This is a genomic window from Pseudomonas morbosilactucae (genome assembly GCF_023241715.1).
Lineage (GTDB): Bacteria > Pseudomonadota > Gammaproteobacteria > Pseudomonadales > Pseudomonadaceae > Aquipseudomonas > Aquipseudomonas morbosilactucae.
Window position 1 is genome coordinate 1 of the sequence record NZ_JALQCW010000080.1, and the last position, 56,151, is coordinate 56,151.

General features: G+C 63.4%; 51 protein-coding genes and 2 pseudogenes (1 of these 53 only partly in view). 23 read left to right on the top strand and 30 right to left on the bottom strand.

The genetic code is table 11. The annotated features are described in order from the left end of the window. Positions 1 to 91 precede the first annotated feature (91 nt). Together M1B34_RS26925 and M1B34_RS26930 are read right to left on the bottom strand one after the other, a co-directional pair. Positions 92 to 1,390: a serine/threonine transporter gene (locus M1B34_RS26925; protein ID WP_268266713.1), complete on the bottom strand. Its 1,299-nt coding sequence runs from the start codon at positions 1,388 to 1,390 to the stop codon at positions 92 to 94. Positions 1,391 to 1,453: 63 nt separating this feature from the next. Further along, entirely contained in the window at positions 1,454 to 2,830 is a 1,377-nt protein-coding gene (locus M1B34_RS26930; protein ID WP_123337017.1) for an L-serine ammonia-lyase, read from the bottom strand. 134 nt (positions 2,831 to 2,964) lie between these two features. Here M1B34_RS26930 and M1B34_RS26935 point away from each other — a divergent pair, with 134 nt between their 5' ends. Together M1B34_RS26935 and M1B34_RS26940 are read left to right on the top strand one after the other, a co-directional pair. Next, a complete protein-coding gene (locus M1B34_RS26935; protein ID WP_268266714.1) occupies positions 2,965 to 3,906 on the top strand; it encodes a LysR substrate-binding domain-containing protein in 942 nt (313 codons plus the stop codon). 218 nt (positions 3,907 to 4,124) lie between these two features. Continuing rightward, positions 4,125 to 4,532, top strand: coding sequence for an HPF/RaiA family ribosome-associated protein (locus tag M1B34_RS26940; protein ID WP_268263436.1), 408 nt, complete (start codon positions 4,125 to 4,127; stop codon positions 4,530 to 4,532). 149 nt (positions 4,533 to 4,681) lie between these two features. On the opposite strand, the gene fecA is transcribed toward M1B34_RS26940, so the two are convergent. The 3 genes from fecA to M1B34_RS26955 form a co-directional block, all read right to left on the bottom strand. Next, positions 4,682 to 7,039 carry a TonB-dependent Fe(3+) dicitrate receptor FecA gene (fecA, locus tag M1B34_RS26945; RefSeq protein ID WP_268266715.1) on the bottom strand — a complete coding sequence of 786 codons (2,358 nt, stop codon included), beginning with the start codon at positions 7,037 to 7,039 and terminating at the stop codon, positions 4,682 to 4,684. Positions 7,040 to 7,151: 112 nt separating this feature from the next. Further along, positions 7,152 to 8,042 (bottom strand): FecR domain-containing protein, encoded by an 891-nt coding sequence (locus M1B34_RS26950; RefSeq protein WP_425273547.1) that lies wholly within the window; start codon positions 8,040 to 8,042, stop codon positions 7,152 to 7,154. An 83-nt stretch (positions 8,043 to 8,125) separates the two neighbouring features. After that, positions 8,126 to 8,614: a sigma-70 family RNA polymerase sigma factor gene (locus M1B34_RS26955; protein WP_123337009.1), complete on the bottom strand. Its 489-nt coding sequence runs from the start codon at positions 8,612 to 8,614 to the stop codon at positions 8,126 to 8,128. Between the two features lie 218 nt (positions 8,615 to 8,832). Here M1B34_RS26955 and M1B34_RS26960 point away from each other — a divergent pair, with 218 nt between their 5' ends. The 6 genes from M1B34_RS26960 (at position 8,833) to M1B34_RS26985 (ending at position 15,228) form a co-directional block, all read left to right on the top strand. Continuing rightward, the gene (locus M1B34_RS26960) at positions 8,833 to 9,135 is read left to right on the top strand and encodes a DUF3649 domain-containing protein (RefSeq protein ID WP_123337007.1); all 303 of its coding nucleotides are present in this window, start codon (positions 8,833 to 8,835) and stop codon (positions 9,133 to 9,135) included. Next, positions 9,135 to 10,721: a PepSY-associated TM helix domain-containing protein gene (locus M1B34_RS26965; protein WP_268266717.1), complete on the top strand. Its 1,587-nt coding sequence runs from the start codon at positions 9,135 to 9,137 to the stop codon at positions 10,719 to 10,721. The genes M1B34_RS26960 and M1B34_RS26965 overlap by 1 nt, the downstream gene beginning before the upstream one ends. Then, positions 10,722 to 11,048: a DUF3325 domain-containing protein gene (locus tag M1B34_RS26970; protein WP_123337006.1), complete on the top strand. Its 327-nt coding sequence runs from the start codon at positions 10,722 to 10,724 to the stop codon at positions 11,046 to 11,048. Between the two features lie 15 nt (positions 11,049 to 11,063). Next, positions 11,064 to 11,639 carry an RNA polymerase sigma factor gene (locus tag M1B34_RS26975; RefSeq protein WP_268266733.1) on the top strand — a complete coding sequence of 192 codons (576 nt, stop codon included), beginning with the start codon at positions 11,064 to 11,066 and terminating at the stop codon, positions 11,637 to 11,639. Continuing rightward, entirely contained in the window at positions 11,636 to 12,625 is a 990-nt protein-coding gene (locus M1B34_RS26980; protein WP_268263439.1) for a FecR family protein, read from the top strand. Before M1B34_RS26975 ends, M1B34_RS26980 begins: the two co-directional genes overlap by 4 nt. Positions 12,626 to 12,786: 161 nt before the next feature. Beyond that, on the top strand, positions 12,787 to 15,228 hold the full coding sequence (locus tag M1B34_RS26985) for a TonB-dependent siderophore receptor (RefSeq protein ID WP_268266718.1): 2,442 nt from the start codon (positions 12,787 to 12,789) through the stop codon (positions 15,226 to 15,228). A gap of 229 nt (positions 15,229 to 15,457) precedes the next feature. Here M1B34_RS26985 and M1B34_RS26990 read toward each other — a convergent pair whose 3' ends face one another. After that, positions 15,458 to 16,333, bottom strand: coding sequence for a helix-turn-helix domain-containing protein (locus M1B34_RS26990; RefSeq protein WP_268266719.1), 876 nt, complete (start codon positions 16,331 to 16,333; stop codon positions 15,458 to 15,460). A gap of 136 nt (positions 16,334 to 16,469) precedes the next feature. Here M1B34_RS26990 and M1B34_RS26995 point away from each other — a divergent pair, with 136 nt between their 5' ends. Continuing rightward, on the top strand, positions 16,470 to 17,375 hold the full coding sequence (locus M1B34_RS26995; protein ID WP_268266720.1) for a DMT family transporter: 906 nt from the start codon (positions 16,470 to 16,472) through the stop codon (positions 17,373 to 17,375). 70 nt (positions 17,376 to 17,445) lie between these two features. Here the strand turns inward: M1B34_RS26995 and M1B34_RS27000 are convergent, their stop codons facing one another. Next, positions 17,446 to 18,420: a 2-hydroxyacid dehydrogenase gene (locus tag M1B34_RS27000; protein ID WP_268266721.1), complete on the bottom strand. Its 975-nt coding sequence runs from the start codon at positions 18,418 to 18,420 to the stop codon at positions 17,446 to 17,448. Positions 18,421 to 18,508: 88 nt separating this feature from the next. After that, entirely contained in the window at positions 18,509 to 19,477 is a 969-nt protein-coding gene (locus M1B34_RS27005; RefSeq protein ID WP_268266722.1) for a LysR family transcriptional regulator, read from the bottom strand. 275 nt (positions 19,478 to 19,752) lie between these two features. On the opposite strand from M1B34_RS27005, the gene M1B34_RS27010 reads away from it, so the two are divergent. The 4 genes from M1B34_RS27010 to M1B34_RS27025 are packed head-to-tail and all read left to right on the top strand — an operon-like array spanning position 19,753 to position 24,525. Next, on the top strand, positions 19,753 to 21,264 hold the full coding sequence (locus tag M1B34_RS27010; RefSeq protein WP_268263444.1) for an efflux transporter outer membrane subunit: 1,512 nt from the start codon (positions 19,753 to 19,755) through the stop codon (positions 21,262 to 21,264). 10 nt (positions 21,265 to 21,274) lie between these two features. Then, on the top strand, positions 21,275 to 23,464 hold the full coding sequence (locus M1B34_RS27015) for an FUSC family protein (RefSeq protein WP_268263445.1): 2,190 nt from the start codon (positions 21,275 to 21,277) through the stop codon (positions 23,462 to 23,464). Next, positions 23,454 to 23,654 (top strand): DUF1656 domain-containing protein, encoded by a 201-nt coding sequence (locus M1B34_RS27020; protein ID WP_078469901.1) that lies wholly within the window; start codon positions 23,454 to 23,456, stop codon positions 23,652 to 23,654. The genes M1B34_RS27015 and M1B34_RS27020 overlap by 11 nt, the downstream gene beginning before the upstream one ends. 10 nt (positions 23,655 to 23,664) lie before the next feature. Next, entirely contained in the window at positions 23,665 to 24,525 is an 861-nt protein-coding gene (locus tag M1B34_RS27025) for an efflux RND transporter periplasmic adaptor subunit (RefSeq protein ID WP_123336986.1), read from the top strand. A gap of 137 nt (positions 24,526 to 24,662) precedes the next feature. Here the strand turns inward: M1B34_RS27025 and M1B34_RS27030 are convergent, their stop codons facing one another. From M1B34_RS27030 to M1B34_RS27040, 3 genes are all read right to left on the bottom strand, one after another. Then, positions 24,663 to 25,688, bottom strand: coding sequence for an SEL1-like repeat protein (locus tag M1B34_RS27030; protein ID WP_268266723.1), 1,026 nt, complete (start codon positions 25,686 to 25,688; stop codon positions 24,663 to 24,665). Positions 25,689 to 25,885: 197 nt separating this feature from the next. Next, positions 25,886 to 26,710, bottom strand: a complete 825-nt coding sequence (locus tag M1B34_RS27035; RefSeq protein WP_268266724.1) for an SDR family oxidoreductase — start codon at positions 26,708 to 26,710, stop codon at positions 25,886 to 25,888. Between the two features lie 35 nt (positions 26,711 to 26,745). Further along, positions 26,746 to 27,210 carry a multidrug transporter gene (locus M1B34_RS27040; protein WP_123336980.1) on the bottom strand — a complete coding sequence of 155 codons (465 nt, stop codon included), beginning with the start codon at positions 27,208 to 27,210 and terminating at the stop codon, positions 26,746 to 26,748. Between the two features lie 145 nt (positions 27,211 to 27,355). Here M1B34_RS27040 and M1B34_RS27045 point away from each other — a divergent pair, with 145 nt between their 5' ends. Further along, complete coding sequence (locus tag M1B34_RS27045) at positions 27,356 to 28,075, top strand: Imm52 family immunity protein (protein ID WP_268266725.1); 720 nt, start codon at positions 27,356 to 27,358, stop codon at positions 28,073 to 28,075. 103 nt (positions 28,076 to 28,178) lie between these two features. On the opposite strand, the gene M1B34_RS27050 is transcribed toward M1B34_RS27045, so the two are convergent. After that, complete coding sequence (locus tag M1B34_RS27050; RefSeq protein WP_268266726.1) at positions 28,179 to 30,446, bottom strand: heavy metal translocating P-type ATPase; 2,268 nt, start codon at positions 30,444 to 30,446, stop codon at positions 28,179 to 28,181. An 86-nt stretch (positions 30,447 to 30,532) separates the two neighbouring features. Between M1B34_RS27050 and cadR the strand changes: the two genes are divergently transcribed. After that, complete coding sequence (cadR, locus tag M1B34_RS27055; protein ID WP_123327679.1) at positions 30,533 to 30,982, top strand: Cd(II)/Pb(II)-responsive transcriptional regulator; 450 nt, start codon at positions 30,533 to 30,535, stop codon at positions 30,980 to 30,982. 14 nt (positions 30,983 to 30,996) lie between these two features. Here cadR and M1B34_RS27060 read toward each other — a convergent pair whose 3' ends face one another. The 4 genes from M1B34_RS27060 to M1B34_RS27075 all read right to left on the bottom strand — a co-directional run bounded on the left by M1B34_RS27060 (position 30,997) and on the right by M1B34_RS27075 (position 34,467). Next, a complete protein-coding gene (locus tag M1B34_RS27060) occupies positions 30,997 to 31,584 on the bottom strand; it encodes an undecaprenyl-diphosphatase (RefSeq protein WP_123327680.1) in 588 nt (195 codons plus the stop codon). A 183-nt stretch (positions 31,585 to 31,767) separates the two neighbouring features. After that, positions 31,768 to 32,739, bottom strand: coding sequence for a thymidylate synthase (locus tag M1B34_RS27065; protein ID WP_123327681.1), 972 nt, complete (start codon positions 32,737 to 32,739; stop codon positions 31,768 to 31,770). A gap of 48 nt (positions 32,740 to 32,787) precedes the next feature. Then, a complete protein-coding gene (gene lgt / locus M1B34_RS27070) occupies positions 32,788 to 33,603 on the bottom strand; it encodes a prolipoprotein diacylglyceryl transferase (protein WP_123327682.1) in 816 nt (271 codons plus the stop codon). 81 nt (positions 33,604 to 33,684) lie between these two features. Beyond that, positions 33,685 to 34,467: a sulfite exporter TauE/SafE family protein gene (locus M1B34_RS27075; RefSeq protein ID WP_123327683.1), complete on the bottom strand. Its 783-nt coding sequence runs from the start codon at positions 34,465 to 34,467 to the stop codon at positions 33,685 to 33,687. A 121-nt stretch (positions 34,468 to 34,588) separates the two neighbouring features. Here M1B34_RS27075 and M1B34_RS27080 point away from each other — a divergent pair, with 121 nt between their 5' ends. Then, positions 34,589 to 35,335 (top strand): NRDE family protein, encoded by a 747-nt coding sequence (locus tag M1B34_RS27080; RefSeq protein WP_268266727.1) that lies wholly within the window; start codon positions 34,589 to 34,591, stop codon positions 35,333 to 35,335. A gap of 102 nt (positions 35,336 to 35,437) precedes the next feature. Here M1B34_RS27080 and ptsP read toward each other — a convergent pair. Continuing rightward, positions 35,438 to 37,716: pseudogene (ptsP, locus tag M1B34_RS27085) on the bottom strand (phosphoenolpyruvate--protein phosphotransferase). A 22-nt stretch (positions 37,717 to 37,738) separates the two neighbouring features. Continuing rightward, positions 37,739 to 38,218 (bottom strand): RNA pyrophosphohydrolase, encoded by a 480-nt coding sequence (locus M1B34_RS27090; protein WP_003176750.1) that lies wholly within the window; start codon positions 38,216 to 38,218, stop codon positions 37,739 to 37,741. Between the two features lie 144 nt (positions 38,219 to 38,362). On the opposite strand from M1B34_RS27090, the gene M1B34_RS27095 reads away from it, so the two are divergent. Then, positions 38,363 to 39,019 (top strand): histidinol-phosphatase, encoded by a 657-nt coding sequence (locus M1B34_RS27095; RefSeq protein ID WP_123327686.1) that lies wholly within the window; start codon positions 38,363 to 38,365, stop codon positions 39,017 to 39,019. A 55-nt stretch (positions 39,020 to 39,074) separates the two neighbouring features. Here the strand turns inward: M1B34_RS27095 and M1B34_RS27100 are convergent, their stop codons facing one another. From M1B34_RS27100 to ilvA, 4 genes are read right to left on the bottom strand one after another with little or no spacing between them, the layout of a single operon-like run. Further along, positions 39,075 to 39,542: a DUF2269 family protein gene (locus M1B34_RS27100; protein ID WP_123327687.1), complete on the bottom strand. Its 468-nt coding sequence runs from the start codon at positions 39,540 to 39,542 to the stop codon at positions 39,075 to 39,077. Continuing rightward, positions 39,539 to 40,795, bottom strand: a complete 1,257-nt coding sequence (locus M1B34_RS27105; RefSeq protein WP_268266728.1) for an SDR family oxidoreductase — start codon at positions 40,793 to 40,795, stop codon at positions 39,539 to 39,541. The genes M1B34_RS27100 and M1B34_RS27105 overlap by 4 nt, the downstream gene beginning before the upstream one ends. A gap of 25 nt (positions 40,796 to 40,820) precedes the next feature. Further along, on the bottom strand, positions 40,821 to 41,249 hold the full coding sequence (locus tag M1B34_RS27110) for a DUF2269 domain-containing protein (RefSeq protein ID WP_123327689.1): 429 nt from the start codon (positions 41,247 to 41,249) through the stop codon (positions 40,821 to 40,823). A 41-nt stretch (positions 41,250 to 41,290) separates the two neighbouring features. Further along, on the bottom strand, positions 41,291 to 42,805 hold the full coding sequence (ilvA, locus tag M1B34_RS27115) for a threonine ammonia-lyase, biosynthetic (RefSeq protein ID WP_268266729.1): 1,515 nt from the start codon (positions 42,803 to 42,805) through the stop codon (positions 41,291 to 41,293). A 182-nt stretch (positions 42,806 to 42,987) separates the two neighbouring features. Between ilvA and rpiA the strand changes: the two genes are divergently transcribed. Continuing rightward, positions 42,988 to 43,659 (top strand): ribose-5-phosphate isomerase RpiA, encoded by a 672-nt coding sequence (gene rpiA / locus M1B34_RS27120; RefSeq protein ID WP_123327691.1) that lies wholly within the window; start codon positions 42,988 to 42,990, stop codon positions 43,657 to 43,659. 75 nt (positions 43,660 to 43,734) lie between these two features. Here the strand turns inward: rpiA and M1B34_RS27125 are convergent, their stop codons facing one another. The 4 genes from M1B34_RS27125 to M1B34_RS27140 form a co-directional block, all read right to left on the bottom strand. After that, positions 43,735 to 44,640, bottom strand: a complete 906-nt coding sequence (locus M1B34_RS27125; RefSeq protein ID WP_268262699.1) for an SdiA-regulated domain-containing protein — start codon at positions 44,638 to 44,640, stop codon at positions 43,735 to 43,737. 88 nt (positions 44,641 to 44,728) lie between these two features. Then, positions 44,729 to 45,652, bottom strand: a complete 924-nt coding sequence (locus M1B34_RS27130; protein ID WP_268262698.1) for an SdiA-regulated domain-containing protein — start codon at positions 45,650 to 45,652, stop codon at positions 44,729 to 44,731. Between the two features lie 160 nt (positions 45,653 to 45,812). Further along, positions 45,813 to 46,478, bottom strand: a complete 666-nt coding sequence (locus M1B34_RS27135; protein WP_123327694.1) for a fumarylacetoacetate hydrolase family protein — start codon at positions 46,476 to 46,478, stop codon at positions 45,813 to 45,815. 45 nt (positions 46,479 to 46,523) lie between these two features. Next, positions 46,524 to 47,918: an FAD-binding oxidoreductase gene (locus tag M1B34_RS27140; RefSeq protein ID WP_123327695.1), complete on the bottom strand. Its 1,395-nt coding sequence runs from the start codon at positions 47,916 to 47,918 to the stop codon at positions 46,524 to 46,526. Between the two features lie 205 nt (positions 47,919 to 48,123). On the opposite strand from M1B34_RS27140, the gene serA reads away from it, so the two are divergent. Further along, positions 48,124 to 49,353 (top strand): phosphoglycerate dehydrogenase, encoded by a 1,230-nt coding sequence (gene serA / locus M1B34_RS27145; protein WP_123327696.1) that lies wholly within the window; start codon positions 48,124 to 48,126, stop codon positions 49,351 to 49,353. 117 nt (positions 49,354 to 49,470) lie between these two features. Here serA and M1B34_RS27150 read toward each other — a convergent pair whose 3' ends face one another. After that, positions 49,471 to 49,908 carry a DUF4399 domain-containing protein gene (locus M1B34_RS27150; protein WP_123327697.1) on the bottom strand — a complete coding sequence of 146 codons (438 nt, stop codon included), beginning with the start codon at positions 49,906 to 49,908 and terminating at the stop codon, positions 49,471 to 49,473. 132 nt (positions 49,909 to 50,040) lie between these two features. On the opposite strand from M1B34_RS27150, the gene M1B34_RS27155 reads away from it, so the two are divergent. Then, positions 50,041 to 50,814 (top strand): transporter substrate-binding domain-containing protein, encoded by a 774-nt coding sequence (locus M1B34_RS27155; protein WP_123327698.1) that lies wholly within the window; start codon positions 50,041 to 50,043, stop codon positions 50,812 to 50,814. A 24-nt stretch (positions 50,815 to 50,838) separates the two neighbouring features. On the opposite strand, the pseudogene M1B34_RS27160 reads toward M1B34_RS27155, so the two are convergent. Both M1B34_RS27160 and M1B34_RS27165 read right to left on the bottom strand, forming a co-directional pair. Further along, a pseudogene (locus M1B34_RS27160) lies at positions 50,839 to 51,320 on the bottom strand (2-thiouracil desulfurase family protein). 2 nt (positions 51,321 to 51,322) lie between these two features. Then, positions 51,323 to 51,955: a 2OG-Fe(II) oxygenase gene (locus M1B34_RS27165; RefSeq protein ID WP_268262696.1), complete on the bottom strand. Its 633-nt coding sequence runs from the start codon at positions 51,953 to 51,955 to the stop codon at positions 51,323 to 51,325. A 162-nt stretch (positions 51,956 to 52,117) separates the two neighbouring features. Here M1B34_RS27165 and M1B34_RS27170 point away from each other — a divergent pair, with 162 nt between their 5' ends. Further along, positions 52,118 to 52,870, top strand: a complete 753-nt coding sequence (locus M1B34_RS27170) for a hypothetical protein (protein ID WP_268262695.1) — start codon at positions 52,118 to 52,120, stop codon at positions 52,868 to 52,870. Positions 52,871 to 52,960: 90 nt separating this feature from the next. Here M1B34_RS27170 and bipL read toward each other — a convergent pair whose 3' ends face one another. Then, positions 52,961 to 53,884, bottom strand: a complete 924-nt coding sequence (gene bipL, locus M1B34_RS27175; protein WP_268262694.1) for a phospholipase BipL — start codon at positions 53,882 to 53,884, stop codon at positions 52,961 to 52,963. A 109-nt stretch (positions 53,885 to 53,993) separates the two neighbouring features. Here bipL and M1B34_RS27180 point away from each other — a divergent pair, with 109 nt between their 5' ends. Further along, positions 53,994 to 54,575 (top strand): DUF6436 domain-containing protein, encoded by a 582-nt coding sequence (locus M1B34_RS27180; protein WP_268266730.1) that lies wholly within the window; start codon positions 53,994 to 53,996, stop codon positions 54,573 to 54,575. Between the two features lie 102 nt (positions 54,576 to 54,677). Beyond that, positions 54,678 to 56,151: the 5' portion of a penicillin acylase family protein gene (locus M1B34_RS27185; protein ID WP_268266731.1), read on the top strand. The gene runs 938 nt beyond the window's last position; only the first 1,474 of its 2,412 coding nucleotides appear in the window; its start codon is at positions 54,678 to 54,680; the stop codon falls past the right edge of the window.

Below are 56,151 nucleotides of genomic sequence, written 5' to 3' on the forward strand. Positions count from 1 at the left end.
AAAGCAAAGGACATGCCGGGAACCGCCGACGACCAATAAACCCCGGCATAAAAAGCGGACCTAGGGTCCGCTTTTTTTATCCCTGCCCGTTTCAGGGCACGCACGAGAAAATGATCGCAGACAGTGCGATCAGGCCGATCAGTACCACGAACAGGTTCGACAGCTGGCCCGAATACTGGCGCAGCGATGGCACTCGGCGGATCGCGTACATCGGCATCAGGAACAGCAGGCACGCGATTACTGGGCCGCCCAGGGTTTCGATCATGCCGAGGATGCTCGGGTTGAAGGTGGCCACCGCCCAGCAGGTCAGGACCATGAACAACGCAGTCAGTCGCTCCAGGGTTTTGTTCGAGGCCACCCGACCACGGCTACGCAGGCTTTTAACGATCAGCCCCTGGAAGCCTTCGCTGGCCCCGATGTAGTGGCCGAGGAAGGATTTGGTGATGGCCACCAGGGCGATCAGCGGTGCAGCGTAGGCAATCACCGGCGTCTGGAAGTGGTTGGCCAGGTACGACAGGATCGAGATGTTCTGCGCCTTGGCCGCGGCCAGGTCGGCGGGCGACAGGCTCAGCACGCAACTGAAGCAGAAGAACATCACCGTCAGCACCATCATGCTGTGGGCCACGGCGAGGATGCCGCTGCTTTTACTTTCGGCCTGGGCGCCGTACTGGCGTTTCTGGTCGACGGCGAAGGCCGAGATGATCGGCGAATGGTTGAAGGAAAACACCATCACCGGAATCGCCAGCCACAGGGTCTTGAAGAACAGCGGCAGGGACATGCCCTCGCCGGCGGAGGCGAAGAAGGCGCCGTTCCAGTTGGGAATCAGGCTCAAAGCCAGCAGCAACAGGGCGGCGACGAAGGGGTAGACCAGCACGCTCATGGCCTTGACGATTACGCCTTGGCCGCAGCGCACGATGGCCATCAGGCCGAGGATCAGCAGCAGTGAGAGGATCGCCCGGGGTGGCGGGGCCATGTGCAGCTGGTGCTCCATGAAGCTGCTCAGGGTGTTGGTCAGGGCCACGCTGTAGACCAGCAGGATTGGGAAGATGGCGAAGAAGTAGAGCAGGGTGATCAGCTTGCCAGCGCCGATGCCGAAATGCTCTTCCACCACTTCGGTGATGTCCCCGGAGCGTCCCGAAAGCACGAAGCGGGTCAGGCCGCGGTGGGCGAAGAAGGTCATGGGGAAGGCCAGTAACGCCAGCACGATCAACGGCCAGAAGCCGCCGACACCGGCATTGATCGGCAGGAACAGGGTGCCGGCGCCGATGGCGGTGCCGTACAGGCCCAGCATCCAGGTGGTGTCGTGTTTGCTCCAGCCCTTGCTGGCGCTGGCGGTACGGGTCAGGTCTACAGCGGGGTTTTCGGCAGCAGGTGTTCGTACATCGGTCATCGGTATCGCCTCGTTATTATTCTTGCTCGGGCTCACGGGATACGGGCGGTCAGGGAGGGCTCCTCAGCACTCCACCCAGCTCACGGCCAGGCCGCCCCGTGAAGTTTCTTTGTATTTGTCGTGCATGTCGGCGCCGGTGTCGCGCATGGTGCGGATCACCCGGTCCAGGGAAATAAAGTGTTGGCCGTCACCGCGCAGGGCCATTTGCGTGGCGTTGATCGCCTTTACCGCGGCGATGGCGTTGCGTTCGATGCACGGCACCTGGACCAGGCCGCCGACCGGGTCGCAGGTCAGGCCGAGGTTGTGTTCCAGGCCGATTTCGGCGGCGTTTTCCAGTTGTTCCGGGGTGGCTCCCAGCACCTCGGCCAGGCCGGCGGCTGCCATGGCGCAAGCCGAACCCACTTCGCCCTGGCAGCCGACTTCGGCGCCGGAGATCGAGGCGTTTTTCTTGCACAGGATGCCCACCGCAGCGGCGCCGAGGAAAAACGCCACGACGTCGTCGTCACAGGCTTCCGGGTTGAACTTCATGTAGTAGTGCAACACCGCCGGAATGATCCCCGCCGCGCCATTGGTGGGGGCGGTGACCATGCGTCCGCCGGCGGCGTTTTCTTCATTCACCGCCAGGGCGAACAGGTTGACCCATTCCATGGCCGACAACGTCGAGCTGATGACATTGGGCTTGCCCAGCTCTTGCAGGCTGCGGTGCAGCTTGGCGGCGCGGCGCGGCACATTCAGGCCGCCGGGCAATACACCCTCATGAAGCAGGCCTTGCTCCACGCAATCACGCATCACCGACCAGATGTGCAGCAGGCCGCTGCGAATCTCGGCATCGCTGCGCCAGGCCCGTTCGTTGGCCATCATCAGTTCGGAGATCCGCAGCTTGTGGGTTTTGCACAGGGCCAGCAGTTCAGCGGCGCTGTTGAAGTCGTAGGGCAATGCGACATCCGTCGTCGAAGCGCTGCCGCCCTCGACTTCCCCGGCTTCGACGATAAAGCCGCCACCCACCGAGTAGTAGGTCTGCTCCCATAACAGCCCGTGGCTCGCAAAGGCGCGCAGGGTCATGGCGTTGGGATGGTAAGGCAGGCTTTCATCCAGCAGCAGCAAGTCCTGCTGCCAGTCGAAGGCGATGGTCGAGCGGCCGCCGAGGGACAGTTGGCCGCTGTCCTGCAGTTGCTGGATACGCGGGCCGATGCTGTTGGGGTCGATGCTGTCAGGCCACTCGCCCATCAGGCCGAGCAGGCAGGCGCGGTCGGTGGCGTGGCCGACGCCGGTGGCGGACAGCGAACCGTAGAGGCGCACTTCTACCCGCTGCACTTGATCGTGCAGACCCTGCTCGAACAGGCCCTGGACGAAGGTCGCGGCGGCGCGCATCGGGCCCACGGTGTGGGAGCTGGACGGGCCGATGCCAACTTTGAAGAGATCGAAAACACTGATAGCCATGCTAAAGCCTGCGAAAAACGGAAGAGGAATCGCTGCCATTTTTTGTCGGCTAAGCGCAATGTCGGCGATACTGCCCGCCTCAATCGGCACTGACCAACGAAACTTCCTAAGACAGCCTTTAGCAGGACTAAACGATGAGTCGTCAGCTTCATGCCCAGACCTACGTCTGGTTGCATGTGTTTTCCTGTGCCGCGCGGCACCTGTCCTTCACCCGTTGTGCGGAGGAATTGCACATCACCCCCGGGGCCGTGAGCCAGCAGATCCGCCAACTGGAGGAGCGCCTGGGGTTTCGTCTGTTTCACCGGCGTGCCCGGGGGGTGGAACTGAGTGCCGAAGGCCAGCGCCTGACGCTGACGGTGAACGAGGCCTACGGCAGCATTGACGCGGAACTGCGCCGCCTGGACGCGGGGATGATCAGCGGGACCCTGCGCCTGCGTTCCATTCCGTCCTTTCTCGGCAAGTGGCTGACCCCGCGCTTGCCCCGCCTGCAGCAGCGTTTTCCGGACATTCAACTGCGCTTGGTGGCCGAAGACAGCAGCCTGGCCCTGCACGAGGGCGACTTTGACTTGGCCATCGACCTCAACGACGGCAGTTACCCCGGGTTGTCATCCACCGCCTTGCTGGACGAGCAGATTTTTCCGGTGTGCGCGCCGAGCCTGTTGCGTGGCCGGCCGCCCTTGCATGGCCCGGCGGACCTTTCGCACTTTCCCTTGCTCCACGACATCACGGCCTGGCGTGGCAGCTATGAGTACGCAGAGTGGGAGTTCTACCTGAACGCCATCGGTTTCGAAGGGGCGGATGTGCGGCGGGGCCACACCTTCAACCGCAACCACCTGACCATCGAGGCGGCGATCGCCGGTATGGGCGTGGCAATTGCCCGTCGCACCCTGCTCAACGACGAGCTGGAGCGCGGCACCTTGATCGTGCCTTTCGGCCTGGCGGTGCCCAATCACAAGCGCTATGTGCTGCTGTACGCGCCGGGCGCGCTAAGCCATCCGCAGGTGCGCGCGGTGCATGACTGGCTGGTGGAAGAGGCGGAAATTTTTCGCGGTCTGCACCCCTTGGTCGAGGGCTGATCGTCGAGGAGTCGAAGAGGACGCGAGGCGAGTCGACTCCCGACATTAACAGCGCTTTTGGCCGTTGTCCGGCTTTATTTGCGAATGAATATTTATCTTTTTTTAGGGGTTGAATTGTTCTTCGTCCTGCCCAATTGTGTAACCAAGAGGTCGCAAAATCAGCACCCCAAAGTGCTACCGCGGCCTTGTTGCGAGCTAGCTGAAATAAGGGAAGAACTATGCAAATCCAAGTCCATAGCGATAACCATATTCAAAGCAGCATCCGGCTGGAGGAGTGGGTCCGTAGCACCATTGAAAGCACGCTCGAACGTTATGAAGAAGACCTGACCCGGGTGGTGGTCCACCTGCGGGACGAGAACGGCGGCAAGTCAGGTCCGGATGATATGCGTTGCCAACTTGAGGCTCGGCCAAAGGGCCATCAGCCGGTTTCTGTCACCCACAAAGCCGATACCCTGGAACAGGCTATCGATGGCGCCACCGTCAAACTGGAAAGCGCTTTGGAACACATGTTCGGCAAGCTGCGTGGCAAACGTGCCGCTGCGGTGCCCAGCAGTGACGGCACTGAAGCAGACGCTCTGCTGGAAGAAGAATTCCTCGAAAACGAACAGGCCGCACTCAACAGCTGACGCCTGATTCCCTTCCCCAACGACAACGGGCCTGCATATGCAGGCCCGTTTTGTTTGTGTGGCTTTTTATCGGTACTGGCTTATCGCTGCTGGCTTGAGGGCGCGATCGTTTTCAGCGCGTCGCCCCCAAGCCAACCCCCTATGGGGGCTTAGAACGCCACCGAGGTTTGCACGTACAGGGTGCGCGGCTCGCCCACGTATTTGCCCCGGTTGTTGTCGTCGAAGGAGCGGGTGAAGTACTGGTGGTTGAGGATGTTTTTTACCCCTACCGCCACGTTCAGGTCAGACAGCTGCGGGCCGAAGTCGTACGCCGCACGGCTGCTGAACAGCATGTAGCCCGGGATGTTGCCGACATTGCCCAGTTCGTTTTCCGTCGAGGTATTGGCGTTGTCGGCGAACTGGCTGCTTTGGTAGCTGCTGTCGAGGTTGAGCTTCCACGGACCTTCGGTGTAACCCAGGCCCAGGGTGCCTTTATGCCGGGATGAAAACGGCACGCGATTGCCCTTGTTCGGCCCGTCTTCGCGGATCGTGGCGTCGACATAGGCGTAGGTCGCATACACATCGAAGCCGGCCAGGGCCGGGCTCAGGCCATCGAGGGCGTAGTTGATGCTGCTCTCGATGCCCTGATGGCGGGTTTCACCGCGGGCGATCACCGTGTCGTTGGTCTGGTTGCTTTCATACTGATTGTCGAAATTGATCAGGAAGGCCCCGATCTCGGCGCGCAGGCCGCCTTGCTCATAGCGGGTCCCCAATTCCCAGGTGCGGGCTTTTTCCGGCTTGATCTCCCCCTTGTCGACGCGGTTGCGCATCTGGCTGTATTGCACGCTGCCGAACGAGCCTTCGGTGTTGGCGTACAGGTTCCAGCTGTCGTTGAGGTGATACAGCACGTTCAACGCTGGCAAGGCGGTGTTGTAGTCGCCTTTGTACTGGGCATTGAGGCGCTTGTCGGTCTGCTCCGATTCGATCATCTCGTAGCGAATGCCGGGGGTGATGGTCCATTGGCCGATGTCGATGCGGTCGTCGAGGAAAATCGCATGGGCTTCGGTGCTGCCCCGGGTGTTGCGGTCCCGGGTGTCGGCGGTGGAGGGCAACTGCTGGGCGGCCATCGGGGTGATGAAACGCTGCTCGTGGCCGGCTTCGTTGATGTAGCGGTAGCCCAGGCCCAGTTCGTGGCTGGTCTGGCCGAGGTCGAAGCCTTGGGCGAAGCGGCTTTCCAGGCCGCGCACCCAGTATTCGCGCGGTGACAGGGAGATAACGGTGCGCTGGTCCAGGTAGCCGCTGCGCAGGGTCTTGGTGAAGAAGCTATTGACCGTGAACTCCCGGCGATCCTCCTGATAGCGGTAGCCGACATTGAACATCGTGCGGCGGCCCCAGAACTTGTCGAACGGCCGGGTCGATTGATATGGGTCGGCCTTGTACGCCGCCGTGCTCAGGCCGCCGGGCATGTCGGCCTCGCCCTCGTAGTACTGGGCCATGGCGTTAAAGCTGTTGGCGTCGTCGAGCTGGTAGTTGCCCTTGAGAATCAGGTCGTCGATCTGCGTGTCGCTGTGTTCGCGCCAGTCGCCACCGCGGGTGCCGGAGTACAGCAGGGCGCCGCCCAGACCGTTGTCGGCGGTGCCGCCGGCCAGCAGGTTGCCTGTGGTCTTGAAGCCGTCATGGCTGGACGAGGGGCTGGTTTCGGTCTGTAGGCCGCCCTTGACCGTCGGTTCATCTGGGATCGCCCGGGTCACGAAGTTGACGATGCCGCCGACGTTCTGCGGGCCATAACGCACCGCGCCGCCGCCGCGCACCACGTCCACGGCGTCCATGTTGCCCATGCTGATGGGCGCGAATGACAGCTGCGGCTGGCCGTAAGGGGCGAAGGGCACCGGAATGCCGTCCATCAGCACCGTGGAGCGCGAGGCCAGGCGCGGGTTGAGCCCGCGGATGCCGAAGTTCAGCGCCATGTCGTGGCTGCCGGTGCCGTTGTTCTCCGGCGCATTGACCCCGGGGATGCGGTTGAGCACGTCCCGGGCCTGGGTGGCGCCCTGGCGTTCGAATTCTTCACGGCGGATCACGTCCCGGGCACCGGGGTGCTCGAAGACGTTGGTCTGGGCTGCATCCCCAAGCCAGTCGCCGACCACGCTGGAAGCCCCCAATTCCAGCGCCGCCGGGGCGCTGTCGGTGCTGGCCGGTTGCAGGCTGAAAGCCTTGTCGCCCTCGGCCCGGGCTTGCAAGCCGGTGCCCTTGAGCAGGGCATTCAAACCTTCTTCTGCGCTGTAGTGTCCTTCCAGGCCCTGGCTTTGCAGGCCTTGGGTGACCTGCGAGCCAAAGGAAATCAGCACCCCGGCCTCCCGGCCAAATTGGTTTAGGGCATTTTCCAGGGCCGTGGGGGCGATGTGGTAGCTCTGTTGCGCGGTGTCGGCGGCCAGTGAGTAAGGCAGGCTGGCGACACTCAGGCTGGCACCCAGCAGCAGGTGGCGCAGGGTACGGGCAAGGGGCGTGAGGCGAGTCGGTTGCTGGTGCATGCAGGGTGGTCCTGAGAAGGAGGATTCAAGGTGGCTTTCCTTCTCTGTCACGCGAGGGCTGGAAAACGGCTCACGTCGGCTGAAAAATAATGTTTGCTGGAAAAAAACGCCGTCAGGCGCGGGCTTGCACCGTGACCCAATAACGGGTGAAGCGTTGCACCTTCACCGGCAGGCTGATCTCCAGCAGGTCGAGAATGCGCTCGCTGTCATCCAGGGGGTAACTGCCGGAGATCAGCAGGTCGGCGACCCGGGCGTCGCAATTGAGTTGGCCGCGACGGTAACGCCCCAGCTCCTGGAGAAAGTCCGCCAGGCGCATATGGGCGGCGACCAGCATGCCGTCGCTCCAGGCACCGCTGCCGGCGTCCAGCGGTCGTGGGGTGCCCCAGGCGTTGGCGTTGAAACTCAACTGCTGCCCGGCCTGCACCGTCAGCGCGGCGCCGTTGTACGCGTTCGGGTTCACACTCACGCTGCCCTCGAACACCGCCAGCTCGCTGCGTTGGTTGAACTGCCGCAGGTTCAGGCGTGCGCCCTGGGGCCGCAGCAGGCCTTCCGCGCTTTGCACCAGCAGTGGCCGGCGTTCCAGGGCGGTGGTCAGGAGGATTTCGCCCTCCAGCAGGCGGATCAGTCGTTGATGGCCGTCGAAGTGCACATCCACTGCGCTGCGGGTGTTGAGTTGCAAGCGGCTGCCGTCGTCCAGGCGCAGGTCGCGGCGTTGTCCCACGGGGCTGCGGTAATCCGCCAGCAGCGGCGGCAACAGGTTTTGTTCGCGCATCCCCCAGGTGACCGCGGAGCCGGCGCCCAGTAGCAGCAACAGCTTCAGCGCCTGGCGTCGGCTGCTGGAGGTGGGCGCGTTCAAGGCGCTGTGGGCCAAAGGCGAAGACAAGCCGCGCAGCCGTTGATTGACCCGCTGAATATGCTGCCAGGCCCGCTGGTGTTCGCTGTGGGCGTCGTGCCACTGCTGCCACGCCCGTTGCTGGCTCGGGTTGAGCGGGCCGCCCTGCATTTCCACCAGCCAGTGCACGGCTTGCTCGGCGACCTGGGTGGAAAAGTCCGCGGGGCCGCCGGGGCCGGGGTTGAGTGAAGGGTTCACAGGGCGAAGTAGCAGCGCAGGGCTGCCTTGTTCAGGTGGCGTTTGACGGTGGCAATGGAGATGCCCAGTTCCTTGGCGATTTCCCCGTAGCTCAAGCCATCGACCTGGGCCAGCAGAAAGGCGCGTTTGACCAGGCGGGGCAGGCCGTCGAGCAACTGGTCCAGCTCCATCAGGGTTTGCAGGATGATGGCCCGTTCTTCTTCGGACGGCGCGCTTTGCTCCGGCATCTGCGCCAGGGCTTCCAGGTAGGCGCGCTCCAGGTCCTGGCGTCGGTAATGGTTGCTCAGCACCCGTTTGGCGATGGTGGTGAGAAAGGCCCGCGGCTCGATGAGGGTGGGCGTTTCCCGGGCCGTCAGCACCCGCATAAAGGTGTCCTGGGCCAGGTCGGCAGCGCTGTCAGGGCAGCCGAGCTTGCGCCGCAGCCAGCTGTTCAACCAGCCGTGATGGGCGCTGTAGAGGGTTTCGACGGTCAGGGAATGGGACAAGCGAGACGCTCCGGCAGCATGCAGATGCTTAAGAGAACAAGAATTGTTCGCATTGTAGGGAGCGGCATGGCATTCGGCAATCAGCGCGGACCGACGGAAGGCTGGGCATTAACATCAGGCTTTTTTGCGTATGAGAATATTTATCATTAATATCGTCGCCCTGTTCCTGTCGCCTGCCGCTCCGTGCCGGGCGTCCTCTTTCGCGTCAAGGTCGAACCATGAAAAGCAAGGCTGTCGGTACGCCTGTTTCCTATCGCTTGGCGGTGACCTCGCGGGTGCTCGCAGCAGTGCTGGGCGGCTACGTGCTGGCGGCCCTGAGCAGCGTGTGCCTGACCTTGCTGCTGCCGGTGTCCCGGCCCGATGCGGTGGTCATCGGGATGATGAGCTCGTTCCTGTTCTACCTGCTGGCGGTGATCGGCTGTTTTGCCTGCCGCAGCGCCTGGCAGGCCTGGGGCGGCGTGCTGTTGGCAAGCCTGATCCTGGCGGCGATCAGCGGCCTGGCGTATTGGGGCGCGGCCTGATGAAAGAGGGTTTTCGCCAATCCATGGCCTGGCTGCACACTTGGAGCGGGCTGATCTTCGGCTGGTTGCTGCTGGCGATTTTTCTCACCGGCAGCCTGGCTTACTTCAAGGATGAGATCAGTCACTGGATGCAGCCGGAAGTACCGGCCCGGGACCTCGATGCCCAGGCCAACCTGGTGGTGGCCCAGGCCTATCTGCAGCAGCGAGCGCCCAACGCGGCCCGCTGGTTTATCAACCTGCCCAATGAACGCCAGCCGGCGTTATCGGTGAGCTGGCAGGACGCGGCCAAGGTCGGTCAGCGCGGGGCCTTCGAAGAGCAACTGCTGGACCCGGCCAGCGGTGCGGCCCTGCAGGCGCGTGAGACCCGCGGCGGCGAGTTTTTCTACCGCTTTCATTTTCAGTTGCAGATGCCCTATCCCTGGGGCCGCTGGCTGTCCACGGCAGCGGCCATGGTGATGTTCGTGGCGTTGATCAGCGGCATCATCACCCACAAGAAAATCTTCAAGGACTTCTTCACCTTCCGACCCCGCAAGGGCCAGCGCACCTGGCTCGACGGGCATAACGCGGTGGGCGTGCTGGTATTGCCGTTCCACCTGATGATCACCTACAGCAGCCTGGTGATCTTCATGACCATGGTCATGCCGGCCAGCATCCTGGTGGCCTACGACAACAACCCCCGAAGCTTCTTCAACGAGCTGCTGCCGGCCACCAACAACCCCAAGGCGGCCGGGCAGCCGGGGACCCTGGTGGCGCTGGCCCCGTTGCTCGATCAGGCGCTGCAACAGTGGCCGGGCGGCCGGGCGGAACGGATCGCGGTGAATAACCCGGGGGATCTCAATGCTTCGGTGAATGTGTTCCGCAGTGGCGCTGATCGCGTGGTGCATGATTTCGGCAGTGTGGTGTCGTTCAACGGTGTGACCGGGCAGATGCTCAAGGTCAGCGCCGGACAATCCTTGCCCCTGGCCATCGGTGGCAGTTTCTACGGCCTGCACATGGGTCATTTTTCCGGGCCGGTGCTGCGCTGGCTGTACTTTATCTGTGGGCTGGCGAGCACCGCGATGATCGGCACCGGGCTGGTGATCTGGCTCGGCAAGCGCCAGCTCAAGCACGCCAAGAGCGGGGTGCAGCCCTTCGAGCTGCGATTGGTGGAAGTGTTGAACATCGCCAGCATGGCCGGCTTGGTGGTGGCCGTGGCGGCGTATTTCTGGGCCAATCGCCTGCTGCCCGCAGGGCTGGCCGAGCGTGCTGGTTGGGAAGTGACCGGCTTCTTCAGTGTCTGGGGCCTGAGCCTGCTGCATGCCGCGCTGCGTCGCGGCCCCAGGGCCTGGATCGAGCAATTGGGACTGGCGGCATTGCTGTTCGCCGGTCTGCCGCTGCTGGACGTGCTGACTGCGCCGGACCTGGGCTGGGTCTTGGGCGGGCCGATGGACGGGGTTCGCCTGGGCTTTGACCTGGCCTGCCTGGGCACGGGCCTGTTCCTGGCCTGGGCTGCGCTGAAAATGCACCGTCGTGGCTCGCTCCAGGCCGAGGCGCGACCCCGCGCCGCCCGCGCTCGACCCATGCCCCTTGAAAGCGAGGTGAACTGAATGTTGCTGGCTCTGTTGTTGTGCTACGCGGGGTTTACCGGGTTATGCCTGGCCATGGACCGGCATCACGCCGATGTGCTCGGGCACAAGGCCTCGGCGCGCCGGCGGCAGGGGCTGCGTCTGGGCGGCTGGGCGCTGCTGAGCTTGTCGTTGGCCGCGGCGGTGGACGCCGCTGGTTGGGGGCTGGGCCTGGTGCAGTGGTGCGCGGTGCTGATGCTCAGTGGCCTGTTACTGGTGTTGTTGCTGCCTTATCGTCCGCGCTTGGCGTTGCTGATGGCGGGCCTTGGCCTGCTGGCCAGCCCGGTCGCTGCCCTTGCGTTGCACTGATCGAGTCCGCCGATGATGCTCACCACCCCGCCTGAACACCCCGAGCTGGAGCGTCCCGAGGCTTCGGGCAGCCGCGCGCATTTCCTGCAGGTGTTCCTGTCCCAGCGTTCGCAGATGGAGGCCCTGGTCAGTCGTCGCGTCGGCTGCCGGGCCACGGCGGCCGATCTGGTGCAGGACTTGTTCTTGCGTTTCTGGCGTCGGCCCCTGGTGCAGGTGGAAGAACTCAGCACCTACCTGCTGCGTTGTGCCGGCAACATCGCCATCGACCATTTGCGCAGCGAAGGGGCGCGGGTGCGGGTCAGTGAAGGCTGGTTGCCGGAGCAGCAAGACAACCAGAGCGTCGAGCCGCAGGCCGCGCTGGAGGCCGGCAATGACTTGCGCCATGTCGAGGCGGCCCTGCGCAGCCTGCCGGAGCGCACCCGACAGATTTTCCTGCTGAACCGCATTCACGGCCGCAAATATGCCGAGATCGCCCGCGCAATGGGCCTGTCCCAAAGTGCCGTGGAAAAACATATGATGCGCGCCCTTGAGGCCTGTAAGGCCAGCCTGAGAGAGCCCTCAAGCCCCCGTCCGCCAGGGAAAGCCCCGTGAACCACACTGCCCGCGTCACCCCGACGCCCGCCCAGGAACAGGCCGCGCTGGCCTGGCTGAGCCTGTTGCACGACCAGCCCAGCAGCGGTGACCAGGCCACCTTCAGCCACTGGCTGCAGGCCGATCCGGCCCATGTCGAAGCCTATGCCCAGGCCCAGGTGCTGTGGGAGTTGAGCGAAGGGCCGGCGCGTACCCTGGCCGATGAAGACGCCTTCGCCCTGCAAGGCTACCTGCGGGCCATGGACCGTTCGCCACGACAGACGCGGCGGCGCTGGTCGGCGGCACTGGCGATGGCCGCCTGCCTGGTGCTGATGATCGGGGTGGCGGCGGGCTGGCAGCCGGCGCGCTGGGTCGATGACCTGGGGGCCGACTACGTCTCGGCGCCGGGGCAGGTGCGCACGCTGGTGCTGGCAGACCAGTCCGAAGTGACCCTGGACGCCGACAGCGCCATCGCCGTGGATTTCAGTCACGGCGAGCGGCATGTCCAGCTGCGCCGAGGGGCGGCGTTCTTCCAGGTCACCCACACGGGCCAACCCTTTGTGGTGATGGCGGAGCAGGGCGAAGCGCGGGTCCTGGGGACTCAGTTCGAAGTTCGCCTGCAGCCGTCCGGGGCCCAGGTCACCGTGCTGTCGGGCCGGGTCGGGGTGACGCCCCGCCAGGGTGCCGAGCAACAGATTCTCAGCGCCGGCCAGCAAGTCGCCTATGCCCAGGGCAATGCCCAGCCCCTGCATCCGGTGGACAGTGAGGCGCAACTGGCCTGGCGCCAGGGCTGGCTGAACTACTACCGGGCGCCGCTGGCCGATGTCATCCAGGACCTGCAGCGCTACTACCCGGGGCGGATCCTGGTGCTCAACGAGCAATTGGCGGCTCGCACCGTCAGCGGCAGTTTCCCCAGTCGCGACCCGTTGGCGGTCCTGGGTTCCTTGCGTGGGGTCCTAGGGTTTGAGCAGCACAGCGTGCTCAATCGCCTGATCATCCTGCGCTGACGCCAGGGATGGACGACAACCCCGGCCTGCAAACACCGGTGCGGGGAGGGCGTGGAAAATTATTTTCAAAAAAAGGTGAGGTAAATCCGTCGCCGATCCGTGTAGTGCTTGAAAGTGCGATTCATTCGCATCCATGACGTTTCTACACACGAGTCTCAAGCATGAAGTCCAGGGCAAAATCGGTGGCAGGCAGTGCGGTAAAAGGGTGGGTTGGCGTTTCGGTGCTGGCGGTTTCAGGGTGGGCGTTGTTGCCCTTGAGCGTGGCCTTGGCGGCGGACCCTGGCAGCACCCAGCAAAGCCCCTTGTTCAGCTTCGCCATGGCTGCCAAACCCTTGCCCCAGGCCCTGAGCGATTTCAGCCGGGTCACCGGCCTGAGCGTGGTCTACACCGATGAAGCGCCTTATGGCCTCAAGGCCCCGGCGATCAGCGGCCAGTTGAGTGCGGAACAGGCCCTGCAGCGTTTGTTGAGCAACTCCGGCCTGACCTTCCGCCGTACCGATGCCCGCACCCTGGCCCTGGAGCCTGTGCCCACCGAGGGCGCGTTGAACCTGGGGGCGACCAACATCACCTCCACGGTCGCCGCCGAAAGCACCAGCTACCAGCCGCCGGCCAGCAGCTCGGTGGCGCGCTCCCAGGGCTTGATCCAGGAAATCCCCCAGACCATCAACGTGGTCCCGGCCCAGGTTCTGCGCGACCAGACCCCACGCAACCTGGACGATGCCCTGAACAACATCAGCGGCATCACCCAGACCAACACCCTGGGCGGCACCCAGGACGCGGTGATGATCCGTGGCTTTGGCGACAACCGTAACGGCTCGGTGATGCGCGACGGCATGCCGGTGATGCAAGGCCGCGCGCTGAACGCCACGGCAGAGCGGGTGGAAGTGCTCAAGGGCCCGGCGTCTCTGTTGTATGGCATCCAGGACCCGGGCGGCGTGGTCAATATCGTCAGCAAGAAGCCGCAACTGGAGCAGTACAACGCCGTGACCCTGCGCGGCTCGACCTATGGTTCCGGCAAGAACGGCAGCGGTGGCGGCCTGGACAGCACCGGCGCGCTGGGCGATTCCGGGCTGGCGTACCGCATGATCCTCGACCATGAAGACGAGGATTACTGGCGCAATTTCGGCACCCACCGGGAAACCCTGATCGCGCCTTCCCTGGCCTGGTTCGGCGAGGACACCAAGCTGCTGTTCGCCTATGAACACCGGGAATTCCTCACCCCGTTCGACCGGGGCACGGTATTTGATCCCAAGACCAAGCATGCGTTGGATATCCCTGCCGACCGGCGCCTGGACGAGCCGTTCAACAACATGGAAGGGCGTTCGGACCTGTACCGCTTTGAAGCCGACCACCAACTCAACGACAACTGGAAGGCCCACTTCGGCTACAGCTGGAACCGTGAAACCTACGACGCCAGCCAGGTGCGGGTGACCGCGGTGAATTCAGCCAACGGCACCTTGACGCGCAAGATGGACGGCACCCAAGACGCCATCACCACCGACCGGTTTGCCACCGCGAGCCTGGAAGGCCAGGTCGAGCTGGCCGGCATGCGTCACGACCTGGTATTCGGCCTGGACGATGAGTACCGCAAGATCTACCGCGCAGACCTGATCCGGCAGAACAGCCAGACCACCTTCAGCTACCTCAACCCGGTGTACGGTCAGGAAGTGGCGGGCAGCACCGTCAGTGCCACCGACAGTGCCCAGACCGACCTGTTGCGCAGTGACTCGGTGTTCTTCCAGGACTCCATCCACCTCACCGACCAGTGGATCCTGGTGGGCGGCGGGCGCTTCCAGGAGTACGACCAGTACGCGGGCAAGGGCCGTCCATTCCACGTCAACACCGACACCAACGGGCAGAAGTTCATCCCCCGCGCGGGCCTGGTGTATCGCTACACCGACCAGTTGTCGTTCTACGGCAGCTACACCGAATCGTTCAAACCCAACTCCAGCATTGCCCAGTTGGCCGGCGGTACCGTGGTACTGGACGGCGGCATCAAGCCGGAAGAGGGCAAGTCCTGGGAGTTGGGGGCCAAGCTCGATATGCCGGGCCGGGTCACTGCCAGCGCGGCGGTGTTCGATATCACCAAGCGCAATGTACTGGTGTCCACTGCCACCGCCGGGGAGACCGTGACCAGCGTGGCTGGTGAAGTGCGCTCCCGCGGCCTGGAGCTGGACGTCAGCGGTCAGCTCAGTGACCAGTGGAGCCTGATCGGCAGCTATGCCTACACCGACGCCGAAGTTACCCAGGACACCGAGTACAAAGGCAAGCGCCTGCAGAACGTGGCCAAGAACACCGCGTCGCTGTCGGCGGTGTATGACTTTGGCAGCCTGATCGGCGGTGATCGCCTGCGAGTCGGTGCCGGTGCCCGTCGCGTTGGCGAACGCGCTGGTGACGCGCCCAACAGCTTCGACCTGCCGGCCTACACCGTGGCCGATGCCTTTGCCACCTACGACACTCAGCTGGAAGGGCAGAAGGTCAAATTCCAGCTCAACGTGAAGAACCTGTTCGACAAGACCTACTACACCTCGGCGGCGAGCACCTACTTCGTCTCCGTGGGCGATGCCCGGCAGTTCTCCCTCTCCAGCACCCTGGAATTCTGACGGCCTGCGCCAAGGCATCGGCCCCATCGCCGGCAAGCCGGCTCCTACAGGATGTGCGCCTCGCTTTTTGTAGGTGCTGGCTTGCCAGCGATGGCGATCTCAAGATGGGCGCCAAGGCATCGGCCCCATCGCCGGCAAGCCGGCTCCTACAGGACGTGCACCTTGCTTCTTTGTAGGAGCTGGCTTGCCAGCGATGGCGATCTCAAGATGGGCGCCAAGGTCTCGGGCCTCAGCGTAAAAACGCCTGGCGATAATCGCCTGGGGTGCCGCCCACGGCCTGGCGGAAGCGATGGGTGAAGTGGCTGGCGCTGGCGAAGCCACAGGCCAGGGCGATTTCGCCCAGCGGTAGGCGGGTGTGGCGCAGCAGGTGCCGGGCCTGGGCCAGGCGTCGGGCCAGCACGTATTGATGGGGCGGCAGGCCAAAGCTGGCGCGAAACATCCGTGCAAAGTGGTATTCCGATAACGCACACAACCCCGCCAATTGCCCGAGGCTGATGGGCTCGGCCAACTGGCTGTCGATGAACTCCACCAACTGCCGCCGCTGGTGCGCGGCCAAGCCGCCCTTGAGCCGCAAGCCCTGACGCAGCCCCACTTGGTGCAACAGCGCGTGGCTGAGCATCTCGTGGGCCAGGCTGCTGGTCAGCACACGTTCTGCAGGCTCGTCCCAGTTGAGCTGGATCAGCTGGCGAAAGCGCCGGGCTTGTTGCGGGTCATCCAAGAAGGTGCTTTCGCGCAGCTGCATTTCCCGTGGTTCGCGGTCCAGCAGGCCCACGCAACCGAGGGCGAACTGCTCCGGGCTGAAGTACAGATGGGCCAGGCGGATACGCCCGTTGATCACCCAGGCGGACTGGTGTTCGGCCGGCAGGATGCAGAGTTTGTCCGGGGCGCCCTTGGTGCCGGGTTGGTCACGGCGAAAGGTTTCGGTGCCACCGGCGATGTAGCAGGACAGGGTGTGATGGCTCGGCGCTTCGTATTCCTGGGCGTCGTGGTGGTTGCTCCACAAGGCTGCAGACAAGCCGTCACCGAGCTCGGCGCTGTGCTCCAGGCGAGCATTGGGCGAGCGGTTCAGGGCTTGAAAGACTTGCAGGGTATCCAGTGCGGGCATGTTCGTTTCTCCAACGTTGGCATCCTACTCCCTGAATGCCCGGCTGCCAGCCCGGCAAGCGACAAAAGCGCAAGTTTACGCAAGCGCGTTGCCCCTGCCCGGGCTGAGACTGTGAGCCTTGCACAGGAGTCGCGCCATGAACCTCTCGCTTTATCTGCTCACCGTCCTGATCTGGGGCACCACCTGGATTGCCCTGAAACTGCAGTTGGGGGTGGTGGCCATTCCGGTGTCCATCGTCTATCGCTTCGGCCTGGCGGCCCTGGTGCTATTCGTCATGTTGCTGCTCAGCCGCAAGCTGCAGGTGATGAACCGCCGCGGGCACCTGATCTGCCTGGCCCAGGGCCTCTGCCTGTTCTGCATCAACTTCATGTGTTTCCTGCACGCCAGCCAATGGATTCCCAGTGGCCTGGTGGCGGTGGTGTTCTCCACGGCCACCCTGTGGAACGCCCTGAATGCGCGGGTGTTCTTCGGCCAGCGGATCGCGCGCAACGTGCTGATGGGCGGCGCCTTGGGCCTGTTCGGCCTGGGGCTGCTGTTCTGGCCCGAGCTGGTGAGCCACCGCGCCAGCCCGCAGACTTTGCTTGGCCTGGGCCTGGCGCTGTTGGGCACCCTGTGTTTCTCGGCGGGCAACATGCTGTCGAGCCTGCAGCAGAAAGTCGGGCTCAAGCCGTTGACCACCAATGCCTGGGGCATGGCGTACGGGGCGGTGATGCTGTCGGTGTATTGCCTGTTCCAGGGCATTCCCTTTGAGATGGAATGGAACACCCGTTACGTCGGCTCGTTGCTGTACCTGGTGATTCCGGGGTCGGTGATCGGCTTTACCGCCTACCTGACCCTGGTCGGGCGCATGGGCCCGGAGCGCGCCGCCTATTGCACCGTGCTGTTCCCGGTGGTGGCGCTGAACGTCTCGGCGTTTGTCGAAGGCTACCAATGGACCGCGCCGGCCCTGGCCGGGCTGGTCCTGGTGATGCTGGGCAACGTGCTGGTGTTTCGCAAACCCAAGTCGCCGCTGGTGACGACGCCCAAGCCCGCCCTATCCTAGGGGCCGGCCTGCCGGTGATGAGGTTCCCGCGAACGCCATCGCCGGCGCCATCGCCGGCACTGCGCCGGGTTTAACCCTTCCAGACTTGCGGGTTGACCAGGTCTTGCGGGCGCTCGCCCAGCAGGGCGCTGCGCAGGTTGGCCAGGGCACGATTGGCCATGGCTTCGCGGGTTTCGTGGGTGGCAGAGCCGATGTGCGGCAGGGTCACGGCGTTCTTCAACTGGAACAACGGCGACTCGGCCAGGGGCTCTTTCTCGTACACGTCCAGGCCGGCGCCGCGGATCCGGTTGTTCTGCAGGGCATCGATCAGTGCCGGCTCATCCACCACCGGGCCGCGGGAAATGTTCACCAGGATCGCGCTGGGCTTCATCAAGGCCAGTTCACGGTGGCTGATCAGGTGCTTGGTCTTCTCACTCAACGGCACCACAAGGCAGACAAAATCCGCTTCCGCCAGCAGTTGATCGAGGCTGCGGAACTGCGCCCCCAGTTCCTGCTCCAGATCGGTCTTGCGGCTGTTGCCGCTGTAGAGGATCGGCATATTGAAGCCCAGGCGACCACGCCGGGCCACGGCCGCGCCGATGTTGCCCATGCCGACGATGCCCAGGGTCTTGCCATGCACATCGCTGCCGAACAATGGCGCGCCGACACTGGCTTGCCACTGGCCGGCCTTGGTCCAGGCATCCAGTTCGGCGACCCGACGGGCGCTGCTCATGATCAGGGCGAAGGCCAGGTCGGCGGTGCTTTCGGTGAGCACGTCCGGGGTGTTGGTGAGCATGATCCCGCGTTCGTTGAAGTAGGCCACGTCGTAGTTGTCGTAGCCCACCGAGACACTGGACACCACTTCCAGCTTGGCGGCGTTTTCCAGCTGGGCGCGACCGAGCTTGCGACCCACGCCGATCAGCCCGTGGGCCTGGGGCAGGGCTTCATTGAACTGTGCGTTGATGTCGCCTTGCTTGGGATTGGGCACGATGACCTCGAAGTCCTGTTGCAGGCGTTCGATCATTTCGGGCGTGACACGGCTGAAGGCAAGTACGGTCTTTTTCATCGCGGGAAGAGCTCGTCAGGCGGGAAGAATGCCAAGCAAGCTAACATTCTCCACCGGGTTTTTATAGCGCCCGCCGGGCGCCATCGGCTCAATGGGCCAGGCGGGCGCCGGCCAGGCTGCCGCTCAGTTCGTAGGCTGTCAGTTCAGCCTGGTGAGCAGCGAGGATTTCCGGCAGGGAGCCGCGCAGGTACTCGACCCAGGTCTTGATCTTGGCATCCAGGTACTGGCGCGACGGGTAGATGGCGTACAGGTTCAGCTCCTGGGAGCGGTACTGGGGCATGACCCGCACCAGGGTGCCGTTACGCAGCCCTTCGATGGCGGCGTACACCGGCAATACGCCGACGCCCATGCCGCTGGTGATCGCGGTTTTCATCGCGTCCGCCGAGTTCACCAGGAACGGTGAGCTGTTGATGGTCACCATCTCCTGGCCTTCCGGGCCGTCGAACAGCCACTTCTCCAGGGGGATCACCGGGCTCACCAGGCGCAGGCAGGCATGGTTCAGCAGGTCGCTGGGCTTTTGCGCGCAGCCGTTGGCTTTCACATAGGCCGGCGAGGCGCAGACGATGCTGTAGGTGATGCCCAGGCGCTGGGAAACAAAGCCCGAGTCCGGCAGTTCGCTGGCCAGCACGATGGACACGTCGTAGCCCTCGTCCAACAGGTCCGGCACGCGGTTGGCCAGGGTCAGGTCGAAGGTCACGTCCGGGTGGGTCTTGCGGTAGCGGGCGATGGCATCGATCACGAAGTGCTGGCCGATGCCGGTCATGGTGTGGACTTTCAACTGGCCGGCGGGCCGGGCGTGGGCGTCGCTGGCCTCGGCTTCGGCCTCCTCGACGTAGGCCAGGATCTGTTCGCAGCGCAGCAGGTAGCGCTTGCCGGCTTCGGTCAGGGCGATGCGCCGGGTCGTGCGGTTGAGCAGACGGGTTTGCAGGTGGGCCTCAAGGTTGGAGACCGCGCGCGAGACGTTGGCCGTGGTGGTGTCCAGTTGCACAGCGGCGGCGGTGAAGCTGCCGGCTTCGGCGACGCAACTGAAGGCGCGCATGTTTTGCAGGGTGTCCATGGAGTGCTCTCAGGGGAGGTGGCAAATTGTGACACGAAGTTTCTGTTTTTACAGGCGAATAGGGCTTCGACCAAAGGATTATCGCGTTAACGGTAATAAAGATTCACAGGAATGCCACCTTATCGCCGTGCATGCCGCCCCCTAGAATTGCGCCGATCCGTAGGGGCCGGCTTGCCGGCGATCCGCGCAACGCGGTGTAGCAGGCGTATCGCTGCGCCGGCCAGCCAGCTCCTACGAGAGAAATACCCTCCCCCCGATCTCAGGAATTCGCAGCAGTGCCGCGTCGCATCAGCAGAGAGCTGAAGTCTCTCAGTGTTTGGGCTTTATCGTTAGCAATCAGCGGCTGCATCGGAACCGGAGGTATTGCCCCACAAGGCCAGTTGTTGCCTGCCAATACCCTGGCCACCGACGAAGCGATCCACAGCGCCGAGCGCGATGCCCACTGGCCCAGCGTCCAGTGGTGGCAAGCCTATGGCGACCCCCAGCTCAATCGTTGGGTCGACCTGGCCATGCAGGGCAGCCCGAGCCTGGCCATGGCCGCGGCCCGGGTGCGTCAGGCCCGGGCCCTGGCCGGAGTGGCCGAAGCTGCCGAGTCGTTGCAGGTCCAGGGCGACGCCAGCCTCAAACGCCACAACTGGCCCACCGATCCGTTCTACGGCCCGGGCGACTTGGCCAACAGCACCACGTGGGACAACAACGCCGCCCTGGGTTTCAGCTACGCCCTGGACCTGTGGGGCCGGGAAAGCAACGCCAGCGAGCGTGCCGTGGACCTGGCCCACATGAGCGCCGCCGAGGCCCGCCAGGCCCGCTTGGAGTTGGCCAATAACCTGGTGCGCGCCTATATCCAGTTGTCCCTGCACTTCGCCCAGCGCGATATCGTGCTGGCGACGCTCAAGCAGCAACAGCAGATTCTCGACCTGGCCCAGCGTCGCCTGGACGGCGGCATTGGCACCCACTTCGAGGTCAGCCAGGCCCAGGCGCCGTTGCCGGAAACCCATCGCCAACTGGACGCCCTGGACGAAGAAATCGCCCTGACCCGCAACCAACTGGCGGCCTTGGCCGGCAAGGGCCCGGGGGAGGGCGCGCAGTTGCAACGACCGACCCTGGCCCTGGGCGCCGCCCTGAAACTGCCCTCGGTGTTGCCCGCCGAACTGCTGGGGCAACGCCCGGACGTGGTCGCCAGCCGCTGGCAAGTGGCGGCCCAGGCCCGGGGCATCGATGTGGCCCACGCCGGCTTCTACCCCAATGTCGACCTGGTGGGCAGCCTGGGCTACATGGCCACAGGCGGCGGCGCCCTGGAGTTCCTCACCGGCAAGAAACTCACTTACAACGTCGGCCCGGCCATCAGCCTGCCGATCTTCGACGGCGGGCGTCTGCGGGCGGAACTGGGGGCGGCCGCGGCCGGCTACGACCTCGCCGTGGCCAACTACAACCAGACCCTGGTCAACGCCCTCAAGGGCATTTCCGATCAGTTGATCCGCCGCGAGTCCATGGACAAGCAGCAGGGGTTTGCCGCCGAGTCGGTGGCCTCGGCTCAGAAGACTTACGACATCGCCCTGATCGCGTTCCAGCGCGGCCTCACCGATTACCTGAATGTGCTGAATGCCCAGAGCCTGTTATTTCGCCAGCAACAGGTCCAGCAGCAGGTGCAGGCGGCGCGGCTGACCGCCCAGGCGGACCTGGTGACCGCCCTGGGTGGCGGCCTGCAAGCCGGTCGTGATGTACCCCCTGAGGGCAAGATCCTCCCGAGCAAGACCCCAGCGGCCTTGGCCGTTTTTGATCACTGAAGAAGAGCCCATGACTTCGTTGCCCGCTCCGTTGCGCTGGCTGTACTCCCTTGAATGGCGCCGTGGTTTCTTTGACTGGGCACGCAGCGACGGCGTGACCTGGGTCTATATCTTCAAGGTCCTGATCGCCGCGTTTCTGACCCTGTGGCTGGCCATGCGCCTGGAGCTGCCGCAACCGCGCACAGCGATGATCACTGTATTCATCGTCATGCAGCCGCAGAGCGGCCAGGTGTTTGCCAAGAGCTTCTACCGCTTTCTCGGCACCTTGACCGGCTCGGCAGTGATGGTGGCGCTGATCGCGCTGTTCGCCCAGAACACTGAATTGTTCCTCGGCAGCCTGGCGATCTGGGTCGGCATCTGCTCGGCCGGTGCGGCCCGTTATCGCAACTTCCGCGCCTACGGTTTTGTCCTTGCCGGTTACACCGCCGCGATGGTCGGCCTGCCGGCCCTGGCCCATCCCGACGGCGCCTTCATGGCGGCAGTGTGGCGGGTGCTGGAAATTTCCCTGGGCATCCTGTGCTCGACATTGGTCAGCGCCGCGATTCTGCCGCAGACCACCAGCGCTGCCATGCGCAATGCCTTGTACCAGCGCTTCGGGGTCTTTGCCTTGTTTGTCACCGATGGCCTGCGCGGGCGTAGTCAGCGCGAGGCCTTTGAGAGCACCAATGTGCGCTTTATCGCCGAGGCGGTGGGCTTGGAAGGGTTGCGCAGCGTGACGGTGTTTGAAGACCCGCACATGCGTCGGCGCAACGGTCGCCTGAGTCGGCTGAACAGCGAGTTCATGGGCATCACCACCCGCTTCAATGCCTTGCATCAGTTGCTGGAGCGCCTGCGCAGCAGCGGTGCGGATCACGTGGTGGCGGCCATCAAGCCAGGCTTGCAGGACCTGGCCGAACTGCTCGATGGCTTCTCCGGCCGGGCCTTGACCAGCCCTGATGCGGCGCGTCTGGCTGAGCAATTGGCGAACTACAAAGAGGCCTTGCCGGCGACCGTGCGCCGCCTGCGGGCGAGCTTCCAGGAGCGTCAGCCCAGCGACGCTGAGTTGCTGGACTTTCACACCGCCTACGAGCTGCTGTACCGCTTTGTCGATGAGCTGCACAGTTATGCCCAGACCCACGCGTCCCTGGCCGAGCATCGCCACGAACGGGAACACTGGGACGAGCCCTTTACCCCGCAAACCAACTGGCTGGCCTCGGCGGCCTCGGGGATTCGCGCGGCCTTTGTGCTGCTGGTGCTCGGCAGCTACTGGGTGATCACCGCCTGGCCCAGTGGCGCCACCATGACCCTGATCGCGGCGGCCACCATCGGCTTGTCCGCGGCCACGCCGAACCCGAAACGCATGGCGTTCCAGATGGCGTGCGGCACGTTGATCGGCGCCGTGGTGGGCTTTGTGGAAATGTTCTTCGTGTTCCCCTGGATCGACGGTTTCCCGTTGCTCTGCGTGATGCTGGCGCCGGTCATCGTGCTGGGGTCCTTCCTGACCTCGCGGCCGCAATACGTGGGCGTCGGCCTGGGGCTGCTGATCTTTTTCAGCACCGGCTCGGTGCCGGACAACCTCACGGTCTACAACCCCTACGCCTTTATCAACGACTACATCGCCATGGTCATGGGCATGCTGGTCTGTGCGGCGGCCGGGGCCATCATCCTGCCGCCCAACAGCCGCTGGCTGTGGCGCCGGCTGGAGCAGGACCTGCGCGGCCAGGTGGTGTACGCCATCAGCGGCAAGCTCAAGGGCCTGGCATCGAGCTTCGAAAGCCGGACCCGCGACCTGCTGCACCACGCCTACGGCCTGGCGGTGAGCCAGCCTCAGGTGCAGCGCGAACTGCTGCGCTGGATGTTTATGGTGCTGGAAGTCGGCCACGCCATTATCGAGTTGCGCAAGGAACAGGCGATTCTCCCGGTGCACCCGGCCTATGCCGAATCCCAGCCCTGGCGCCAGGCGATCCGGGTCATGGGCCGCTCCCTGGTGCGGCTGTTCCTGCAGCCCAGCCAGAGCAACCTGGAGCGCAGCCTGATTGCCGTGGACCACGCCATCAGCCGAGTCCAGGCCACCGACGAACCGTTCGCCCCGCATTTCGACACCTCGGCCCTGCGCCGGGTGAAGAGCTATCTGCATTTCATCCGCACCTCGTTGCTCGACCCGCAGTCGCCGCTGGCGGCTTATGCCGTTGCCCCCCAAGGACCTGAACATGCCTCGTGAAATCGCCTTCCATGGCGTTTACATGCCGACCATGACCCTGATGTTTTTTGTCGCCGCGGCCCTGGCCTGGGCCCTGGACCGGTTTATCGCCGGCTATGACCTGTACCGCTTCTTCTGGCACCCGGCGCTGTTGCGCCTGAGCCTGTTCACCTGTCTGTTCGGCGCCATGGCGCTCACTGTCTACCGTTGAGACCCCCGCGATGAAAAAGTTTTTCAGCCTGCTTGCCACCTTGCTCGTGCTGGCCCTGGCCCTGTGGATTGGCCGCTCGTTGTGGGAGCACTACATGAACACCCCCTGGACCCGGGATGGCCGGGTGCGGGCCGACATCATCAACGTGGCGGCCGACGTCACCGGCGAGGTGGTGGACGTGCCGGTGCGCGACAACCAGTTAGTGAAGAAGGGCGACCTGCTGATGCAGATCGACCCGGAGCACTACCGGATCGCGGTGAAACAGGCGCAATCGCTGGTGGCGTCGAAGAAGGCCACCTGGGAAATGCGCAAGGTCAACGCCCACCGCCGCGCCGACCTGGACAACCTGGTGATCTCCAAGGAAAGCCGCGACGACGCGAGCAACATCGCCGACTCGGCCCTGGCCGATTACCAGCACGCCCAGGCCCAACTGGACGCCGCCGAACTCAACCTCAAACGCACCCAGGTGCGCGCGGCGGTGGACGGCTACGTCACCAACCTCAACGTGCACCGTGGCGATTACGCGCGCATCGGCGAACCGAAGATGGCCGTGGTCGATATGAACTCGTTCTGGGTCTACGGCTTCTTCGAAGAAACCAAGCTGCCCCACGTGCGCGTAGGGGATAAGGCCGACATGCAACTGATGAGCGGTGAAGTGCTCAAGGGCCATGTGGAGAGTATTTCCCGCGGTATCTACGACCGCGACAACCCGGAAAGCCGCGAGCTGATCGCCGACGTCAACCCGACCTTCAACTGGGTGCGCTTGGCCCAGCGGGTGCCGGTGCGCATCCACATCGATGAAGTGCCGGAGGGCGTATTGCTGGCCGCCGGTATCACCTGCACCGTGGTGGTCAACCCGCAACCCTTGTAGGCGCTGGCTTGTGTAGGAGCTGGCTTGCCAGCGAAAGCGACCTTCAGCCTTGCACCCGGCTTGCCGGCCTTTTCGCCGGCAAGCCGGCTCCTACCAGCAGCGTGCGGTGCCGGTAGGAATGCCGAATGGGGGGCCGGTTATTTGTAGGTTTTCTGCATGATCGCCAGGGACTTTTTCACCGTGGTGTCGACGCTGACGTCGATGTTATTGATCACCGCCAGCAGCTTCTTGTTGTTCAAAATCTCGGCACGCGGATAACGCTGCTGAGCCAACCGCGACACGATGATGTACTGGGTCACCGCTCCGCGCTTGGTGAATTTGCCGCTCTCCCGGGCTTTGACCAGGGCCTGTTTGACGAAGGCCCGGCGCTCGGCCATGGGCACGCCCTTGAAGGTGTCGGGGGCGTCCAGGAGGATCTCGGCGGAAAACACGCTGACTTCTTCCTCCCGCGCTTCGTCGTACATCACCTGCTTGCTGGTCACGCGCGCGTTGAGTTCGTTGAAACGCTGCTCGCCTTCGGCCAATTGTTCAGCGCTCATCTTCGCCTTCAGGGCATCCAGCTGGCTGGTGTCCTCGGTGTCGTCGATGACCTTCAGCCAGGCATAGGCTTTCACCAGGTCGCCGGCTTCTTCGGCGTCATCCGCCAGGCGCTGCTGCGGCTCCGGGTTGCCGTGCACGGCCGAGCGCTCCAGCCAACGGGTGGCCAGGGCCGGGTCCTTGGTGAAGCCTTTGTCGCCGAACCAATAAGTGGCGTACATGCCGTACTCGGCGCACCAGTCGTTCTGCGACGCCGCGTAGGCGATGTAGTTGAAGGATTCGTGATCCCGCTGGGCCTTGGGTTTGTCTTGTTCCTGGTCGGTGGTGGTCGACAGGTAGCAGAACGCCCGTGTGTAGTGAGGGGCGGCCATCGCGAAGCAGCTCTTGGCGTTCTTGTAGTCCTCGAGCTCGTAGAGATTGAAGCCCGTGCCATACAGCAGATCGCTGTCCATGGCCGGGTTGCAGTGTTCATTGGCTGCGACCTGGGGCAGGACGCTTTGCAGGGTCAGCTTGGGCAGGGTGTCATTCAGTTCGGGAACGGTTGGTTCGGTTTTTTCCGGCGCCGTGGAGGCGCAAGCCGCCAGTAAGGTGGCCAAGGCCAGTGGCAGCACGTTGAACAATTTCAATGGATATTCCCTGATCTGCTATTGAATAAAGGGGCGCATGGAAGAGGGCAGGGTGAGGACTGGAGAGGGCGGAGCTTAAGCCGTTCCATGCTTCAGTGTCGGCGCCAGCGATTCCATGCTGCGTGAGCGCGAACGCCCAAGTGCGCGCATTCTACTGGGATTGAGAGGGGGCACAAGCAAGCGCCTAGAGGGTTGCGTCAGAGCTTTGCGCCCAGGCCGAAACGTTTCATCAATACCTTTTCCAACAGGCCTTTGGGCAGCAACGCTGCCAGCAAGGGCAAGGCCCGGCTGCCATTGCCGATTCGCACCAGGCGCGGTGGTGAGTCTTGTTGCACCGCTTTGAGCAGGTGGGCGGCAAACTCGTTGGCCGGGGTCGGCTTGTCCTGAGAGGCCTTGGCCCGGGCACGGATGCCTTCGCGCAGCGGCCACCAGGGCGACTGGTCATTGAGCAACTGCTCGGCTTGGTGCCCGGCATTCTTGGCGAAGCTGGAGGCAATCGCCCCCGGCTGGACTTCCATCACCCGGATGCCGAACGGCGCCAACTCCATGCGCAGGGCGTCGCTCAAGGCATGCACCGCGGCTTTCGAGGCGCAGTAGGCGCCGGCAAAGGGCGTGACCAGTACCCCGGACACACTGCCGATATTCACCACCAGGCCACGGCTGCGACGCAGCACCGGGAACAGCGCCCGGGTGACCCCAACCACCGAGAACACATTGGTTTCGAACTGGCGTTGCATGGCGTCCACGCCGCCATCCAGCAGCGGGCCCATGGCGCCGTAACCGGCGTTGTTGATCAGCACATCGAGGCCGCCGTGCTGCAGGTTGATCTGCTCGCCCAAGGCACTCAGCGCCGGGCCGTCATTTACATCCAGTTGCACCGCGGTGAAACCAGCGGCTTGCAGGGCCGCCACATCCTCAGCCTTGCGCGCCGTGGCCAGGACCGTGAAACCGGCGCTGTTGAAGGCGTCCGCCAGGGCACGGCCGATGCCGCTGGAACAACCGGTTATCAACGCGATGGGCATGGCGCGGTCCTTGTGCTGGGAGGGAAGAGGGGCCATCAGTCGGAGAAGCTGCCTTGCAAGTGCTCGGCGCGAAACTCCAGGGTTTGCGGGCGGTAGCCGGGGCGCAGTGGCGGCATTGGCAGGCAGTCTGTCCAGGTGGCGCCGGCCTGCAATTCGCCCGGGCCGCGATAGCGCGGGGCGCTGTATTGGTTGTCGGCGAGATTGACCGTATCACCGGTGGCATAGGCGGCGATGCGCCAACGCAGTTCGGTGAGGGGCACGCTGTTGCTGTTGCGCATGTTCAGTTGCAAGGGACGGTCGGCGGGGCAGTGCTCGGGCGCGTAGCGGATGTTCAGGTCCAGACGGGCCAGTTGCCGGGCTTCGCGGTGGTCCTGCCAGACCACCCAGGTGGCGACCAGGCCCAGGCCGATCGCGGCTGCCAGGGACACCGGGAACGCCTTGGCCGGGTAGCGGATAAGCAGGATCAGCCAGGTGATGACCAGCAGAACGCCGATGAACATGACGCGAACCTCGGGAAAAGAGAGAGCCCATCCTACCTAAGCCTGGGTGGGGTTGGCGATGAATGATGCCAGTACTGGAGCGAAGCCAGGGCAAAAAGAAGGCTGGTTTAATTTATGATCCAGGCCCAAGCACAGGAGCAGGGTGATGGATGTGTTCAGGAAGTGTTCTTTTGTCTTGCGGTTCCACAAGCCCTCCATCGTGCAGGTCCCGCACTCGGTGCAGTTGCACAGGGCAGAGTGTTTTTTGGCTGAGCTGGCGGAGGTTCATCCGTTGCTGGGGGACTGGTTTTTTCAGGCGGGCTCCAAGCGGCAGGCACTGGGCAAGCGTTTGCAGGACCATCCTGGCGCCTTGCAGGAGGAGGCGGTCCGGCAGGCGGATGAGGATTTTCCTACCCAGCTTGAGTTTTCGGTGTGGAACGGGGTGGACGATCCGTTACAGGGCGGCTTGGCCTTTCATTACAGCGCGCACGATGGAGCCGCCATGGCCGGCATGCACTTCGAGGACGCCGGGGCGTTGGTGATGGCGGTCAGCGATGTGAAATCGTTGGTGTTGCAGGTCATGCAGTTGGCGTTGGAGAGGTGGCCTGAAATCGACTGGTGTGTGTTTGCGCCCAGCGATCACTATCGGCGCGGCAAAGTGTTCAAGGATCGGCAGACCATCGGCTGGATAGGTTTTTGCCCGCACCTCTTGCAAGCCCAGGACTTTGTCGACGCCGAACAGCTGATTGAAGTTGCCGGACGAGGCACCTTGATTGTGAGTACGCCCCAACTGTTGGACGAGCGCACAGCAGAGCATGTGCAGCGAGTGGCGAACATCGACAGCACACTCATGGAACTGGGCCTGTTGCCGTTGTTTACACACTAAATATTCCAGCGCTCAACTTGCCGCTTGCCGCTTGCCGCTTGCCGCTTGAAACTTGCAGCTTGCAGCTTGCAGCTTGCAGCTTGCAGCTTGCAGCTACGATGGCTTATTTGCGCAGCAGGCGCAGGCCGTTGAACACCACCAGCAGGCTCACGCCCATGTCGGCAAACACCGCCATCCACATGGTGGCGAGACCGGCGAAGGTTACCCCAAGAAAGATCGCCTTGATCACCAGGGCCAAGGCAATATTTTGCTTGAGCACCCTCGACGTCTGGCGTGACAGGCGGATAAACGCCGGGATTTTGCGCAGATCATCGTCCATCAGGGCCACATCGGCGGTTTCGATGGCGGTGTCGGTGCCCGCTGCGGCCATGGCAAAACCGATCTCGGCCCGGGCCAGGGCCGGAGCGTCGTTGATGCCGTCGCCGACCATGCCCACCCGATGGCCCTGGGCGTACAGCGCTTCGATGGCCTGCAGCTTGTCGGTGGGCAACAGGTCGCCCCGGGCCTGGTCGATGCCCACCTGGGCAGCGATGGCCTCGGCGGTGTGCGGGTTGTCGCCGGTGAGCATCAGGGTCTTGATGCCCAGCTCATGCAACTGCTGGATCGCCTCGCGGCTGGACGCCTTGACCGTGTCTGCCACGGCAAACAGCGCCAGCGGTCCGGAGCTGTCGAGCAGCAGGACCACCGTCTTGCCCTGTTTCTCCAGGGCGAAGAGCCGCTCTTCCAGGGCCGGCGAACACAAGCCCAACTCTTCCACCAGGCGATGGTTGCCCAGGTGATAGACCTGGCCGTTGATCTCGCCCCGCACGCCACGACCGGCCAGGGCCGCAAAGTTATCCACAGGGTGCTGGGTCAGTTGCTTATCCACAGCCGCGCGGGCAATGGCCAGTGACACCGGGTGATCGGAACGCCCCGCCAGGCTTGCGGCAATCGCCGGCGCGGTGTTTTCAGTGATCGGATCCAGGGACAGGAAGTCGGTCTGTACCGGCTTGCCGTGGGTCAGGGTGCCGGTCTTGTCGAGGGCCAGGTAGTCGAGCTTGTAGCCGCCCTCCAGGTACACACCGCCCTTGATCAGGATGCCTTTGCGCGCCGCTGCGGCCAGGCCGCTGACGATGGTCACCGGGGTGGAAATCACCAGCGCGCAAGGGCACGCCACCACCAACAGCACCAGGGCACGGTAGATCCAGTCGAACCAGGCGCCGGCCATGAACAGCGGCGGAACCAAGGCCACCGCCAGGGCGAAGATAAACACCGCCGGGGTGTAGATCGTCGAGAAGCGATCGACAAACCTTTGGGTCGGCGCTCGTGCGCCCTGGGCCTGCTCCACAGCGTGGATGATGCGCGCCAGGGTCGAGTTGTTGGCCGCTGCAGTGACCCGGTATTCCAGGGAACCGGCCTGGTTGATGGTGCCGGCGAACACTTTGTCGCCCAGGCCCTTCTCCACCGGCAGGCTCTCGCCAGTAATAGGCGCCTGATCGATGGTGGAACTGCCGGCGACCACTTCGCCGTCCAAGCCGATGCGCTCGCCCGGGCGGGCACGCACCAAGGCCCCGAGTTCGACGCTGTTGGCTTCACGTTCAGCCCAAGTGCCATCCGCCTGCTGCACCGTGACCTGTTCCGGGGTCATCTGCATCAAGCCGCTGATGGCGTTGCGCGCCCGATCCAGGGACTTGGCCTCGATCAACTCGGCCACGGTGAACAGGAACATCACCATGGCCGCTTCCGGCCACTGGCCGATCAGCACGGCGCCGGTCACGGCGATGCTCATCAGGGCATTGATGTTCAGGTTGCGGTTCTTCAGGGCGATCCAGCCCTTTTTATAAGTGCCCAGGCCGCCGCTGAGGATCGACACCAAGGCCACCAGGGCCACCGCCCAATCGGGCGCGGCGCTGGTGAAGTGGATCACTTCGGCCGCCAGGGCCGCGACCCCGGACAACGCCAGGGGCCACCAGGGTTTCTTCACCGGTGCCGGGGTCGCCGGTTCGGCGCTGGCTTCCAACGGCTCGGCGTGCATGCCCAGGGTTTTGATCGCGTCGACGATCGGCGCGCTGGAGGCCAGGTTGTGGGTCACGCCCAGCACCCGGTTGATCAGGTTGAATTCCAGCTGTTGCACCCCGGCCAGCTTGCCCAGTTTGTTCTGGATCAGGGTCTGCTCGGTGGGGCAATCCATGGCCTCGATGCGAAAACGGCTCAGCCGCGCATCGGCGCTCGGTGCTTCGGTCAATTGGACCAAGGCTGGCGCGGCGCTGCCGGAACAACAGGCATCGCCGTGGGCGGAATGATCGTGGGCCTTGACCGGCTGGAGTTTGGCCGGTGCTGGCTGATCGTGATCACAGCAGGATTTGGGGTGACTGTGCAGGGAGTCGCTCATGGGCTTGCGTCCGAAAAGGTGCCTGTGGCTAAGTGAACACCCTGTAGCCACTTTAGGGTCAAGCACCCTTTTTGGAGATTGCCGCAATGAAGATTGGCGAGCTGGCGAAACTCACCGACTGCCCGGTGGAAACCATTCGTTACTACGAACGCGAAGGCTTACTGCCGGAGCCGGCTCGCAGCGAAGGCAACTACCGTCTCTACACCCAGGCCCACACCGAGCGCCTGACCTTTATCCGCAACTGCCGCAGCCTGGACATGACCCTGGAGGAGATCCGCAGCCTGCTGAACCTGCGGGACAGCCCCCAAGGCCAGTGCCAGAGCGTCAACGCACTGATCGACGAGCACATCCACCACGTCAAGGCGCGGATCGACGGCCTGCTGGCCTTGCAGGAACAGCTACTCGACCTGCGCCAACGCTGCGGCGAAGGGCCGGACCTAGATCAGTGCGGGATTTTGCAGCGCCTGGAGGTCAGTGGTTCGGTCGCGCCCAGCGAGGCCGAGCACTCCCATGTCGGCCGCAGCCACGGGCATTGAGCCCGCGACCCGGATCAGGCGTTGCGACGGCCCACGGCGAGCAAGCGCAGGTAAACCCCTTCCAGCAGCGCCAGTAACCGCAGGTCCAATTGCCGCCAGGCCAGCCCCTGGCGCACCAGCCAGGCACTGAGCAGCCCCACCAGGCAGCCGCCGAGGATGTCGAAGGGGAAATGCACCCCCAGGTAGACCCGCGCCCAACTCACCAACAGTGCCAGGCCGAGCATCACCAGCCCGGTCTTGCGCAGGGACGCCAGGATCAAGGCAAAGGCCATGGCGAACAGGCCACTGGCATGGTCACTGGGGAAGGACGCCCCGGGTGCATGGGCAAGGAAATTCTGCCCCAGGCCCAGCATGAAGGGCCGCGGGTGGAACCACAGCTCGCGAATCACCAGGTTGCAGGCCAGGGCCAAGGCAATGCTCAGGCCCGCCAACAGCACGACCCGGCGTTGGCGCTGCTCGCCGAAGATCCAGAGCACCGCCAGCAACAGCGGCACGCAGAACACCATCCATTGGGCGAAGAAGATCGCCAGCTCGCGCATAGGCAGCGACGCCTCGGCGCTGGCATTGATCGCCAGGAACAGGCTGCGGTTGAGTTCTTCCATTCAGGGGCTCGCATTCGGTATCAGAAGGGCAACAGCCCGGGTTTCCAGGGCCACTGCAAGGAGAGTAGCCACCCCCAGGCAGGGCCATGCGCGGAATGCGCCCCGGACAAAGGCAACGGCTTGAATCGACAAGGGGCCGCGCGGTATCAGCCGCGAGGCCCCTGGGTACAGCAGGTCGAACGCTTAAACCGCCATCGGCGCGGTCATTGGCGCGTGGTGTTGGTAGCCCTCGAGGGAAAAATCACTCGGCTCCACCATTTCCAGCCATTCAGGCTGGTACACACCGGTCTTGGCAAACTCCGGCACACGCTCGGAAATCACCAGCTTGGGCATGGGGAACGGCTCACGGGTGAGCTGCTCGTTGAGCATGTCCAGGTGGTTTTCATAGACGTGGGCATCACCGATGAAATAGGTGAACCAGCGCGGCGTGTAGCCGGTCAGACGGCCGATCAGGCTCAGCAGCGCGGCGCCTTCGGTGAGGTTGAACGGCGTGCCCAGGCCCAGGTCGTTGGAGCGGATGTAGAGGGTCAGGGAGATTTCCCGGGTCTCGACATTGGGGTGGAACTGATACAGCAAGTGGCACGGCGGCAAGGCCATTTCATCCAACTGCGCGCAGTTCCAGCCGTGGAACAGAATCCGCCGGCTACCTGGGTCCTTGATGATGGTGTCGATGCACTGGCGCACCTGGTCGATGGCCTTGTACAGCACCACATAGGCCTGGCCGTTCTCTTCACCCTGGGCGATCTGCCGGTAACCCTGGCCCAGGGTCTGCTCGATGGCTGCCGGGTTGCTCAGGGGGATCTGTTTGTACGCCGGCCATTTGCGCCATTGCACACCATAGATTTCGCCCAGGTCGTCGTCGCCCTGGCGGAACGGGTTGGCCAGCCACTGGGCGTTTTCGTTGGCGTTCTGGTCCCAGACCTTGCAGCCCAGCGCCCGGAACTCGGCCGCGTTATTGACGCCACGAAGAAACCCGCACATCTCGCCGATGGCCGATTTGAACGCCATCTTGCGGGTGGTGATGGCCGGGAAGCCTTGCTGGAGGTCGTAGCGCAACATCGCCCCCGGGAAGCTGATGGTGTTGACCCCGGTGCGGTTGGCCTGCTTGGTGCCGTTGTTGATGACGTGGGCGACCAGCTCGAGATATTGCTTCATGAGTTACCTGCATCCTTGAACCCGGGGCTTGCGCCCCGGTATTCGAATTTAAAGCGCGGGGCCTTTGTTGGCCGCCGGAGCACGGTGATACGCCAGCCAGATCAGGGCCAGGCCGCCGATGATCATCGGCAGGCAAAGCACCTGGCCCATGGTCAGCCAGTTCCAGGCCAGGTAGCCCAACTGGGCATCCGGCACACGGACGAATTCGACGATAAACCGGAAGATCCCGTAGAACAGCGCAAACATGCCGGACACCGCCATCAGCGGCCGCGGCTTGCGCGAGAACAGCCAGAGGATCAGGAACAGCGCCACACCTTCGAGGGCGAACTGATACAGCTGGGACGGGTGCCGGGCCAGTTGATCGGGGTCGCTGAACGGCGGGAAGACCATGGCCCACGGCAGGTCGGTGGGTTTGCCCCAAAGCTCGGCATTGATGAAGTTGCCGATGCGCCCGGCACCAAGGCCGATCGGCACCATGGGCGCGACGAAGTCCATCAGTTCAAAGAACGACTTGTTGTTGCGCTTGCCGAACCACCAGGCCGCCAGCATCACCCCGATAAAGCCGCCATGGAACGACATGCCGCCCTTCCACACTTCAAAAATCAGCAACGGGTTGGCCAGGTAGGCGCTCAGGTCGTAGAACAGCACGTAACCCAGGCGTCCGCCGAGAATCACCCCCATGGCCATCCAGAACACCATGTCGGAGAGTTTTTCTTTGCTCCAGGTCGGATCGAAGCGGGCCAGGCGGCGGGAGGCCAGCAGCCAGGCGCCGCCAATGCCGATCAGGTACATCAGACCGTACCAGTGGATTTTCAGCGGACCGATGGCCAGTGCCACCGGATCGATCTGCGGGTAAGGCAGCATTGCGACTCCTCGTTAGAGTGAAACTCGACATTCCGGGCGCGAACGTGACACGCCAGGATTAAGCCAGGATTGCGCGACCTGTCAGAGCAGGAAGCTCAACCCCACACAAAACAGCAGCGCGGCGAACAGGCGTTTGAGCAAGCGCGGCGACAGCTGGTGGGCCAAGCGCGCACCGAAACGGGCGAAGACCATGCTGGTCAGGGCGATCCCCAGCAGCGCCGGCAAATACACAAAGCCCAGACTATGGGCTGGAAGCAGCGGATCATGCCAGCCCAGAATCATGAAACTTACCGCGCTGGCCACGGCGATCGGCAAGCCGCAGGCCGACGAGGTGGCCACCGCTTGCTGCATCGGCAGGCTACGCCAGGTCAGGAACGGCACCGTCAGCGAGCCGCCGCCAATGCCGAAAATCGCCGAAGCCCAACCAATCACACTGCCAGCCAGGGTCAGGCTGGCCTTGCCGGGAATGCCGCGGCTGGCCTTGGGCTTGAGGTCCAGGGTCATCTGCAGGGCCACCAGCAAGGCAAACACGCCGATGATCTTCTGCAAGTGCGGACCGGAAATCGCCTCTGCCGTCAGCGCGCCAAAACCGGCACCGATCAGAATGCCCAGGGTCATCCAGGCGAAGATCGGCCAACGCACCGCCCCTCGCCGATGATGCTCACGCACGGCATTGATCGAGGTGAAGATGATGGTCGCCAGGGAGGTGCCGACCGCCAAGTGCGTCAGTACCGAGGGGTCGAAGCCCTGCAAGGTGAAGCTGAACACCAGCACCGGCACAATGATGATCCCGCCGCCCACGCCGAACAGCCCGGCCAGCACGCCCGCACAAGCGCCCAACAGCAGATAGAGCAGAAATTCCATGGGAGCATCCAGAAATAAGTGCGGCATGGTAACGGAAGGCGCCCCCCGGGCTCCACTGAATGGCGATGGATACCCACTGGATCTGTGGGTAGAGTGGCAAAAAAACCAAGGGACTCGCCTGATGTGCCTGATCGTTTTCGCCTGGCGGCCGGGCCACGCCCAGCCGCTGATCGTCGCGGCCAACCGTGATGAGTTTTACGCCCGCCCCAGCCTGCCCCTGGCCCAATGGCCGGACGCGCCCGACGTCTACGCCGGTCGCGATCAGGAAGCAGGCGGCACCTGGCTAGGGGTCAATGCCGACGGGCGCTTTGCCGCCCTGACCAATATCCGCAACCCGCACCAGCCGCCGGCACGCAAGTCCCGCGGGGAGCTGGTGGCGCGCTTTCTCAACGGTTCGCTGCCGATTGAACAGTATTTAGCCGACGTTAATGGCCGATCGATTGAATACGCCGGGTTTAACCTGCTGGTGGGCACGCGGGATGAGTTGTGGCACTACAACGCCAACCACACCGAGCCGACGCCATTGCAGGCGGGCGTGTATGGGTTGTCCAATGCCGGGCTGGATACACCGTGGCCCAAGTTGCTCAAGGCCAAGGCGGCGTTGAGCGCGGTGCTGGGGGATCCGCAACCTGAGACGCTGCTGGGGATTTTGAGTGACCCGCAGACCGCGCCATTTGCGGAGCTGCCGGACACCGGGGTGGGGCTGGCGACCGAGAGCCTGTTGTCGAGCGTGTTTATTGCCAGCCCAAGTTATGGGACGCGGGCGAGTACGGCGTTGATCGTGAATGCCGACGGTACGCGGCGGATGGTGGAACGCAGTTTTGGGCCCCATGGTGGGCGGTTGGGCGAGGTAGAGCTGAGCATTTGACGGCGCCATCGCCGTGGTGCCACGACTCGACAAGCCGGCTCCTACATTGGAATGCGATCCCCTGTAGGAGCCCGGCTTGCCGGCGACGGTTGTACTTCAGTGTTAGAGGGTTTTCGCCGACGCCGGGTTGATCATCCGCGTCAGCCCGAGTTTCTTCAGGGCCAATTGCAGCGAGCTGTGGATCACTTGCGGGTTGTCGATGGTCATCAGTTCGGCCAGCAAATCCTTGGCCATGCTCAATTCCACCTGGCGCAGCATCCACTTCACCTTGGGCAAGTTGGTGGCGTTCATCGACAAGCTGTCGAAGCCCATCGCCATCAACAGCACTGCTGCCGCCGGATCGCCGGCCATTTCACCGCAAATGCTCACCGGCTTGCCTTCGGCATGGGCGTCGCGCACCACATGTTGCAAGGCTTGCAGCACCGCCGGGTGCAGGTAGTCGTAGAGGTCGGCAACCCGTGGGTTGTTCCGGTCCACCGCCAGCAGGTATTGGGTCAAGTCGTTGGAACCGACCGACAGGAAGTCCACCTGCCGCGCCAGTTCCTTGGCCTGGTACACCGCCGCAGGGATTTCAATCATCACGCCAATCGGCGGCATCGGCACGTCGGAACCTTCGTCGCGCACTTCACCCCAGGCGCGGTGAATCAGGTGCAGTGCTTCTTCCAGTTCATGGGTGCCGGAGATCATCGGCAACAGGATGCGCAGGTTGTTCAAGCCTTCGCTGGCCTTGAGCATGGCGCGGGTCTGCACGAGGAAAATTTCAGGGTGGTCGAGGGTGACACGGATGCCGCGCCAGCCGAGGAAGGGGTTGTCTTCCTTGATGGGGAAATACGACAGTGACTTGTCGCCGCCGATGTCCAGGCTGCGCATGGTCACCGGCAACGGGTGGAAGGCGGACAGTTGCTCGCGATAGATCGCCAGCTGCTCCTTCTCACTCGGGAAACGCTGGTTGATCATGAACGGCACTTCAGTGCGGTACAGCCCCACCCCTTCGGCGCCGCGTTGTTGCGCGCGAGCCACGTCGGCGAGCAGGCCGGTGTTCACCAGCAACGGCACGCGGTGGCCGTCGAGGGTGACGCAGGGCAGCTCGCGCAACGAATCGAGGCCCAGCGCCAATTGTTTCTCTTCTTCCACCACTTCGGCGAACTGCTTGCGCAGCACGTCACTGGGGTTGGTGTAGACCTCGCCGCGATGGCCATCGACGATCATTTCAATGCCGTCGACCTTGGCATACGGCAGATCCACCAGGCCCATCACGGTCGGAATGCCCATGGCCCGGGCCAGGATCGCGACGTGGGAGTTGCCCGAACCCAATACCGACACCAGGCCCACCAGCTTGCCTTCCGGCACTTCGCCGAGCTGCGTGGCGGTCAGCTCTTCACTGACAGGATGGTGTTGTCGGGGAAGACCATGTTGGTGGTGCGATCTTCCTGCAGGTAGGCCAGCAGGCGGCGACCCAGGTCGCGCACATCCGAGGCCCGCTCACGCAGGTAGGCATCGTCCATCATTTCAAAACGGTTGACGTGATCGGTGACCACCTGGCGCAGCGCGCCCTGGGCCCATTGGCCGGTCTTGATCACGGTTTTGACTTCGTTCCCCAGGGACGCGTCGTCGAGCATCATCTGGTACACGTCGAACAGCGCGCGCTCTTCCGGGCGCAACTGGGTGGCCAGCTTGTTCGACAGATTGCGCATGTCGGCGCGCACGCCTTCCAGGGCGGTCTTGAACAGTTTGATTTCAGCGTCGATGTCTTTGACGGCCTTGTCCGGCACCACATCCAGATCCGCCGGCGGCAACATGACCACCGCCGTACCGACCGCGGCACCCGGCGAGCCCGGCACGCCGATGAACTTGGCTTCCTGGATGCCCTTACCCTCGCGACCCAGGCCGCGAATCGAACCGGTGGCTTCAGCGTGAGCAATAACCCCGGCCAACTGCGCGCTCATGGTCACCAGGAAGGCCTCTTCGCCTTCGTCGAACTGGCGACGCTCCTTTTGCTGGATCACCAATACGCCGACAACCCGGCGGTGGTGAATGATCGGCGCACCCAGGAAGGAGGCGTAGCGCTCTTCACCGGTTTCGGCGAAGTAGCGATATCGCGGGTGATCGGCGGCGTTTTCCAGGTTCAGCGGTTCTTCGCGCGTGCCGACCAGGCCGACCAGACCTTCATTGGGGGCCATGCTGACTTTGCCAATGGAGCGCTTGTTCAAGCCCTCGGTGGCCATCAGGACAAAGCGGTTGGTCTCGGGGTCCAGCAGATAGACCGAGCAGACCTGGCTGCCCATGGCCTCTTTGACGCGCAATACAATAATCCCCAACGCCGCCTTGAGATCCTTGGCGGAGTTAACTTCCTGGACGATCTTGCGCAGCGTATTGAGCATGGCTCGGGGTCGAACTCCGTCGTCAGTCGCGCGCTAAAAGGCGCGGGGCAAGCTCTTTGAGGGCGCGTCGATAGACCTCGCGCTTGAATGTCACCACCTGGCCCAACGGATACCAATAACTGACCCAGCGCCAGCCATCGAACTCCGGTTTACCGGTCAAATCCATCCGCACCCGCTGCTCGTTGGAGATCAGGCGCAGGAGAAACCATTTCTGTTTCTGGCCGATGCACAGCGGTTGGCTGTGGGTCCTGACCAGACGTTGCGGCAAACGATAGCGCAACCAGCCCCGGGTGCAGGCGAGAATTTGCACATCTTCGCGCTCCAACCCTACTTCTTCGTTCAGCTCGCGGTACAAGGCGTCTTCCGGGGTTTCGTCGGGGTTGATACCCCCTTGAGGAAACTGCCAGGCATCTTGATTGATACGGCGAGCCCATAGCACCTGGCCGGCATCATTCGTCAGAATAATCCCGACATTAGGGCGGAAACCATCGGGGTCGATCACGGCAACAACCTCGCAAACGCATGTCGCCGCATTGTTCCACAAAGCCTGGGAAAGCAGCAACGAGGCTCTTTACCTTATGTGCACTCTTGTGAAAAGACCGTATTCTGAACGCCTTTTTTATCGACTTTTCAGCGAGTAACCGCAATGCGCCTGGCTTTATTCGACTTGGACAACACGCTGCTGGGGGGTGACAGCGATCACGCCTGGGGCGATTACCTGTGCGAACGAGGCTTCCTCGACGCCGTCACCTACAAGACCCGCAACGACGAGTTCTACCAGGACTACCTGGCCGGCAAGCTGGACAACGCCGCGTACCTGAACTTCTGCCTGGAAATCCTCGGTCGCACCGACATGGCCGTGCTCGACCAATGGCACCGCGACTACATGCGTGACTGCATCGAACCCATCGTGCTGCCCAAGGCCTTGGCACTGCTGGCCAAGCACCGCGAAGCCGGTGACAAGCTGGTGATCATCACCGCCACCAACCGTTTCGTCACCGCGCCGATTGCCGAGCGCCTGGGCGTGGAGCACCTGATCGCCACCGAGTGCGAAATGCTCGACGGCCGCTACACCGGACGCAGCACCGATGTCCCGTGCTTTCGCGAAGGCAAGGTCACGCGCCTGGCGCGCTGGCTGGAAGAAACCGGCCACAACCTGGACGACAGCTACTTCTACAGCGACTCGATGAACGACCTGCCGCTGCTGGAGCAAGTGGCCAACCCGGTGGCCGTGGACCCGGACCCGAACCTGCGGGCCGAAGCCGAGAAACGCGGCTGGCCGGTGATCAGCTTGCGGGATTGAGCATGCTTCGCCGGCAAGCCGGCTCCTACGGGAACGGGTGGGCCGGCGAACAGCTTCAGGCCGGCTTGGCCACCATCAGATAAAAGATCGCCATGAACGCCAGAAACGCCGGCCAGCCCAACGCGAACCACCAGCGCATATAAAGGCTTGCCTTCATCGGTATCGGCGTACCGTCACGCAAGGCCTGCTCGGCCATTTTGTGCACGCGGATCTGCAACCAGACCACTGGCAGCCAGCACACCCCCGCCAGCGCATAAAGCCCCAGGCTCCACATCAGCCAGCCCTGCTGGATCGGCCAGCCCGCCAAGTGCATCAGCCCCAGCCCGCTCAATGGCTGGAACACTGCCGTGGTCGCGGTAAAGGCCCAATCGGCGAACACCAGGTGCTTGAAGGTCACGGCGATCACTTCGACCTTGCCGCTGCGCCAGGCGCGCAGTGCGTAATAAGCCGAACCGGCGCCCAGGCCGAACAGGATGGTCGAGGACAGGATATGCAGGGTTTTCAGCAGCAGATAAAGGCTCATCGACGGGGCTCGGTCCACAGCAGCCAAAGGGTAGCCACCATCAATACCAGGTTCTTGGCCACGGCGGCATAAGGGTCAAACCAGTAATGAGGCAGGATCAGGCTGATGATCAGGGTGTAGACGAACATCAGCAGCCACTGCGCCTGCAAGGCTCGGCGACGCCAACGTCGCAGCAACAGGCCCAGCCCCAGGACACCGTCGCAGAGCGCTCCGGCGAACACCGCCAGGCTTGCGACCCAGCCCTGCACACCGGCCTCGGCAAGAATCCGCAGCCCCCAGTCGTAGCCCGGCCCGACACTGACCACCGCAGTGCCCAGCCAGATCAGCAGCAACACCGCCAGCATCAACGGCCGCAGGCTCAACTGGCTGCTCTGGGCCGCGTTCGGCCACCCTTGCAGACGCGCCGCAATCGGCGCAGCGCGATAACCGCAGGCATTCGCCAGGATCTCGGGGTCAGCCAGGTTATCGCGTCGGGCCATGCGCAGGCTTTGCCCGCTCAAGGCGCGCCAGCCCAGGCGCTCGCCCAGCCAACCGCCCATGGCTGACAGCACGCTGGGCACTTGGACGTAGCGCCCCGGCGCCCAACCCTGGGCAGCGCGCAGCCGGTCGAGCAATTGCGCCAAAGTCAGGCGTTCAGGCCCGACCAGCGGCAAAATCCGCGCACCCTCAGGCCAGTGGCGCAACAAGGCCAGGACCGCCCCGCACAGGTCGTCGATGTGCAGAGGCTGCAATTGCGCCTTGAGGTCCAGCAAGGGGATCAGCGCCCAGGGCGACAAGCGCGCCAGCCACTGGCTGCTGGCACCGCCGGCACCCAGCACCAGCGACGGGCGCAACACCACCGCCGACAGGCCCAGGTCCAGCAGGTGCTGATCGGCCAGTGCCTTGGTGGCCAGAAACGGCACGTCCGCCTGCTCCCCGGCCCCCAATGCCGATATCTGCAATACCCGCACGCCCTGTTGCGCGGCCTGATCGAACAAGGCCCGGGCCCCGGCATCCTGGGTCAAGGCCAGCGCCGAAGGCTGATTGCTCAGCAGGCCGGCGGCGTTGATCAGCACATCGATATCCGCGGGGAAGACAAAGTGCCCGGGGTCGAGCGCCAGCCGATCCAGGTCCAGCGCCAGCCACTGCACGCCGGGCAAACCCTCGGGCTGTGGATAACGACTGGTGGCGACAAGCTGATGACCGGCGGCATGCAGGGCCACCAACAGGTGGCGACCGACGAACCCCGTGGCCCCCACCAACAAAACTTTCATGACAATCCCTATCTTGCGAGGTGGCCTACACCGGCTTGGCGCCCATCAAGCCGGCAATCGCGAAAAAGCAGATGAAGCTGAACACCGCCAAGACCAGGGTGAACCTCAGGCCACTGGCAGCCTTGGCCACCCGCAGCCGGTTGAGCCGCACCAGCAGCCACAACCAGGCCAGCGCACCCAGGGTGTAGAGCACGCTGGAGCCCAGAATCCAGATTTGCCCCAACGGCCAGCCCACCCGATGGGCCAGTTGCCAGCCGGTGAACGGCAAGCTGAACAGGCAGACCGCCATCAAGGCCCAGGCGAACAGCGCAGGACGCTGCAATATCCGGCTGTACAGGGCGCCATCGCCCTGGCGCCGTGCCCGCCAGATCCAGATCACCAGCCCCAGGGCACTGCCCAACAGCAGCACCGTGGCCAGCACATGAAGCGTCTTCAGCGTGGTCAGCATTTCCATCGTGTCTCTTCCTTAGAGGCCCCGCCCCTGAGCGTAGCCGCTCAACCCAGGAACAGTTGGTACGCCGGGTTATCGCTTTCATCCCAGTACGGGTAGCCGATCTCTTCCAGCGCCGCCGGCACCAGATGACGCTCGTCGGCCGGAACCTGCAGGCCCGCCACCACACGGCCATCGGCCGCGCCATGGTTGCGGTAGTGGAACATCGAGATGTTCCAACGCCCGCCCAGCTTGTTGAGGAAGTTGAACAGGGCACCCGGACGTTCCGGGAACTCGAAGCGCAGCACCACTTCGTCGCTGACCTTTTCCGCGTGGCCGCCCACCATGTAGCGGATGTGCAGCTTGGCCAGTTCGTTGTCGGTCAGGTCGATGACCGGGAAACCCTGCTCGCTCAAGCTGGCAATCAATGCGCTGCGCGGATCGTTTTCCGGGTGCGTCTGCACGCCGACAAAGATGTGCGCCTCGCTGCCGGTGTTGTAGCGGTAGTTGAATTCGGTGATCTGGCGCTTGCCAATGGCCTCGCAGAAGGCCTTGAAGCTGCCGGGCTTCTCGGGAATGGTCACGGCGATGATGGCTTCACGGCCCTCGCCCAGCTCGGCGCGCTCGGCCACATGGCGCAGGCGGTCGAAGTTGACGTTGGCGCCGGAGTCGATGGCCACCAGGGTCTGCCCGCTGATGCCACGCTGCTCGACGTACTTCTTGATCCCCGCCACGCCCAACGCGCCGGCAGGCTCGGTGATCGAGCGGGTATCGTCGTAGATATCCTTGATCGCCGCACAGATCTCGTCGGTGCTGACGGTGATCACTTCGTCCACATAGTCCTTGCAGATGTCGAAGGTGTGCTGGCCGATCTGCGCCACCGCCACGCCGTCGGCGAAGATGCCCACGGTGGGCAAGACCACGCGTTCGCCAGCCGCCATGGCCACTTGCAGGCAGTTGGAATCATCGGGCTCGACGCCAATGATCTTGATCTCGGGCCGCAGGTACTTCACATAGGCGGCGATGCCGGCAATCAGGCCGCCGCCGCCCACAGGGACGAAAATCGCATCCAGGCGCCCCGGGTGCTGACGCAGAATCTCCATGGCCACCGTGCCCTGCCCGGCAATGGTGTGGGGATCATCGTACGGGTGGATATAGACGTAGCCTTTTTCATCCACCAGCTTCAGCGAGTAGGCCAGGGCTTCAGGAAAGGAATCACCGTGCAGCACCACTTTGCCGCCACGCGAGCGCACGCCTTCGACCTTGATCTCCGGGGTGGTCTTGGGCATCACGATAGTGGCCTTGACCCCCAGCACCTTGGCCGCCAGGGCCAAGCCCTGGGCATGGTTGCCGGCCGACGCGGTGACCACGCCACGGGCGCGCTCTTCGTCGCTGAGCTGGGTCAGCTTGTTGTAGGCGCCACGAATCTTGAACGAGAACACCGGCTGCAAGTCTTCGCGCTTGAGCCAGACCTGATTGCCCAGCCGCTCGGAAAGCTGGCGGGCACTCTGCAATGGGGTTTCTACGGCAACGTCATAAACGCGCGAGGTGAGGATCTTCTTGACGTACTGTTCGAGCATCGGAAAGCATCACTGGGCGGGTTGGGCAGGGCCAAGGAGTCTAACCCAGCGTTTGCCCGGGCGACCACACGATTACCGAGGTTTTAAGCGTCCGCGCATGCCAAACGGGCAATGACCTGACCCGCCTGCGCGCCTATAATGCCCGCCTTTGCGTTCCCCCCTTGCCCGCCTCCGGAGCCCGCATGACCCAGGATCAACTCAAACAGGCCGTCGCTCAGGCAGCCGTCGACCTCATCCTCCCGAAACTCGATGACAAGAGCATCGTCGGGGTCGGCACCGGCTCTACCGCCAACTGCTTTATCGATGCCCTGGCTCAACACAAGGGCGCCTTCGACGGCGCGGTGGCCAGCTCCGAAGCCACCGCCGCGCGCCTCAAGGGCCACGGGATTCCGGTGTACGAGCTGAACACCGTCAGCGAGCTGGAGTTCTACATCGACGGCGCCGACGAAAGCGACGAGCACCTGAACCTGATCAAGGGCGGCGGCGCAGCCCTGACCCGGGAGAAGATCGTCGCGGCCGTGGCCAAGACCTTTATCTGCATCGCAGACGCCAGCAAGCTGGTGCCCGTGCTGGGCGCTTTCCCGCTGCCGGTGGAAGTGATCCCCATGGCCCGCAGCCACGTGGCCCGCGAGCTGGTGAAACTGGGCGGCGACCCGGTGTACCGCGAAGGCGTGTTGACCGACAACGGCAACATCATCCTCGACGTGCACAACATGAACATCACCAACCCGGTGGAACTGGAAACCCAGATCAACGCCATTGTCGGCGTGGTCACCAATGGCCTGTTCGCCGCCCGCCCGGCCGATGTGCTGCTGCTGGGCACCCCTGAAGGCGTGAAAAGCCTGACAGCCTGACCCTGCCCATGGCTGGCGATGGCGACCTTATGGGTGCCATCGCCGGCACGCAAGACAGCGCCCGACGGCAACCCGTCAGTCGGGCTTCTTGAAGATGTAGAACAGGTTCGGCTCACTCACCAGGTACAGGGCGCCCTCGTCGTCCATGGCGATGCCTTCGGCCTGCGGTACGGTGGCCTTCAAGCCTTGGCGGCCCTTGCTGAGCGACAGGGTGGTCAGCGGCCGACCGTCTACGTCCAACTCCAGCACCAGCCGCGATTCATCCGACAGTGCCAGCAAATGCCCGCTGCGCTCGTCGTATTGCAGGCTGGACAGGTCGCGGACAAACAGCCCGGCATCGCGCTTGGGGTTGTTGACCACGTGCACCGCGTAGGATTTTTCCGGATCGTAATGGGGAAAGCCCTGGACCTCGTAGATCAGCATCGGGTCCCGCTCCTTGGCCACGAACAGGCGCTTGCCCACGGAATCGTAGGCCAGGCCTTCAAAGCCCTTGTTGCTGCTCATGTGCACGCCGAGGGTGATCTGCTCGGCATCCGCCGCATCGACAAACCGCGTGTCCTCATCCAGATGGATTTTGATCAGCCGTTGCTGCCGCTCGTCGCTGACCACGTAGGTGTCGGCACTGATGAACTCCACCGCCTCGGGGTCCCCGAAACCCACCAAGGCAATGCGCCGCAAGATGCGCCCTTCCAGCGACAACTCGATCAGCTCGGCATTGTTGTTGGTGACGGTAAACAGGCTTTTGCGCAACGGGTCGTAGGTCAGGGCCGAGACGTCGTCCAAGCCCTCGATGGGCTGGGCTTCCAGCGCCACGCGATAAGTGTCCAGGCCCATGGAGCGCGCATCCGTGGGCTGCCAAAAGGACTGCCAGTTGAACCAGGCACGCTCGAACAGGCGATGGTGCTGGGCGAACAACGCCAGCGGCACAGCCAGTAGGAAAAGGATCAGGAGAACAGGTTTACGGCGGGCAAGTCGGCGCATTCAGGCAGGCTCAAAGTCATGTCAGGCAGGTGAAATATCACATCTGACTGAATTTAAACTTAAATTGCCATCATTGGCCCCGGTCGCCTCAGTGCTTCTCGAAGCGATAGAACAGATTGGGTTCGCTGACCATGTACAAGGTCCCGGCCTCGTCCATGGCCACGCCTTCCGCACGGGGGATGGTGTCGTCCAGGCCGTTGAAGCCACCGAGCAGGGCCATGAAGCTGACTTGCTGGCCGTTTTCATCCAGCTCCAGCAACAGATGGGAGTCGGCAGACAAGGCCAGGGTATGACCGGTGCGCGGGTCGATACTCAGGGCCGAGAGGTTGCGCAGGTCCAGCTCATCACTGGCCAACGCCTGTTTCTCACCCTTGATGTCTTGACCATCACTGCCCAGGGTAAACAGCGCCGCCGGGCGCTCTTCCCCCAGCAGCAACTGTTGCTTGCGCGGGTTCCAGGCCACGGCTTCAAAGGCCTTGTTCTGGTCCTTGGAGGGGCCCAGGTCGTGCTTCGGGAAGTCGGCGATGTTCAGTTCGGTGGTGGCGCCATCTACTTTGACGATGACCAGCGAGTGATCGCGCTCATCGACAATGGCCATCAAGCCGTTCTCCATCACCGCCACCCCTTCAGGGTTGCTCCAGCCGATCAGCGGAATCTTGCGCAGCACGTCGCCCTGCAGGCTCAGTTCCACCAGGAACGGGCGCTTGCCCATGACGGAGAACAGGGTTTTGGTCTGGGGGTTGTAGGACAGGTCGGACGCTTCGTCCTTTTCCATGCCCGGCAGAACCTTGGCGTCGATCACCGCACGGTAGTCCGGCAGCCAGACACTGGCGGTGCGCTGCGTCGGACTGACGAAACCTTCCAGCATCCAAAGCACGCCCCGGTCGTCCCAATGCATCAGATTGGCGACGCCATAGGACAGGGTGCCCACCAGCAACAACCAGGAATACCAGCGCATGCGAAACCAGGAACGACGAACGTTCTGCAGCTTAGGGAGGGGGTGCACGTCCATCACATAGATCCCAGAGGGTCAGCCATAGGTAATAGCACACAGCATTCGGATGCGTGAACTACAAAACTACGAATTATCCGGAACATATGTGAAAAAAATGGCAAAACCAGGGAGGTAAAGCTGCAGGAGCGAAAGAATTCGCCCCTGCATCAAGCTCCGATCAGCGCACGCTGCTGCTGAAACGGCTGACGCCCGGCAATTCCAGGACCAGCTCATCACCCACGTTGAGCGGGCCTACACCAACCGGCGTGCCCGTGAGGATGACGTCGCCCGCCTGCAGGGAGAAGCAGCCAGCCATGTGCTGGATCATCGGCACGATGGGGTTGAGCATGGCGGCGCTGTTACCGTCCTGACGGACCTCACCGTTGATGGTCAGGCGGATGCCGATGTCGGTCAGGTCGGCAAAGCTGCTGCCTACCACGAAGGGCGCAATCACCGCCGCACCGTCGAAGGACTTGGCGATTTCCCATGGCAGGCCCTTGGCCTTGAGCTCGGCCTGCTTGTCGCGCAGGGTCAAGTCCAGGGCTGGGGCGAAGCCGGAAATGGCATCCAGCACTTCTTCGCGGCTCGGTTTGGTGGACAGCGGCTTGCCGATCAACACGGCGATTTCCGCTTCGTAATGCACCGAACCGCGCTCGGTAGGAATGGCAAAACCGCCTTCCAGAGGCACCACGCAACTGCCCGGCTTGATAAACAGCAGCGGCTCGGTGGGCACCGGGTTATCCAGTTCCTTGGCGTGCTCGGCGTAGTTACGGCCGATGCACACCACCTTGCCCACCGGGAAGTGGATCCGGGTTCCGTCGACATACTGGTGCTGATAGCTCATTACCGACTCCTGCTCGTTTGATTCATCAGGGACCGCTGCTTCGGATCAAACAGCGAAAATCTTGCCCGGGTTCATGATGCCGTTAGGGTCGAACACCGCCTTGACCGCTTTCATGTACTCGATTTCAACCGGCGAACGGCTGTAGGTCAGATAGTCGCGCTTGGTCATGCCCACACCGTGTTCGGCAGAAATCGAACCGTTGTACTTCTCGACGGTTTCAAACACCCACTTGTTGACCGTGGCGCACTTGGCGAAGAACTCGTCCTTGCTCAGGTTGTCCGGCTTGAGGATGTTCAGGTGCAGGTTGCCGTCGCCGATGTGGCCGAACCAGACGATTTCGAAGTCCGGATAGTGTTGACCGACGATCGCGTCGATTTCCTTCAAGAACGCCGGGACTTTCGACACGGTGACCGAAATATCGTTTTTGTACGGGGTCCAGTGGGAGATGGTCTCGGAGATGTACTCGCGCAGCTTCCACAGGTTCTGCAACTGGGTTTCGCTCTGGCTCATCACGCCATCCAGGACCCAGCCCTGCTCGACGCAGTGCTCAAAGGTTTCCAGGGCATGGTTGGCCACTTCTTCGGTGGTGGCTTCGAATTCCAGCAACGCGTAGAACGGGCAGTCGGACTCGAACGGTGCTGGCACGTCACCGCGAGCCAGGACCTTGGCCAGGGCCTTGTCGGAGAAGAATTCGAAGGCGGTCAGGTCGAGCTTGCTCTGGAAAGCGTGCAGCACCGGCATGATCGAGTCGAAATCGGCGGTGCCGAGGACCATTGCGGTGAGGTTCTTCGGCGCCCGGTCCAAGCGCATGGTGGCCTCGACCACAAAGCCCAGGGTGCCTTCAGCGCCGATGAACAGCTGACGCAGGTCGTAGCCGGTGGCGTTCTTGATCAGGTCCTTGTTCAACTCCAGCAGGTCGCCCTTGCCGGTAACCACTTTCATGCCGGCCACCCAGTTGCGGGTCATGCCGTAGCGAATCACCTTGATCCCGCCGGCATTGGTGCCGATATTGCCGCCAATCTGGCTGGAACCGGCGGAAGCGAAGTCCACTGGGTAGTACAGGCCGTTTTCTTCGGCCAGGTTCTGCAACTGCTCGGTGACCACGCCTGGCTGACAGACGGCCGTGCGGTCGGTCATGTTCAGGTCGAGGATCTGGTTCATATAGTCGAACGACACCACCACTTCACCGTTGGCCGCCACTGCTGCCGCCGACAGGCCGGTACGACCGCCGGACGGCACCAGCGCCACCTGATGGGCATTGGCCCAGCGCACAATGGCCTGGACCTGCTCAGTGGTCTTGGGAAATACGATGGCCGTTGGGGCCGGGGCGAAATGCTTGGTCCAATCCTTGCCATAAGCATTCAGGGAGTCAGCGTCGGTCAGCACCTTGCCAGGCTCAACCAGGGTCTTCAGCTCATCAATAAGGGCAGGATTGGTCATCGATAGAACTCTCGAACAATTCATGGTCATCCTGAGGACGCTTCACGTCGCAGGAATGAGTGTTTAGCGGGGCGCGTATGCTAGCATACCGCCCCCGCAGGATAGAGCCCAAAGCCGTTCTGCGGTGTCGGCGTTGTTGCCGTTCAGGTCAGCTCAAGCTGTCCACTCCCCCTGCCATTTTTCTCCGGGACACAGGTTTACGCAGATGAGCAAGACTTCTCTCGATAAGAGCAAGATCAAGTTCCTTCTTCTCGAAGGCGTCCACCAATCCGCAGTCGAGGTCCTCAAGGCCGCGGGCTACACCAGCATCGAGTACCTGACAGGCTCCTTGCCGGAAGCCCAGCTCAAGGAAAAGATTGCTGACGCTCACTTCATCGGCATTCGCTCCCGCACCCAGCTGACCGAAGAGATCTTCGACCACGCGAAGAAACTGGTCGCTGTAGGCTGCTTCTGCATCGGCACCAACCAGGTTGACCTGAACGCCGCTCGCGAACGCGGGATCGCTGTGTTCAACGCACCGTACTCCAACACCCGCTCCGTTGCCGAGCTGGTGCTGGCCGAGGCCATCCTGCTGCTGCGCGGCATCCCGGAGAAAAACGCTTCCTGCCACCGTGGTGGCTGGATCAAGAGCGCCGCCAATTCCTTCGAGATCCGTGGCAAGAAGCTGGGCATCGTCGGTTACGGCTCGATCGGCACCCAGTTGTCGGTCCTGGCTGAAGGCCTGGGCATGCAGGTGTTCTTCTATGACACCGTGACCAAGCTGCCTTTGGGTAACGCCACCCAGGTCGGCAACCTGCACGACCTGTTGGGCATGTCCGACATCGTCACCCTGCACGTACCGGAAACCGCCGCCACCCAGTGGATGATCGGCGAGAAGGAAATCCGCGCCATCAAGAAGGGCGGGATCCTGATCAATGCCGCGCGCGGCACCGTGGTCGAGCTGGACCACCTGGCAGCTGCCATCAAGGACAAGCACCTGATCGGCGCGGCCATCGACGTATTCCCGGTGGAGCCTCGCTCCAACGACGAAGAGTTCGAAAGCCCGCTGCGTGGCCTGGACAACGTGATCCTGACTCCGCACATCGGCGGTTCCACTGCCGAAGCCCAGGCCAACATCGGTCTGGAAGTGGCAGAGAAACTGGTCAAGTACAGCGACAACGGTACTTCGGTATCGTCCGTGAACTTCCCGGAAGTGGCCTTGCCGGCTCACCCTGGCAAACACCGCCTGCTGCACATCCACGAGAACATCCCGGGTGTGATGAGCGAGATCAACAAGGTCTTCGCCGAAAACGGCATCAACATCTCCGGTCAGTTCCTGCAGACCAACGAGAAAGTCGGTTACGTGGTGATCGACGTCGACGCCGAATACTCGGACCTGGCCCAGGAAAAGCTGCAGCACATCAACGGCACCATCCGTTGCCGGGTGTTGTTCTAAGAGCAGCGGCGAGCGGTAAGTTGCGAGCTGCAAGCCCGGCTTGAAGCCAAGCACTTGCGGCTGGTGAGTACAAAAAAGGGAGCCTTCGGGCTCCCTTTTTTCTGGCTGGGTTTACGCTTATTTCACAGTGACTGTGATTTTCTTGGAAACCACGACGGGGTTGAATGGCACGTGGTTCTTGTCACCCAGTTCCAGCTGTAGAGTGTGCTTGCCGGGTGCCAGGGTCACTTCGGTTTCGGTCTGGGCCTTGCCGAAGTGCAGGTGATTGGCGTCCATCGGGATCGGCATGTTCTCGGCCGGCAAGGTGTCGACGTCGATCAGCAGGTGATGGTGGCCGGTGTTGGCGGTCTGGTCGCCCGCCGGTGCCAGGGCGATGCCTTCGACGGCGAATTTGACCTTGAAGGTCTTGTCCACGGTGGCGCCATCGGCGGGGGAAACAATAAACACTTTTGCATCGGCCGGTGCGGGGGTACGAGGAATATCCGCGGCACTGGCCAGCATCGAAGCTCCCAGCAACAGACCGGCCAATGCAGCACGAGACATAAAGGCTTTCATTATCTTCTCCAGTTTTTCCGCAATTTATTTACGGTTATGACAACTTCATGGCGATTCGTTGTCGAAGGCACTCAGAACCATAGCAAAGCGAGCCTGAACGGCGCAGCGCCCATATAAATTCAAGGAGTGACCATGCGTTTCCTGCCTGGCCTGATACTTTTGCTACCCCTTGTGAGCACTTACGCTCAAGCCGAACTGATGGACGACGTCAACGACCGCGGGGAACTGCGCATCGCCCTGGAGGCCGATGCCCCGCCATTCAACTTCAAGGATGACGGCAAACTCACAGGCTTCGAGGTCGAGCTGGGGCAACTGCTGGCCACCGAGCTGGATGTGCGTGCGGACTTTGTGGTCACTGACAACACCGACTTGCTGCCTGGGGTTGAAAGCGGCAAGTACGACGTCGCCATCAACCACATAGCAGTGACCCCGGAACTCCAGGATCGTTTCGACTTCAGCGAGCCTTATAGCTACTCCAACGCACAATTGGTGGTGCGCAAGGAAGAGCAGCGCCCCCTGGGCACCCTGCAAGCCCTGCGCGGCCAGGCCCTGGGCGTGGCCCAAGGCAGCCAGTTCGTCGACCAGGCGCGCAGCGTCGAAGGCATCAACCTGCGCAGCTACGCCGACGCGCAACAACCCCTGAAAGACGTGGCGGACAAACAGATCGACGCGGCCATCAGCGACCGCCTGCTGATCCCCTACGCCATTCGCGACAGCCAGTTGCCAGTGAAAGAAGGGGCCAAAGTCGGGCCGACCTTGAGCCTGGCGATTCCGTTCCAGAAGGGTAATCCGGCCTTCCAGGCCAGCCTGGACAGCGCCTTGCAGCGGATCAAGGCCGACGGCCGATTGATGGCGCTGTCGGAGAAATGGTTTGGCATGGACGCGAGCAAACCGCCCAAAGAGTAAGCCCCGGGCCCGCAGGCCCAGGCATCAGAGGCGAGCCAGGGCGGCGGCCGCCTCAGGCAGTTCCAACTCACTGAAGACCCGCACCCCGGCGCGCCGCAACAGCGCCGCCGTCACGCCCTCACCCGGCACCTTGATGCCACTGAAGGTGCGTCATAGGTCAGCAGGTTGCCGCAGGACGGGCTGTTGGCCTTGAGCACGGCGATGCGAATGCCGTGTTGTTCCACCAGCGCCAGGGCTTGGTGGGCGCCGGAAAGAAATTCGGCGCTGACGTCCTGACAATCGCTAGTCAGCACCGGGGCACGCCCCTCTAGCACCTCGACGCCCTGCCCGCCCGGAATCTCGGCCGCCGCACGGGGCGTCGGCAAGCCACCAGCCACTTCCGGGCACAGCGCAACCACCCGCCCTTCTGCCAGCCAACGAGCCAATTGATCGAAAGGACCGCTGGCACCGCCGTCATAACGCACGCGGTGGCCCAGCAGGCAGCGACTGACCAGGATCTTTTCCATCGTCAAAACAACTCGTTGCCACGCCGCCGAAACCAGCCCGTCAACGATAGGCGTTCGCGGGTCGCAGGCAGGACTTCATGGGGGACTTCACCCGACAGGAACACCACCAAACGGCCGCCTGTCGGAACCACTTCGTACTCGCCCTCGTCCTTGAGGTACATGCGTAACTGCCCGCCGTGCTCGGGCAGCCAGTCCTGATTGAGGTAGATCACCGCCGAGACCATGCGCCGGTCATCATCGCGAAACCGGTCGACATGGCGCAGGTAGAACGCACCCGGGGGATAAAGGGCGAAATGGCTTTCGAAGTCCTCCAGCCCCAGGAACAGACCGCGGTTCAGAGCTTCGCGCAAGCTGTCCATCAAGCCCATGTATACGTCGCAGGCCTCAGCCTGGCCGGGCTCGATCCATTGGATATGGTCGCCGCGGATGCCTTCGCGAATCTCCTGGGACGGCCCTCGCCCCACGGCTGCCGGGGCCAGTTCGCCTTCGGCTGCACGTTTACGGCACTCAGCCGCCAGTTCCAGGGTCAGAGCCTCTGGCAGGAAGATGCTCTGCTGCGACCAGCCGCACGCGGCCAGATCGTCGACAATACGCAGCAGCAGTGGGTGATCGGAGGGTATTTGCATGGCGCGCATAGTATCCAGCCTCAGGTAAATCTGACAGCGCCGCAGAGCGGAGGAACGTGGGTTTTTTTAGCCCTTCACAGCCGGCGGGCACTTTGCGCCTCGAAGCTGATACGAATTCTCGACAACCACCGTCATGCCCCGGAGAATAGTGGCCTGCCGACAGGAGTCCTTATGCGCCGTTTGCTTTTTTCACTGTTGATGTTCTGCGCTTTGCCCGTCTGGGCAGACAGCCACGACCAGTTGTACAAGGTCGCCGGTTGGCCGGAACAACGCGCGCATTTCAACGATGCCTTGAGTGCGGCCCAGCAGCGCTACCAGAACAGCCTGCCGCCGGCGGTCTACCAGACACTGGTGAGCAACAGTAACCAGCGCTTTGCCCCCCAGGCCGTGGACCGCCGCGCCGAAGCGCAACTGCGCAAGAACCTGGCGGACCCGAAACCGGCGCTGGCGTTCTTCCAGTCGGCGCTGGGGCGCAAGATCGTCGCGGCCGAACTGCTGGCCACCCGGCGCGACCAACTGGCCAAGAACGCCCAGGGCCTGCCGAAAATCCAGGCCAGCGACAACCGCCAACTGATCATTGGCCACCTGGCCCAGGCCCTGCCGGCCCGGGAAGCCGGCGCCGAAGTGAGCCTGGCGATTGCCGGCGTCGCGGCGGACAGCCTGAGCCAGATGATTCCCGGGCTGCTCGGCGGCGGCCAGGCCCAAGGCATGCTCAACGGCCAGCGCCAGCGCCTGATGGAGCAGATCGGCAATGACCTGAACAACACCTTGCTGTACGTCTACCGCGACCTGTCCGACACCGAGCTGGAAGAGTTCGCGACCTTTGCCGAGTCCACCGAAGGCAAGGCCTACTACCAGGCCGCCCTGGCAGCGATCCGCGCGGGCCTGGCGGTCGGCCAAAGCACCTCCAGCCTGGCGCCCTGAGCCGGGCCGGCGTCTACGGGCGCCATCCCTCCACCACCAGCCCCTTTCAGGGCGGGCATGACGCCCGCGCTCGGCAAGCGGGCTGCCTCGCTACAAGCGCTGGGTCAGGAAAGCAAAGTACTGCTGGCGGAAGTTCGCCGTCTCGTTGGCCAGGTGATGCCGGGCCTCGGGCAGCATCAACACCTCGGGCTGATCGAACTTGCCGCAGATCACCTGCAGGTTGTGCTGCCAGTCCACCGTCATGTCTTGCTGCCCCTGCACGATCAGTGGGCGGCGCGAACTGGAAGGCGCCGCTTCCAAACGCTTGATCCAGCGCGCCAAGGCACCGACCCACGCCGTAGGCAGACGCAAGGGTTGCAAGGGATCGGCCTGCAGGAAGGAGAGAAACCCCAGGTCATGGGAGTTCTCGCTGAAGCGCCGGGCAATGCCGGTGACGAAGGGCCTGAGCAAGTAGTAACTGAGGATCGACCAGCCCCAGGAGCGCGGCCGCACCAGGGGCGACAGCAGAATCACCTGGCCCTGGGCCGGGCTTTGCGCGCCGTGGTTGAGCAGGTGGTCAATGACAATCGCCCCGCCCGTGCTCTGCCCGAACAGGTGCCAGGGCTGTGGCAATGCCAGGGAGCGAGCCTGCTCGAACAATCCCTCCATCACCGCCTGATAGACCGCGAAGTCGTCGATGCTCGCCCGCTCGCCGCTGGATAAGCCATGGCCCGGCAGGTCGCAGGCAATCACCACGAACTGCCGCGCCAGAGCCCACTCGATCACGTGCCGGTACAGGCCCATGTGGTCGTAGAAACCGTGGAACAGAAACATCGTGGCCACCGGCTGCTCGGGCCACCAGACCTGGCTGACCACCTCGTACGCCCCAACCTGAAAGCGCCCCAGGCGACTGGCCACCGGCAAATCCAGCCCATAGAAGCGCTGATAGGCCTGGGCCTGGGCCGACAGTGGCTGGCAGGCGTCCAGTGACTGCAGGCTGGCGCGCAAGTGATCGGGGTCGAACGTCGCGGACATGACAATTTCCAAAGAGTGGCGGCTGGAGCAGAACGGGCTTTATAGGCCTGCGATATTCATCTGTCGCGGCAAGCATGGCAAGCTACGCGACCTTCGAGGACCGATGCCCATGCTCCAGCGCTACCGCACACCCTTGCTTGCCAGCCTGCTCGCCCTTGTCTGTGCCGCAGTGCTGTGGGCGGCTTATGACTGGTTCCAGGGCCGCTACCTGCGGGTCTTCAACGAGCACACGGCGGTGTTTTCCGGCGATGCCCTGCAACTGCCCGCCGAGCTGGCCGGCCCCGGGCCCATCCGCCTGGTGCACTTCTGGGACCCGGCCTGCCCGTGCAATGTCGGCAACCAGCAACACCTGGCCGAGCTGATCGAACACTACGGCGCCCAGGGCGTGGAATTCTACGGGGTACAGAAACCCGGCAGCCACGGCCAACTGCCCGCCAACCTGGAACGCCTCAAGCACCTGCCCACTCTGCCAGGCGCCGAGCAGATCCCCGCCAGCCCGGCGGTGGCGATCTGGGACCGCAACGGCAAGCTCGCCTACTTCGGCCCCTACAGCGAGGGCCTGACCTGCAACAGCAGCAACAGCTTTATCGAGCCCATCCTCAAGGCCTTGCAGGACGGACGCCCGGTGAACGCCACCCACACCCTGGCCGTGGGCTGTTATTGCCCCTGGCCAACCCCAAAGGCCGGCTAAGGCATTCGCGACTATTCAAGGACGGCGATACGCGGCGCCCAAGACTTGTGCTAAATGTTCGCAGTGATCGCCACGAGGCCACCGCCACCCCAAGGAGCCCGCATGAAACGCAGCCTGACCGTACTCGTCGTGTTGATTCTCGCGCTGTTGCTGGGCGCCGGCGGCTACCTGTACAGCAAGCTGCCGGTGCGCCAGGGCCTGGTGGAACTGAACGGCCTGCAGGGCTCGGTGACGGTGCGCTACGACGAACGCGGGGTGCCCCACCTGCGGGCCGAAAACGAAGCCGACCTGTACCGGGCCCTGGGCTATGTGCATGCCCAGGACCGGCTATTCCAAATGGAAGTCCTGCGGCGCCTGGCCCGGGGCGAACTGGCGCAGATCCTCGGCCCGAAACTCCTGGACACCGACAAGCTGTTCCGCAGTCTGCGTATCCGTGACCGCGCCGCGAGCTACGTCGCCGGCCTGGATCGCCAGTCCCCGGCGTGGAAAGCCCTGGAAGCCTATCTGGACGGAATCAACCAGTACCAGGACAGCCACAGCCGGCCCTTGGAGTTCGAAGCCCTGGGGATCCCCAAGCGCCCCTTCACCGCCGAGGACACCATCAGCGTCGCCGGCTTCATGGCCTACAGCTTTGCCGCAGGCTTGCGCACCGAGCCGGTGCTGACCTATGTGCGCGATCAGCTGGGTGCCGATTACCTGAAAGTGTTCGACCTCGACTGGCAACCCAGGGGCGTGCTCGCTAACAGCAAAAAACCGCTCGCCCCGCCCCTTAGCGCCAGTGACTGGGAAGACCTGGGCGCCCTGGCCCAATTGAGCCAGCAAGCCTTGATCGACGCCGGCCTGCCACAGTACGAGGGCAGCAACGCCTGGGCCCTGTCCGGCGCGCGCACACAAAGCGGCAAGCCGTTGCTGGCGGGGGATCCGCACATTCGCTTCTCGGTGCCTTCGGTGTGGTACGAAGCCCAACTGTCGGCGCCGGGCTTTGAGTTGTACGGCCATCACCAGGCCCTGGTGCCGTTCGCTTTCCTGGGGCACAACCTGGACTTCGGCTGGAGCCTGACCATGTTCCAGAACGACGACCTCGACCTGATCGCCGAGAAGACCAATCCAGAGAACGCCAACCAGGTGTGGTACCGCGACCAATGGGTCGACCTGACCCGCAGCGAGCAGCAGATCGACGTCAAAGGCCAAGAGCCCGTCACCCTGGTGCTGCGCCAGTCGCCCCACGGCCCGATCATCAACGATGTGCTCGGCGCTACGGCCGGCAAGACGCCGATCGCCATGTGGTGGGGCTTCCTGGAGACGCCGAACCCGATCCTCGACGGTTTTTACCAGCTCAACCGTGCCGACACCCTGGCCAAGGCCCGCGCGGCGGCAAGCAAGGTCCACGCGCCGGGGCTGAACATTGTCTGGGCCAGCGCCAAGGGTGACATCGGCTGGTGGGCCGCGGCGCTGATGCCCAAGCGCCCGGCCGGCGCCAATCCGTACTTCATCCTCGACGGCAGCAGCGCCCAGGCAGACAAGAGCGGCTACTACCCCTTCAGCGCCAACCCCCAGGAAGAGAACCCGGCCCGGG

Bases quoted from the DNA above. Each gene is read 5' to 3' on its own strand.
- rpiA (WP_123327691.1), top strand. From the start codon at position 42,988: ATGACCCAGGATCAACTCAAACAGGCCGTCGCTCAGGCAGCCGTCGAC.
- M1B34_RS27075 (WP_123327683.1), bottom strand. From the start codon at position 34,467: ATGGAATTTCTGCTCTATCTGCTGTTGGGCGCTTGTGCGGGCGTGCTG.
- M1B34_RS26985 (WP_268266718.1), top strand. From the start codon at position 12,787: ATGAAGTCCAGGGCAAAATCGGTGGCAGGCAGTGCGGTAAAAGGGTGG.
- M1B34_RS27135 (WP_123327694.1), bottom strand. From the start codon at position 46,478: ATGAGCTATCAGCACCAGTATGTCGACGGAACCCGGATCCACTTCCCG.
- ilvA (WP_268266729.1), bottom strand. From the start codon at position 42,805: ATGCTCGAACAGTACGTCAAGAAGATCCTCACCTCGCGCGTTTATGAC.
- M1B34_RS27100 (WP_123327687.1), bottom strand. From the start codon at position 39,542: ATGAGCCTTTATCTGCTGCTGAAAACCCTGCATATCCTGTCCTCGACC.
- M1B34_RS27040 (WP_123336980.1), bottom strand. From the start codon at position 27,210: ATGTTCATCGGCGTTCTGCTGGTCATCACCTGGCTGATCCTGCTTATC.
- M1B34_RS27110 (WP_123327689.1), bottom strand. From the start codon at position 41,249: ATGGAAATGCTGACCACGCTGAAGACGCTTCATGTGCTGGCCACGGTG.
- M1B34_RS26930 (WP_123337017.1), bottom strand. From the start codon at position 2,830: ATGGCTATCAGTGTTTTCGATCTCTTCAAAGTTGGCATCGGCCCGTCC.
- fecA (WP_268266715.1), bottom strand. From the start codon at position 7,039: ATGCACCAGCAACCGACTCGCCTCACGCCCCTTGCCCGTACCCTGCGC.
- bipL (WP_268262694.1), bottom strand. From the start codon at position 53,884: ATGTCCGCGACGTTCGACCCCGATCACTTGCGCGCCAGCCTGCAGTCA.
- M1B34_RS26975 (WP_268266733.1), top strand. From the start codon at position 11,064: ATGCTCACCACCCCGCCTGAACACCCCGAGCTGGAGCGTCCCGAGGCT.
- M1B34_RS27035 (WP_268266724.1), bottom strand. From the start codon at position 26,710: ATGCCCATCGCGTTGATAACCGGTTGTTCCAGCGGCATCGGCCGTGCC.
- lgt (WP_123327682.1), bottom strand. From the start codon at position 33,603: ATGCTGCCTTACCCGCAGATCGATCCGGTGGCACTGGCCATCGGTCCG.
- M1B34_RS27025 (WP_123336986.1), top strand. From the start codon at position 23,665: ATGAAAAAGTTTTTCAGCCTGCTTGCCACCTTGCTCGTGCTGGCCCTG.
- M1B34_RS27015 (WP_268263445.1), top strand. From the start codon at position 21,275: ATGACTTCGTTGCCCGCTCCGTTGCGCTGGCTGTACTCCCTTGAATGG.
- M1B34_RS26960 (WP_123337007.1), top strand. From the start codon at position 8,833: ATGAAAAGCAAGGCTGTCGGTACGCCTGTTTCCTATCGCTTGGCGGTG.
- M1B34_RS27045 (WP_268266725.1), top strand. From the start codon at position 27,356: ATGGATGTGTTCAGGAAGTGTTCTTTTGTCTTGCGGTTCCACAAGCCC.
- M1B34_RS27150 (WP_123327697.1), bottom strand. From the start codon at position 49,908: ATGAAAGCCTTTATGTCTCGTGCTGCATTGGCCGGTCTGTTGCTGGGA.
- M1B34_RS27170 (WP_268262695.1), top strand. From the start codon at position 52,118: ATGCGCCGTTTGCTTTTTTCACTGTTGATGTTCTGCGCTTTGCCCGTC.
- M1B34_RS27080 (WP_268266727.1), top strand. From the start codon at position 34,589: ATGTGCCTGATCGTTTTCGCCTGGCGGCCGGGCCACGCCCAGCCGCTG.
- M1B34_RS27105 (WP_268266728.1), bottom strand. From the start codon at position 40,795: ATGAAAGTTTTGTTGGTGGGGGCCACGGGGTTCGTCGGTCGCCACCTG.
- M1B34_RS26970 (WP_123337006.1), top strand. From the start codon at position 10,722: ATGTTGCTGGCTCTGTTGTTGTGCTACGCGGGGTTTACCGGGTTATGC.
- M1B34_RS27125 (WP_268262699.1), bottom strand. From the start codon at position 44,640: ATGCGCCGACTTGCCCGCCGTAAACCTGTTCTCCTGATCCTTTTCCTA.
- M1B34_RS27095 (WP_123327686.1), top strand. From the start codon at position 38,363: ATGCGCCTGGCTTTATTCGACTTGGACAACACGCTGCTGGGGGGTGAC.
- M1B34_RS27020 (WP_078469901.1), top strand. From the start codon at position 23,454: ATGCCTCGTGAAATCGCCTTCCATGGCGTTTACATGCCGACCATGACC.
- M1B34_RS27000 (WP_268266721.1), bottom strand. From the start codon at position 18,420: ATGAAAAAGACCGTACTTGCCTTCAGCCGTGTCACGCCCGAAATGATC.
- M1B34_RS27050 (WP_268266726.1), bottom strand. From the start codon at position 30,446: ATGAGCGACTCCCTGCACAGTCACCCCAAATCCTGCTGTGATCACGAT.
- M1B34_RS27005 (WP_268266722.1), bottom strand. From the start codon at position 19,477: ATGGACACCCTGCAAAACATGCGCGCCTTCAGTTGCGTCGCCGAAGCC.
- M1B34_RS26990 (WP_268266719.1), bottom strand. From the start codon at position 16,333: ATGCCCGCACTGGATACCCTGCAAGTCTTTCAAGCCCTGAACCGCTCG.
- M1B34_RS26940 (WP_268263436.1), top strand. From the start codon at position 4,125: ATGCAAATCCAAGTCCATAGCGATAACCATATTCAAAGCAGCATCCGG.
- M1B34_RS27060 (WP_123327680.1), bottom strand. From the start codon at position 31,584: ATGGAAGAACTCAACCGCAGCCTGTTCCTGGCGATCAATGCCAGCGCC.
- M1B34_RS27155 (WP_123327698.1), top strand. From the start codon at position 50,041: ATGCGTTTCCTGCCTGGCCTGATACTTTTGCTACCCCTTGTGAGCACT.
- cadR (WP_123327679.1), top strand. From the start codon at position 30,533: ATGAAGATTGGCGAGCTGGCGAAACTCACCGACTGCCCGGTGGAAACC.
- M1B34_RS26950 (WP_425273547.1), bottom strand. From the start codon at position 8,042: ATGCAGGGCGGCCCGCTCAACCCGAGCCAGCAACGGGCGTGGCAGCAG.
- M1B34_RS26995 (WP_268266720.1), top strand. From the start codon at position 16,470: ATGAACCTCTCGCTTTATCTGCTCACCGTCCTGATCTGGGGCACCACC.
- M1B34_RS27140 (WP_123327695.1), bottom strand. From the start codon at position 47,918: ATGACCAATCCTGCCCTTATTGATGAGCTGAAGACCCTGGTTGAGCCT.
- M1B34_RS26965 (WP_268266717.1), top strand. From the start codon at position 9,135: ATGAAAGAGGGTTTTCGCCAATCCATGGCCTGGCTGCACACTTGGAGC.
- M1B34_RS27180 (WP_268266730.1), top strand. From the start codon at position 53,994: ATGCTCCAGCGCTACCGCACACCCTTGCTTGCCAGCCTGCTCGCCCTT.
- serA (WP_123327696.1), top strand. From the start codon at position 48,124: ATGAGCAAGACTTCTCTCGATAAGAGCAAGATCAAGTTCCTTCTTCTC.
- M1B34_RS27065 (WP_123327681.1), bottom strand. From the start codon at position 32,739: ATGAAGCAATATCTCGAGCTGGTCGCCCACGTCATCAACAACGGCACC.
- M1B34_RS26925 (WP_268266713.1), bottom strand. From the start codon at position 1,390: ATGACCGATGTACGAACACCTGCTGCCGAAAACCCCGCTGTAGACCTG.
- M1B34_RS27130 (WP_268262698.1), bottom strand. From the start codon at position 45,652: ATGGACGTGCACCCCCTCCCTAAGCTGCAGAACGTTCGTCGTTCCTGG.
- M1B34_RS26935 (WP_268266714.1), top strand. From the start codon at position 2,965: ATGAGTCGTCAGCTTCATGCCCAGACCTACGTCTGGTTGCATGTGTTT.
- M1B34_RS27165 (WP_268262696.1), bottom strand. From the start codon at position 51,955: ATGCGCGCCATGCAAATACCCTCCGATCACCCACTGCTGCTGCGTATT.